Here is a 56607-nt window from a genome sequence, read left to right as displayed (position 1 = left end):
GATCCAGCAGAGCGCCGGCAAAGGGGCCGATCACCGAATAGGGAAGGAGCAGTACGGCAAAGCCGGCCGCTATCGCCACCGGATCGGTTTCACGTTCCGGGTTGAAGAGGATTGCGCCGCCGAGCGCGGCCTGGAACATTCCGTCGCCGAACTGGCTGGAAAAGCGGACGAGCGCCAGCCTTCCCAGGCCGGGTGATTCACGCAGGGTGTGCAGTACGCGCTGCCAGGCCTCGCGGCGGTTCGAGGCTCGGTTCATAAGCGGAAACTGTAGTGGGTGGGTCAGGCGCCGATCTTGACGGTGGCCCGCTCGAGGATCGGCGCGATGTCGATCCCCCTCGGCAGGGTTCCGAACACGCTCCCCCAGCTATTTCCGAGCCGACTCGCGCAGAATGCGTCGGCCACCGCGGGGTGCCCGTAGCGGAGCAGCAGCGAGGCTTGCAGTGCGAGTGCCATGTCACCGACGATCTTTCGTGCCCGGTATTCGATGTCGTCGAAATCGCCGAATGCCACCTCGAGATCCCGCACGGTCTGATCGAAGCGGGCGTCCACGCCACTCGCTTGTTTCAGTTCGTCGAAGAACACCTGCAGTGTTTCGGGTTGCTTCGCCATCGCCCGCAGTGTGTCGAGCGCCGCGACGTTGCCCGACCCTTCCCACACCGAGAGCAGCGGAGCCTCGCGATAGAGGCGCGGCATCCGGGATTCCTCCACATATCCATTTCCGCCCAGACACTCGAGTGCCTCGGCAGCGTGGATCGGTCCGCGCTTGCAGACGAAGTACTTGCTCACGGCCAATGAAATGCGTCGTAGGGCGCTCGCGTGGGCATCGCCCGACGTTGCGCGGTCGGTCAGAGCGGCCAGCCACATCGCGACGGTAGTCGACGCTTCCGATTCCACCGCCAGATCTGCGAGAACATTGCGCATCAAAGGTTGGTCGATCAGGTTGGCGCCGAACGCACTTCGATGATTCGCATGGTGAACTGCCTGCAGCGTGCCGACGCGCATGCCGGTGGCCGTGCCGATCGTGCAGTCCAACCTGGTCATGTTGACCATCTCGATGATGGTGCGCACGCCCCGGCCTTCGTCGCCGACCATCCACGCGAGAGCGTCGCGGTACTCGACCTCGCTGCTCGCGTTGGAATGATTTCCCAACTTGTCCTTCAGGCGCTGCAGGTACATGTTGTTGAGCGAGCCGTCCGGCAGGACCCGAGGAAGGAAGAAGCACGACAGACCGCCCGGCGCCTGGGCGAGGACGAGGAACACGTCCGACATCGGTGCGGAGGTGAACCACTTGTGGCCTGTCAGGAGATAGCTGCCGTCGGATTGTGGCACTGCCCTTGTGGTTCCGGCACGCACGTCCGAACCGCCCTGTTTTTCCGTCATCGACATACCGGCGATCAATCCGGGTTTGGTGAGGGGAGCTTTCAGCGCCGAATCGTAGTGCCGGGTGGTCAGGAGGGGTTCGTACTGCGCCGCCAGGTCCGCGTTGTGCCGCAGCGCTGGGATCACGGCGTACGTCATGGAGATGGGGCAGCCGTGGCCGGCGTCGGTTTGACCCCACACGGCCATCTTCGCGGCGCGGACGAGGTGTGCGTGTGGATTCGGGTCAACCCAAGGAGCGCCGTGCAATCCCAATTCCACTGCGGTGCTCATGAGTTGGTGATAGGCGGGGTCGTAGCGGACCTCGTCGATGCGGTTGCCGTAGCGGTCGTGGGTTCTCAGGACAGGTGGGTGCTCCTCGGCCAGGTCGCCCCACTCCTGAGCTTGCGCGCTGCCGGCGCGGACCCCGACGCGATGAACCTCTTCGGCTGCGTCCGAAGCTCCCTCGCGGTGTAATGCCTCGAGGATCGGCGCGTATTCGGCTGCGTCGTAATCGATCAGGGGCGGTACCTGATTGGTGACTTCATGCGTGGGTGTCATCGAAACTCCCTAACGATCGAAGGGTGAAGGCGAGGATGGCATCGATCGCAGCGGGATCCGTGGTGCCGCCGCGCAGCGGAAGGATCAGGGCCTCGCCGATTGCCCCGACGATGCACGCTGCCGTCAGAGTGGCGTCCTGCGAAGGTATCTCACCGGTGTCGACTGCCGAGCGAATTGCGGTGGCCAGGCAATCGCGGAACGATTCGCGAAACATGAGTCGCTGTTCGTCGACGAGTGGATCCACCGGTTCCACCAGCAGTGCATAGGCGAGAACCGGTGCACGCATGGCACGTTCGGCGAAGGTGCGAACCGACGCCGATACCGCGGAGCGGTGGTTGCCTTCCAGACTTCGGGCATTGTCTCCGGCGTCGCGGGCCGCGGATACCTCACGGCTGCAGACAGATTGGAACACTTCGGCGAACAATTCACCCTTGCCGTCGAAATGTCGATACAGCGTCCCGGTGGCGACGCCGGCGTTCTTGGCCACCGCGGCGATGGAACACCCCGCATAACCGTGGGTTGCCACTGCCGTCGTGGCCGCGTCGAGCAGTCGGGCGCGTTGGGCGTCCAGTCTTTCCTGTACTGCCGGAGTGCGGCGATAGGCCATGTGAAGAAGTGAACACCCGTTCCGTTCTTGCGTCAAGAGCTGACTGGCGCAGAACGGCGACGCTACTGATACATCGTTGAGCTTTTACACGCAAACTCCGTGGGTGAGCATTTCGATCAGCCCGTCGGCCGCCTTTCGAAACGGTTCTTCGGATTGTGCAGCACGAGCGAGGACGTAAGCACCTTGCCGCACTGCGAGAATGGTGGCGGCGAGAGCTTCGATGTTCGCATCGGGACGGATTTCACCGTTGCTGCGCCCGTCTTCGAGTGTGGACGCAATGTTCTGTTGAATCCACACGAACATGGTCTGGATCGGTGCTCGCAACTCGTCGTTGGATGCGACCTCAGTGTCTTGGACCAATCTCCCGAGCCGACACCCTCGGAGGACGTGTTCGTCGATCGTGAGGAAGGCGGCGATCTTGTCGACGGTCGTCTTGCCGGAGCTGAGTCGCTCGTTGATTTGCGTTTGCAGTTCGCGCCCCATGAGATGTTCCGCGGCGACCGCCAGGTCCGCTTTCCCTTGGAAGTGGTGGTACATGCTGCCTTGCCCGACGTCAGCCATTTCCTGCACGGCGCGTGGGCTGGTTCCGGAGTAGCCACGTTCCCACAACAGTTCTTGCATGCTTGCGATCAGCCGTTCCGCGCTACCCATGAAGACATTGTACCTATGGGTATGTACAGTCTCTGTGAAAGCTGTTGTACTTGCAGGTACAGAAATTCCGGAGACGGGGGCCTCCTATGGGTACGAGCAACATCTCTGCTGACAGCTCGGTCGGTGACGCAGTCTCTGACGAAACGAAAAATACTGCACCAGTGAGTGATTCAAGAGTACAGGCATTGGCGCTGACTGCGGTTTGTCTTGGATTCTTCATGATCCTGTTGGACGGTAGCGCTCTCAACATCGCGTTACCGGCAATCGAACGCGACATCGGTGGCTCCATTGCCGCGTTGCAATGGTTGGTGAACATCTACACGATTCCTCTGGCCAGCCTGTTGCTCACAGCGGGAGTTCTGGCGGACCGAGTCGGTTCCCGCAGTGTCTTCCTGTGGTCGTTGGGCGGCTTCACGGCGGCTTCTCTGTTGTGCGCCATCAGCCCGAACCTGGGTGTGCTGGCGGCATTTCGTTGCCTGCAGGGTATCGCTGCTGCCGGGCTTCTTCCAACGACACTGGCGATCATTGCACGCACCTATCCGGATCCGATCGTGCGTGCCAAGGCAATCACGATTTGGGGAGCAACGGGCGGAATCGCATTGGTCGCAGGACCGATCGGAGGAGGCTTGCTCACCGAGTTCATCGGTTGGCGCTCGATCTTCTTCGTCAATGTTCCCATCGGCGTTCTAGCCCTCTGGCTGTGCTGGCGGCATGTCCGTGAAACCGCGACGCGCAATGCGGAATCCTATGACGTTCCCGGGCAGGTCCTCGGCATCGCCGGACTTGCCCTCCTGGTAGCCGGTTTGATCGAAGGCGGCTCCCGCGGGTGGGGTGATCCGTTGGCACTGGCGTTGCTACTTGGATGTGTGCCAGCGCTCGTCGGGTTCTTCGTCGTCGAGGGCCGGACCCGGCATCCGGTTCTGCCGCTGTCGATCTTCCGTAAGCCGGCGTTCTCTGCATCCATAGCGAACGGATTCGCCTTCCAATTCGGGGCCTACGGCATGCAATTCATGCTCGCGATATTCATCCAGTCCTACTGGGGCTCTTCAGCGCTGCGGACAGGACTGTTCTTTCTGCCGTTTGCGGTGTTGTGGACGTTCGGAACGCTGGTTCTCAATCGCGTGTGGGCAGGTCGCGGTATGTGCTGGCTCCTGACTGTCGGTGCTTCCACTGCTGCGATCGGCGCGCTCCTGTGCACCGCGATCGGGGACAGCGATACCTGGCCTGTGGTGATGGCGGGGACCGCCCTCGTCGGTCTCGGGTGTGGTGTGTTCGGCCCCAGCTGCAATGGAGCGGCCATGGCAGTGATCGACAAATCGTTCGCCGGACTTGCCTCGGGGGTACTGAATACCTCCCGTCAAACGGGCATGGCGATCGGCGTCGCGGCCCTGGGCATCGCTCTGAGTGCGTCGAACTCCGTTGGTGGGGCACGCATCGGGATGATCTTCGTCGCAGCGTGTTTCGTGGCCATCGTCGCTCTCAGTCGACGCTATCTCACGCAGATCTGAGTGCTGCCCGGCCCACCGCCAGATTCAGGCAGCAGCGGTGCGAGCCTGTTCCGCGCGCCACCACGCGACGGTCTCTTCGGCGGCCTGATCGAGCGGTGTCGGCGAGAGTCCGAGCAGCACTTCGCTGGCGCTCGAGTCCATGACAAACGGCTTGGTGAACTGGTAGTTCATTTCCGCGAGTTCGCGGCTGTCGGTGTTGATCTTGCCGACGGCGTCGAGCACCCAGGCGGGCAGGACACCCACCTTGGCGGGGGACGCCCCGGCGGCTCGAGCGAAGGCCTCGGCGATCTTGCGCTGAGTGAGCGCGGGGCCGGTGGGTGCGTGGATGACGGAGTTCCAGAGTTCGGGGTTGTGTGCTGCTGCGATCATCGCCGCCGCGAGATCGGGGATGTAGGTGAAGGAGTGCGGCTGGTCTGCGGAACCGATGACACGAATCTTCTTACCTGCCATGACCTTCGGAACCATGCGCTCGCCGGCGTGGGCGGTGCGGACGCGGGGGCCGAAGAAGTCCGAGGCCACGACGCTGACGGTGGGTGTTGCGGAGGCCTCGCGGGCACGCAGAAGCGCGGTGCGCACTCCGCGCTTGCCGCCGGTGGCGTTGCGTGGATCGGATTCGGTCATCAGGGTGTCGGAGTTGTAGGCGTAGAGGCTTTCGGGGAAGACCACGACGGCTCCGATGGATGCGGCTGCGTCGAGCACAACCTTCTCGGCCGCCGGGAGTTCCCGCTCCCAATCGGCTGCGTTGTAGGCGGCGTGGATGCAGTGGTAGATGGCCGTGGCGCCCTCGCTGACCGAGCGCAGGGCCTCGGAATCCGAGACGTCGACGCGTCGGCGGTCGATCAGCGGGTGCTCGGGCCCGCTGCCGGACCTGGTCAGGAGCCGGACGTTGATTCCCTGCTCGGCGAGCTGTAGCGCGACGGCGGATCCGACGGGTCCTGCTCCGGTGACGATTTCGAGGTTCGACATGGTGTGCTCCTTCTCGTTTCGGGTGAACTGAGAGCACTGCTCTCGTTTTCAAGAATGCACCCGCGCCTCAGCGCTGTCAAGAGCAGTGCTCTCTTTTGTTGATACTGCTCTCGGTCATGGGGCAAGATGGACTCATGGTTGGGACTCCCCGAGAGCGGGCGCGCGAACAGACGCTGCAGGACATCACCCGGATCGGGCGCGAGCATCTTGCTGCCGTCGGCGCCGCCGCGTTGTCCTTGAGGGCCGTCGCGCGTGATCTGGGAGTCGTGTCCTCAGCGGTGTACCGCTACGTCGCCAGTCGCGACGAACTGCTGACCTTGCTGGTGGTGGACGGGTACACGGAACTGGGCGCGGAAGTGGACTCCGCCGTGAATGCTGTTGCAGCAGAAGATTTTCGCGGACAGTTCATTGCTCTCGGACGTGCCGTCCGGAGTTGGGCGATCCGGGAGCCGGCTCGATACGGTCTGCTGTTCGGCAGCCCCGTCCCCGGTTACGACGCTCCGGGCGAGCAGACCACCGGCCCTGGCACCCTCGTCGTGACCCGGCTGATCGGGATCATCGACGCCGCCCATCGCGCGGGTGCACTCACGGTGCGAGAGGGCCCGGACCTGAGTGACACGCTGGCAACGGACCTCGAGGGAGTGCGGAAAGAACTGGGCACCGAACTGCCGCCGGATGCCGCGGTGCGCGCAACTCTCGTCTGGGTATCGCTGTTCGGTTCGGTGAACTTCGAGGTGTTCGGGCAGTACGGAAGCGATACCTTCACCGATGCGAGTGAGATTTTCGAGCGGCATCTGGCACTACTTGCCGATGTGGCGGGTCTGACCTGAACACGCCTGTGTCTCGTTCCCCCGCACGCAGTTGTCGGTGAGATGATGTCTTTGTGGCGCACGCAGAAGAACCCGAGGATCGAATGGCCTGGATAGAACCGGAGGTTCGTCCGGGCAGTTTGTTGGTGTCGTCGACCGATCTCACGGAACCCGCATTTCGCCGCACCGTCATCTACATGATCGAGCACAACGACGCCGGGAGCCTTGGTGTCATCGTCAATCGGCCGAGTGAGACGGCCGTGCAGAACGTGTTGCCGCAGTGGTCACCGCTGACCGCGCATCCTTCGGCCCTGTATATCGGTGGACCCGTCAAGCGTGACTCCGCGCTCTGCCTGGGGATCGCTCGCAACGGTGCACGAATCGACGGCGTCGCCGGCCTGCGGCGGGTGGACGGCAAAGTTGTCATGGTGGATCTGGACTCGGACCCGGAGGTCATCGCTCCTCTGGTCGAAGGGATCCGCATTTTTGCCGGTTACTCGGGTTGGACTCTGGGCCAGCTGGATTCGGAGCTCGAACGTGAAGACTGGATGGTGATCAGCTCACTGCCGTCCGATGTGCTGACGCCGCCCCGAGTCGATGTCTGGGCACGGGTGCTACGACGCCAACCGCTCCCCGTGGCAATGCTGGCCAGCCATCCCATCGAAGTGGAACGAAACTGATCTGTCGGAGGTCGATGATATTCCTGTGTCATCGTTTTCGAGAGAGGTGGCAGCAATGATCGCTGAGCGTCAGATCCAGTGCGCGGATTGTGTTTCGGATGTCGATCACTGCCACGATTCTTTGCTGCGACATGCGGACGGATCACTCGAGTGCACCGGCGTGAACTGCGTCGACCTGGCATCGAGTCGCCATGCGTTGTCCATCGATTGTGCTGAACTGCAGGGCGGTTGTGGCTGCGTCGACGCGACCCGAGGCGAGTTGCTCGCTAGCTGACGCTCACCGGATCCCGATTCGCGAAGCGTTGCGCCATCGCAGCACAGACGATCAGTTGGATCTGATGGAAGATCATCAGCGGCAACACGATCAGGCCGACGGGCTGGCCCGCGAACAGTACAGCCGCCATCGGTAGGCCTGTCGCCAAGGACTTCTTCGACCCGCAGAAGATGATGACGATCTGATCGGGAAGGTCGAACCCGAGCTTGCGCCCCGCGAGAGTGGTCACGCCGAGAACCAGCGCGAGGATCAGGCAGCACACGATTGTGAGGATCACGATCTGCCAGATCGTGATGGTGCTCCAGATCCCCTCTTTCATGCTCTCGCTGAAGGCGGCGAAGACAACGAGGAGGATCGATCCGCGATCGACGTACTTGGTGGGCTCGGCATACTTCTGCAGCCATCCGATCACCAGCGGGCGGATCAGCTGGCCCACGATGAACGGGATCAGCAGCTGCACGACGATGTCGAGGATCGACGAGAAGTCGACCGTCGCCTGGCCCGTTGTATTCATCAGCAGAACCACCAGCAACGGGGTGACGAAGACGCCGATCAGGTTGGAGAACGACGCACTGACAATCGCGCCGGCGACGTTTCCCTTGGCGATCGAAGTGAATGCGATCGACGACTGAACCGTCGACGGAACGAGGCACATGTAGAGGATGCCGGTGTAGAGCTCGTCGCTGATCAGGGTCGGCGACAGGAATCGCAGCGCAAGGCCGATGAGCGGGAAGAGCACAAACGTCGCGGCAAGGACGACAGTGTGCAGTCGCCAGTGCTTGACGCCCTTCCAGGCTTCCTGCGGCGAGAGCCGTGCACCGTAGAGCAGGAACAGGAAGCCGATGGCGATCTTGGTGGCCCAGTTCAGAATGCTCTCCGCGGTACCCGATACCGGGAACACACTTCCGAGCACGCCGGCGATGATGATGCCGAGGATGAACCCGTCGATGTAGAACCTACTGAGAAACTTCACCTGGCTAAGGATAACGGCGTGCGTCGACGGGCTCTCGAGCCCCACGAAGGTTGAAGCCCATCACGGCCAGGCACAGGAGCGTCCCGACAATCGACAGTTCGATGATGGCCGTCTGCATTCCCTGGATGGTGATGGCGATACCCGCGACGATCGACGGGATCGCCAGTCCCGCGTAGCTGACGGTGAAGAATGCCGCCAGGACTCCGCCGTGGCTCTCGCGGGCGTGGATTCGGGCGGCGGCGTTGACGCGTTTCATGCCGCCGGCAAACGCCAGACCGTGCCCGGCGCCGACCACCACGGTGATGACGCCCAGCAGCGCAAGGCTGGGGACGAGGTCGACCACGAGTAGGCCGATCATTCCTAGAGCGAGGATTCCCAGGCCGGCGGTGACGGACGTCCGCGGGTCCATACGACTCCCGCCGAGCTGCGCGATCACCGAGCAGATCATGACCAGTGCAGCGGCTCCGCCGCCGAGTAGGAGGTTGTCGATGTTCAGCAGGCTGGTCATCCACGACGGGACCACCGACTGGAAGAGCCCGACAGCGCCCCACGACAGCGCGACGGCGAGCGAGCTGAGCCAGAACGTCTCTCGAATGGTGGCGGGAACATGCGGCATCTGGAAGAACCGTTTCGGGCGTGTGATGTCCCCGATCCGCGGCAGCAGCAGCAACACGATCAGTGCCGGGATGAACGCGACGAGGAAGATCAGATACGGCAACCGCAGCGGTTGCGGAAGGTACTGGGCGATCGCACCGGACACGAGTGGTCCGAGTGCACCGCCCAACGCGCCCGTCACCGTCGATACGAGCGCTGCCCGTCGATGATCGAACTTCGGTTCCTGCTCCACCAACGCGGCGCTGCCCGCCGCACTGGCCGCGCCCACCGCGATTCCCTGAGCAACGCGTCCGACGAACAACCACACCGTCGCGTCGGCGAATGCCAGAACGAGTGTGCCGACGACGCTCAGCGCGAGTGCAGTCAGAAGCACGGTTCGTCGGCCGAGGGCGTCGGACAGCGGTCCGAAGAACAGCAATGCCGGAACGAGGCCGGCGACGTAGACGCCGTAGATGAGCGTCTGGATGGTTGGCGTGAATCCGAACTCGGTCCGGTACAGCCCGTAGATGGAGGTGGGCATGTTCGCGCCCAAGAGGATCACGGTGAGGACGTAGCCCACGCCGTAGAAGTGTCGATTGGTGCGGCGTGTGCGTTCTTCGGTGGCGACAGCTGTGGCGGACGTGGGAAGCCCCTCCTGATGACAGAGTTCGAAAATACATGGGTCGTCCTACGTATCGTAGGTGAGTGGAATGATCGTCGCGAATGCTGTGAGGATGAGTAGATGACCGTTGTTCGCAAGGAGTCCGCGTACGAGCAATCCCTCGATTGGATGCGCGCGCAGATCTCCGACGGCGCCTGGACCGTCGGGAACCGTGTTCCCACCGAGCCGGAACTGATGAGTGTTCTCGGCGTCGGCCGGAACACCGTGCGCGAAGCGATCAAGACACTGACCTCGACGGGAGTCCTGGAGATCCGTCGAGGATCAGGGACCTTCGTGCGCGCTCGGACCGACATCGGCGGACTGCTCGGCAAACACGCGTCCGTGGACGAGATGAAATACGTCTTCGAAGTGCGTCGTGCGCTCGAGATGGAAGCGGTCCGGTTGGCGTGTGAGCGTCGTAGCGACGACGACGTTCGGATACTTCGTGAGCTGGCCGCCAAGCGTGACGTGCCGGCCGAGAACTTCGTCGACGTCGATCTTGCGTTTCACATTGCCGTCGTCGATGCCGCTCACAATCCGGTTCTGACCGATCTGTTTGCCGGAATCCTCGAAACGGTCCGCGCCACCTACGAGGTGACCGAAGGCGTTCATCCGCCGTCGCTGACGTCTTCGCATCATCAGGGAGTTGCCGAAGCCATCGCCGAGCGCGATGTCACCAAAGCCAGGGCGGCGGCATGCGGGTATCTCGAGAAGACTCAGGAAGCGATCGGGTCAGGTTCGGCGGTTACCGAGTCCGGGCGTCGGCCAATCGGTTGAGGGACCCGGCGATGTCTTCGGCCTTCGGTGTCGTGATCGTGAGTCGGTCGCCACCGGCGAACGTGATGACCACCGCTGGCCCGGTGCGGGTGACAACGCCGTAGTTACGACGACCCTTGGTCTTGAGTCCCCAGCCGCCGAAGTCCGCGAACGGTTTGATCTCCGCGACGTCGGCTCCGACAACTTCGTCGATGCCGTAGGTCATCGCAGCCATCCCCATGTTGATCACCCGAATTTCCCGGTCGTCGACGATCACCCGGAAGCGAACCAGGCTGACGACGAGCAGTCCGAGTGCCCCGAAGATGAACAGCGGCCAGAGTGACCGCATCGCCAACGCCATGATGACTCCGGGCGCCAGAGTGATCGCAGTGAGGATCACCGAGCCTTTGGTGCTGAATCCGACGTCGTCGGAGATAGGTAGAGGGCAGCTGCTTCGCGGCAACCCGGCCGAGGGTTCGATCGTGGCAAGAGTGCGGACGCGGTAGTCACGCAGGAACGAGGCGCCGATCCACCCCAGCACCCCGCCGACTGCAAAGCCGACACCGATAGACCACAGCGGGAGTGACGTCGTGGACGGATCGGCGACATCGAGTTGGGTGTAGAGCAAAGCGAAGTTCACTGTCGTGATGAGCCCGACCACGCTCAGCCCGACAACCAACATGAAGCGACGCATCATCAACATCGCGGGAGCAAGAGCAGCAATCGCGCTGAGACCGCCACCGAAGAGCAGTGTCAAAAGTGCAATGGTCCATGCGTTGGCCGACGGGGTGGAGAAACCATCCGGCGAGGTGGTGGTCCAGTGAGTCGCGATCTGTTCCGGGAGGCGAGGCTCCCAAATTTTTGTCAGGACGAAGCCGAAGACCGCACACAACAGCGGAACCACTAGTCCGAATACGACCCCGGCCGGGTCGACCACGCGATGTTTCACGTGAATCAATGAGCCGGCTGGCAAGCATCCTTGAGCGCGCAGGCACCGCAGGAAGCGGTACCGCAAGCGGCAGCGTTCGCCTTGGCCTCGGGGGTCTCCGCCACCGGCTCGTCTGCGGCAGGCTCGGAGTGGCCGCCGCAGTTGCAGTCGTTACCGCATCCGCTCTGTTGTGGGAGTGCGGCGGCTGCGCGGGTGCCGATGCCTCCACCGAAACCGGCAGTGAGGACGGCGACGACGACGGCGATGATCGCGACCGCGACGCCGAAGACTCCGCCGATGGTCAGTGCTGCGACTCCGCCTATGACCAACATTCCAGCGGCCGCGAGCATGGTCGGACCGGCCACCTTGTTGGCGAGGGCGAACGACTCCTCGCTCCGCAGGGAATCCTCGGTGCGGACACCGGCCCAGCGGTTGCGCGGGAGTTTGCCGATCAGACCGGCGACACCAACTCCACCGACGGCGACAGCGAGCACGAATAGCACCACAGCGACAACGATCACCCATACAGGATAGGCGCGAGTGGAGTTGATGGTATGCCCGGGTCGCACAGGCTCTACCCTGGTTATCGGTATTTCCGTCAGCCAAGTAGATAGCGACCACAGTGACCGAGTCTCCGCAGTCCCCCGATTCACCAGCCGACGCAACTCCGCAGCACCGCTACACCGCGGAGCTCGCCGGCCAGATCGAGCAGCACTGGCAGGACCGCTGGAGTGAGGACGGCACGTTCAACGCGCCTAATCCGGTCGGTCCGCTCTCCTCGCCCGACGGTGTTCCCGCCGACAAGCTCTTCGTTCAGGACATGTTCCCGTACCCCTCGGGTTCGGGCCTGCACGTCGGTCACCCGCTCGGATACATCGCTACGGACGTCTTCGCACGCTTCCATCGCATGCAGGGGCGCAATGTCCTGCACACCCTCGGCTACGACGCGTTCGGTCTCCCGGCCGAGCAGTACGCCGTGCAGACGGGCACCCACCCGCGGACGACCACCGAGTCCAACATCGCCAACATGAAGCGCCAGCTGCGACGCCTGGGTCTGGGGCACGACGAGCGTCGTAGCCTCGCGACGACGGACGTCGACTTCTACCACTGGACGCAGTGGATCTTCCTGCAGATCCACGGCGCCTGGTACGACAAGGCTGCCGGCAAGGCCCGTCGTATCTCCGAGCTGGAAGCCGAGTTCGATTCCGGTGAGCGTGCTCTGGAAGACGGACGCGAGTGGGCGTCGCTGACAGTCGCCGAGAAGGCAAAGGTCGTCGACTCGTACCGCCTTGTCTACCAGTCGGATTCGATGGTCAACTGGTGCCCCGGTTTGGGCACCGTGCTGGCCAACGAGGAAGTCACCGCCGACGGTCGTAGTGACCGCGGAAACTTCCCCGTGTTCCGTAAGCACCTCCAGCAGTGGATGATGCGCATCACCGCGTACTCCGATCGCCTGGTCGACGATCTCGAGTACCTGGATTGGCCGGACAAGGTCAAGGCTATGCAGCGCAACTGGATCGGACGCTCCTATGGCGCCGAAGTTACCTTTGCCGCAGGCGAGTACGGCGTCGATGTGTTCACGACGCGCCCTGACACGCTGTTCGGCGCCACCTATGTGACGCTGGCTCCTGAGCACGACTTGGTGGACAAGCTCGTCGCGGACGAGTGGCCCGACGGTGTCGACGCACGCTGGACTGGCGGTGCCACGACGCCGGCGGAAGCTGTTGCTGCATACCGTAAGTCGATTGCCGCCAAGACCGACTTGGAGCGTCAGGAAAACAAGGAGAAGACGGGCGTCTTCCTCGGTTCCTACGCCGTCAATCCGGTCAACGGCCACAAGGTCCCGATCTTCATCGCCGACTACGTGCTGACGGGCTACGGCACCGGCGCGATCATGGCAGTTCCGGGACACGATCACCGTGACTGGGAGTTCGCGAACGCGTTCGGACTGGAAATTCTCGAAGTTATTGCCGGTGGCGATGTTTCGGAGGCTGCGTACTCCGGTGACGGCCCGCTGGTGAACTCCGACTACCTCGACGGTCTGGACGTGGCCGAGGCCAAGGCGACCGTCATCAGCCGCCTCGAGGAGAGCGGCCAGGGCAAGGGCACTATCCAGTACAAGCTGCGCGACTGGCTCTTCGCGCGTCAGCGTTACTGGGGCGAGCCTTTCCCGATCGTCTACGACGCGGACGGCAACGCTCACGCCCTGCCGGATTCGGCTCTGCCCGTTGTGCTTCCGGAGGTCGAGGACTACGCACCCGTGTCCTTCGATCCGGACGACGCCAACTCCGAGCCCTCTCCCCCGCTGAACAAGGCGACCGACTGGGTCAACGTCGAGCTCGATCTCGGCGACGGTCTGCAGACCTACCACCGCGACACCAACGTCATGCCGCAGTGGGCAGGTAGCTCGTGGTACCAGCTGCGCTACATCGATCCCACCAACCAGGACGCCTTCTGCGATCCGCAGAACGAGGCGTACTGGACGGGTCCGCGTCCGGAACTGCACGGCCCCAACGATCCCGGTGGAGTCGACCTGTACGTCGGCGGCGTCGAGCATGCGGTGCTGCACCTGCTGTACTCGCGCTTCTGGCACAAGGTTCTGTTCGACCTGGGCTACGTGTCCTCGAGCGAGCCGTACCGTCGCCTGTACAACCAGGGCTACATCCAGGCATTCGCGTACACCGATGCCCGCGGCGTCTACGTGCCGGCAGAAGAGGTCGTCGAGCGTGACGGCAAGTTCTTCTTCGAGGGCGCCGAGGTCAACCGCGAGTACGGCAAGATGGGCAAGAGCCTCAAGAATGCCGTTGCGCCGGACGAGATCTGCGCCGAGTTCGGTGCAGACACCTTGCGTGTGTACGAGATGTCGATGGGTCCGCTGGACACCTCGCGTCCGTGGGCGACCAAGGACGTCGTCGGTGCTGCTCGATTCCTGCAGCGAGTGTGGCGCGTCGTCATCGACGAGGAGACCGGCAAGCCCCGTGTCACCGACGAAGCGCCCGGTGAGGAAACGCTGCGTGCGCTCAACAAGGCGATTTCCGGTGTCATCGAGGATTACACCGCGCTGCGCGACAACACGGCCGCTGCGAAGCTGATCGAGTACAACAACCACCTCACCAAGGCCTTCCCGGGTGGCGCGCCCCGTGCTGCCGTCGAGCCGTTGGTGCTGATGCTCGCTCCCCTGGCGCCGCACCTCGCGGAAGAGCTGTGGTCACGTCTTGGCCACACGGAATCTCTTGCACACGGCCCCTTTCCCGCTGTCGAGGAGAAGTGGCTCGTCGAGGACACCGTCGAGTACCCGATCCAGGTCAACGGCAAGGTTCGTAGCCGCATCAGCGTCCCGGCGGATGCCGATCGCAAGGCTGTCGAGGAGATCGCCCTGGCCGACGAGAAGATCGTCGCTCTGCTCGAGGGCAAAGCACCGCGCAAGGTGATCGTTGTGCCGGGCAAGATGGTGAACATAGTTCTGTAGGCGCTTCGCGCACGTGCGCCGTTTTGGTAGTTACCGCTACCGAAACGGCGCACAGTCGTATGTCGGGCTGTATCCGGGGTGCCAATCAGTCGTTGTCCTGATTGTCCCGCTCCGCGGAACATTCTGTAGCGCGCGTTCGACGCGAGGGCTGTGATGCAGGTAACACGTTGCCGAGAACGGTAGCTGTCGTTCCACTGCACTTCCCCGCAAGGCCCCGGCCGACGGTATTCGGCAGGGGGTCAATCGAATTCGCAGGTGTCCCGAAAGGATTCTTCAGCCATGGCGTCTCATGTCCACAGCGACGGTTCGTCTCCCAGTCTGCCCGAATCGACGTCGATACCGGAGCGGTGGACTCCCCGACTGGTGTTCTCGCTGGCGTCGATCGTTCTTCTTCTCGAAATGCTCGCGGTGAGCTACATGATGATTTCCACGGCGCTGCCCGCCATCTCGGTGCATTATCAAACAACGCAGGGCGCTTGGCTGCTCACGTCGTTCCTGCTGCTGGGGGCGGTCGCGTCTCCGCTGCTCGGCAAGCTCGCAGATATGTACGGCAAACGAAAAGTCCTGCTCTTTGCGGTCGCCGGCGCAGCGGTCGGTTCCTTCATTTCGGCGATTGCGCCGAGCTATGCAGTCTTGATTCTGGGCCGGTCCCTGACTGGTCTGCTCGTTCCCTGCCTCTTCCTGAGCTACTCCCTCATTCGAGATGTCTTTCCGCCGAAAACCGTTGCGCTGGCTGTCAGTATTGCAACCTCCGGCATGGGCCTGATCGCTATTCCGGCGCCGTTCCTCACCGGTTGGTTGATCGACAACCACGGGTTCCGGAGCATCTTCTGGTTCTTCGTCATCGGTTTGGTTTTGCTCGGCGGCATGATCTTCGCTTCGACGGCGGAATCAGCTGTACGACTGCGTTCTTCGCTGGACCTGATCGGTGCGGTACTACTCGGATCGGGCATCGCCGGAATTCTGATCGGCGTCAGCTTCGGACCGACCTGGGGCTGGAAGAACGGTTCGACGCTGGCCTATCTGATCGGTGGCGTCGCACTGCTGGCGGCGTGGGTTGCCTCTGCCCGAGCCATCCGTGAGCCCTTGATCGACCTGCGCTACTTCGGCAAGCGTTCGGTGATGCTCACCGCCGTCGGTGCCGGGTTCTGCTACGGCGCGTCGGGAGTCTTCACGATTTTGCTGCCGATGATGGTGATGACGCCAGCAGTTCTCGGCCTGGGATACGGATTCGGCGTCACGGCAGAAGGATTCGCGATCTTCCAGGCGCCCCTTGGCGGCATGGTGGTGGTCGGCGGCTTGATCGTGGGCTTCCTGGTCGGCCGCAACATTCGACCCCGCATGCTGATGATCATCGGAATGATCCTCATGGCAGTCGGATTCACCTTGACGGCCACCATTCACGACAACAAGCCGCTGCTCATCATCTTTGCCGGAATCTTCGGTGTCGGTATGGGTATGGGTTACGCCTCCATTCCGAACCTGCTCATCGAGGCAGTGCCGCCGCAGTTGCAGGCAACCACGGCGAGCATGGTTGCGGTCTTCCAGAGCATCTTCCCCGCAGTGCTTCCCGTCATCGCCTTCACGGTCTTGAACTCGCACATCGCGATGGCGATGGAGGGCGCTGTGTTCTACACCGACGAGGGCATGCGTATCGCGTTCCTGATCGGTGCTGCTGCAGCAGTTCTCGGTGCGATCGCAGCCGTGTTCCTGCCGCGAAACATCGTCCAGATCGGCGCAGAAGACGGCGCGGCGCAGGAGACGTCCCTCCTACCGGCTCACTGATCACGCGATGATGTGCGGCTACGGGCCAACGCCCGTAGCCGCACATCTCCGTGGTGGCACGTCGACGTCATGCAAGATGAATCTTCTGCAGCGAGATCTCACCCCGCAGTGGACGCTCTGCAACCTGCGCCAGATCAGAGACGAATGTGTCCGCGTTCGATCGGGTAGTGGTGAGTTGAACCGACAGAACGTTGTTCGCCTGACTGCACACGGTTGCGCCGTGCCGGTAGGCGACCAGCGCGACTGGATCGACGCGTTGGAAAGTCGCGGTGACGTGTAGGCCGACCTGTGGGGTCACCGGAACAAACGGGCCGTGGTCCGTCTTGATGCGGACTATCCCGACGATCTTGTTGAGACGCTTGATCAGCATGGCGTCCGAAATCGTTGTCGGGCAACGGTACGCAATTGACATACCGCTGACTCCCGGCGATGTCACGGACATCCACGTGGACAGACTGACGACCTCTACGCCAAGCTTCCACCCCAGCGAAGAAATGCGGGCGAGAACTGCTGCGGTGTCATGGCATTCGACGACCATGGTGCCAACCCGTGTCGTTTCACCCATTCCCACGACCTCTTTCGGCTTAGAGAGGCAGTCCGGGCGCATCGACACCGACGATTCGCGATCCCCGGAAGAAGTCGAGAAGCTCTTTGTCGCCGTGTGCGCCGATACCGCTTCCGCCCCAGAAACTCTGGGTCGAGTGGTCGTCGAGGTCCAGGAGGCTGGTGCTGTTGATCTTGTTCTCACCGCACTCGATTCGGGTCGCAAGTTCACGAGCGGCGTCGACGTCGGCGCCGAACACGTATCCGGCCAGGCCGGTATCGAGAGCGTTGGCCTCGAGCAGCGCCTGCTCGTCGGTAGATGCTCGGTGCACGGTCAGGATCGGCCCGAAGGTCTCCGTCTTGGTGTGCTCCGACGAGATCCCGTGCACCACAGTCGGAGGGAAGAACCATCCGGAAAGGTCCGGCACAGGGGTGCTCGAGACGGCCGTGCCGCCCACGCCGCGGAGAAACTCCACGGTCGCCCGCATCCTTTGGAGTTGAGGCTCGTTCGCCTGCGGACCCATCGTGATGTTGTCGTCATCGGTTCGGCCGAGCGCGATTTCAGCCGTGCGGTCGAGTATTGCGTCGACAAGACGGTCGTGAAGGTGCGGCGGCACGAAGACGCTTCCCGGACTCTCACACCATTGCCCGTTGAGTTTGGTGAACCCGTCGACGAGCGCGGTGGCAGTCAGATCGATGTCGGCGTCGGCGCGGACGATCACGGGGTTGTTGCTGCCGAGCTCGAGTTGAAGCGCCTTGAAATCGGTTGAAGCCGCAGCGGCGATTGAACTGCCGGCTGCTCGACCGCCGGTGAAGGCCAGTGCTCGGATTCGTCGATCGGTGGCCAGTAGGTCCCCGACGTCCCCGTCTCCGTGAATGAGCTGAAACAGAGCTTTCGGCGCGTCGACTTCGGCGATGGCACGTGAGATCGCCTCGGCAAGCACGTTGGGACCCGACGGTGCCCAGTTGGAGGGCTTGGCGATGACCGGAGCACCTGCGGCCAAAGCGAATGCGGTCTTCTTGGCCGTGATGAAGCTCGGTGCGTTCCACGGTGCGATCACAGCGGTCGGGCCCCAAGCCAGCCGATGTAATTGTGCACCTGACGCCAGCTGCTCGAACCCGGAGGAGTTCTCCAGATGCCTTGCAGCACTGCGAAATAGATCGGGAAGCCCGCCGGCGAAAAGTGTGCTGATCAAAAGCGGAAGACCGTTGTTCTTGGAGTCCTCACGGGCGATCGCCGCAGTTCGTTCCTCGACAAGTTCAGCCGTTCTCTCGAGTAGGCGCACCCGGTCGGCTACCGATCGACGGGTCCAGACACCCGATCGATGGAGTTCTGTCGCGGCGGTGATTGCCCTCTCCACCTGTTCGGTGGAGGACGAGAGTTGGGCTTGCAGTTTCTCTCCGGTGTCGGGATCGGTGAGAAATTCGCCGAGTTCGATAGCCGGTGTTTCGACGTTTCCGTCGATCGTGTTGTTCTGGGGCACGAGTGAGCATGAAGTGGTCATGACTGTCCTTCGTGGCGAAATCGTGTGTAGGTCAGATGTTGTCGAGGTAGCGTTCGCGTTCCCAGTCGGTGACCGCGGACATGAAGGAATCCCATTCGTCCTTGGCGACCGCCGCATAGTGCGACACGACCTCGGCGCCGAACGCCGCGAGTGCGAACTCACTGGCCTCGAGCGCACGCGCCGCCTCGTCGAGTGTGCCGGGCAGCGGTTGTTGCTTCACCTTCTCGAGTGTGTCTGTGTCGCTGTACCCGTCGCGTCGTACCGGTGCGCCGGGATCGAGCTTTCGTGTCAGACCGTCGTTCATCGATGCCAAGACTGCGGCCAGTGCGAGATATGGATTTGCGTCCGCCCCTGGCAGTCTCATTTCGAGACGGTTGGCGGACGGCGCTCCGGTGATGAGTCGGCAGGTGGTAGTCCTGTTATCGAAACCCCAGGTCAAGCCGTTCCCCGAGAAATCGTGACTGGCTCGGGTCCGGCGCATCGAGTTGATGGTCGGCGTGTAGAACAGCATGAGTTCCGGGCAGTGCTCGAGAACTCCGCCGACGGCGTGCAGTAGTTCGGCGCTCGCCGTGTTTTCAGCGCTCGCATCGTGGAACGGGAAGGTGTCGTCGCTACGCATGGACGCGTGAATATGACACGACGAGCCCATGCCGTCGGTGCTCGGACGTGCCATGAAGGTCGCCGTGAGCCCTTCTGCCGCGGCGACGTCGTGAACCACCTGCTTGAAGAGCACATGGCGGTCGGCCATCTCGAGAGCGGTTCCGTATTCGAGGTTGATCTCCCACTGGCCCAGGCCGTATTCGACCTGTGAAACCTCGATGGGAATTGCGCTCTCCTCCAACGCGGTTCGTACCTTGCGGAAGAAGGGTTCCATCGCGTTGCCGGCGGTGATGGTGTAATCAGAGGGCACCAGGGTGGTGGGTTCGAGATCTCGGTATCCGCTGCGCCTCAACGCGTCGGGGGTACCCCGGTAGAGGTGGAACTCGAGTTCCGTTGCCGCGTAGACGGTGTGGCCGTCTGATTCGAGCTTGTCGATCTGCTTGCGCAGGATCGTGCGCGGTGCGATCGGGACGAGCTCGCCGGTATGTTCGTCGACCGAGTCTGCGATGACGATGGCAGTGGACTCGAGCCACGACGCACGTCGAAGTGTCCCCAGATCGGGTCGCAGACGGAAGTCGTGCCAGCCGGTGTGCCCGCCGGCGTAGTCGACTACCAGTTTGTCCATACGCTGGTTGGCATCCCAGGCGTACACACAGGTGCACACGTGCAGGCCCTCGTCGACGTTGCCGAGGAAAATTCGCGTCGGGACCCGTTTGCCGATTAATCGCCCGTAGAGGTCGATACCGGCGATGAGGACGGTGTCGATGTCGGACTCGGCGAGCTCGGCCGTGGTGAGCCGGCCTTTCATCGGGCGAGCCATCCGCCGTCGACGGGCAGCTGGACCCCACTGATGTAGGAGGCGTCGTCGGACAGCAGGAAGGAGACTGCAGCACCCATGTCTTCGGGGCGTCCGACGCGCGGTACCAGGAGCCTGGACTTCATGAAGTCGAGAACTTCGCCGGAGGAGACGTCGATGCCAGGCAGGAATGCGGTCGGTACCGGCCCGGGGGCGATTGCGTTGACTCGTACGTTGTACCGCGAGAGTTCGACGGCCAGAGCCTTCGTCAGCATCTTCACTCCACCCTTCGACGCGTTGTAGTGGACCTGGGCGAAGCCCTGGGAGGACACAACCACGTCCGCTTCCACCGTCGACAAGTTCACCACAGCGCCGCTGTTGCCGTCGCGGAAGTACGGGGTGGCGATCTGCGTGACGATGAACATGCCCTTGAGATTGACGTCGAGGACGAGGTCCCACTCTTCGTCGGTGAGGTTCTCGAGAGAACTCATCGTGATCAGACCGGCGTTGTTGACGAGGTAGTCGAAGCGTCCCCATTCGGCGACGGTCGCTTCGAAGGCGGCGCTCACTGCGGCGCGGTCGCGCACATCGGCTTCGAGGGCGAGCGCAGGTGTGCCGTACTGTGATTCGATCAGTGCGACGGTCTCCTTTGCACTTTCGATGTGAAGGTCCACGACCGCAACGCGGGCACCGTCGGAGGCGAGACGCAGCGCGATGCCGCGGCCGATTCCGGAACCTGCACCGGTGATGAGGGCGACCTTGTTCTCATGCGTACGTGACATTGTTGTCTTCCATTCTGTGATGATCGGTCTGGTGAGAAGAATCGGTCCGACGGGAGGTTGCAGCGTCGACGAGCCACGAGAAGAGCGGGTCGATTTCGACGAAGAATTCGGGGTGCCACTGCACTCCCACCACGGGGCGATCGGCGGCCTGGATGGCTTCGGCGACGCCGTCGAGCGCGCGTCCGACGATCCGAAGCCCGCTCCCCGGGGTGTCCACGGCTTGGTGGTGAAGGCTGTTCACGTGAATGCTGTTGCCGAACAGACTGTGTGGGACGGAACCGGATTCCAGAGCGACCTGTTGCGGTCGGTACGAACGCGGATAACCGAAGAAGCTGTGTGCCTCACCGGCGTCGGTCGGAAGGTCGGCAATCAGAGTGCCCCCGCGGGCGACGTTGACGACCTGGTGTCCTCGACATACACCCAGGATCGGGAGTCCGATTTCCCAGGCTGCATCGACCAGGGCGAACTCGAATTCGTCCCGAGCGGGTTCGATCATCGAGGAGTTTGGTCCGGGGGTGCGGCCGTATCGCCTGGGGTCCACGTCGGAACCACCGCTGAGGACGAGGGCGTCGAGATGCTCGACGATTCGGCGCGGATCACTGTGGATGCTCAGCAGGATCGGTTGACCACCGGCAGCGCGGATTTTCGAGGGAAAATCGGTGAAGAACATTTCCATCAACGCGTCGCCGACGACGTTGGGTAGTGACGGCCCGCCGCGGTCGACGCGGCCGGTGACTCCGATCAGGGGCATGGCGGGGAGTGCCTCCGCCGTCATCGTGAATTGGGTCATAGGAGCGAGCATAGAACCATTGAATGGCTTTTCGCTAGAGTTTGGCTTGTAAAGTTGGGGTAACGGGTTCGAAGTGCCGCGCGCTGCTGTATCTATTCAAGGACAGTTGCGAATGGGAGCGTTCGATTTCGTAGGTCAAGACGAAGCGTAAGTGTCGGTCCAGGCACCGAGTAGGGGGTACGAGACGTGCAGATCGACAAGCTGCCGGCCATCGAATTCATGGTCAGTGCACCGACGTTGGGGGAGGATATCGCTCGACGCTTGCGACTGCTCATTCACAGCGGCGCGCTCAGCCCCGGTGATCGCCTGCCGTCCGAGCGTGAACTGTCTCAGCAACTCGAAGTCGGTCGAGTCAGTGTGCGAGAAGCGGTCCGAATCCTTCAGGCGATGGGATACATAGAGGTGCGGCGAGGAGCCACGGGCGGATCGTTCGTTTCGGAGTTGACCAGGCCTTATGAAGACTGGGTTGGCCAGTTGAAAGCGCGAGAAGCAGACATCGACGAGATCGTCGACCTCCGTATCGGGTTGGAAATGCGCACGGCAAGCCTCGCGGCGGTCCGGCGAACCGATCGTCATCTTCTCGAGTTGCTCGAATCCATTGAGCAATTGGGGGTTTCCGGAAGTCGGGGATCGTTCCGGGCTTGTGACGCCAGGTTCCACGGCGGTATCGCCAGAGCGGCGGGAAACAGCAGGTTGGAGGCCGCTGTGGTCGAGGCTCGCGGCGAAATGTTCGTCCCCGTCGATCATCTCGTGTTCGAAGACCAGGTCGAGGCTTCGAGGGTGGAGCACAAGGAAATCTTCGAGGCGATCAAGCGGGGCGACAGCGCTCGCGCGGCGGAGGCAATGGAACGTCACATTCTGCACGCAAAAGACGAGCTCAAACGCTTGGCGCTGCAGGAAGAAGGCTGACGGGAGCGCGACGAACGGACGGTTCGTCCCGTTTTTCGCAAGTAAAAGTTTTGTGAATTGGGTCCCGAATCGACTTCAATGGTTCTAACATCGCCGGTATGACCCATACTTCCGTCAATGCTTCACATGATGCATCCGGCGATGACCGAACTCTACGAGGCTCGCTGGGTACCGGTTCGATAGTCCTCATGGTCGTTGCCGCGGCCGCTCCGCTGACTGTGATCAGTGGGCTTGTGCCGCTGGGCATTTCCGGTGGCAACGGTGCGGGCTTCCCCATGACCTTCGCCGTGACCACCGGTGTACTTCTGCTCTTCGCCGTCGGATTCACCGCGATGTCGCGTTACCTCCCGGGAACCGGCGCGTTCTATCTCTACGTCGGACATGGTCTCGGCCGTGGTGCCGGTGTCGGCAGTGCGATGTTGGCGCTTGTCAGTTACAGCACAGTGCAATTGGCGGTGTACGGCTACCTCGGCCCGGCAATGAGTTCGTTGATCACCTCCTACGGTGGTCCGGATGTGCCGTGGTGGATCTTCTCGCTCGCCTCGTTGGCTCTGGTAGCCGTCCTGGGATTTCGTCATATCGAATTGTCGGGCAAGGTGCTCGGCATCCTGTTGATCGCAGAGGTCGGGATCGTTGTCGTACTCGACGCTTTCATCATCGCCGACGGTGGCCCGGAAGGTCCGTCGACGGCAATGTTCTCTCCGTCGGATATTTTCTCCGGATCCCCCGGTGTCGCATTGGTATTCGCGCTTGCCGGCTACATCGGGTTCGAGTCGACGGCGATCTTCCGCGATGAGGCGAAGGATCCCGCGCGGACTATCCCGCGAGCGACATACGCCGCCTTGATCCTCATCGGCGGCTTCTATGCTCTCTCCAGTTGGGCGGTCGTGACGGCGTGGGGCGACAAGGGTGCAGTGGACATTGCGAGCACCGATCCCGACGGCATGTTGATCACCACTGCCACTGACTTTGCCGGAACGGTGACAGCCCATCTGATTCAAATTCTGTTGGTGTCCAGTCTCTTTGCCGCAGTTCTGTCTCTCCACAATGTCTTGGCCAGATACATCTTTGTTCTGTCGAACACCGGCGTTCTGCCGGGTGCAGGTGGGCGGACGCACCGCGTGCATGGTTCGCCGCACATCGCGTCGGTGGTGCAATCCTGCTGTGCTCTAGTGCTTCTCGGAGCTTGCATCGTCATCGGTCTGGATCCGGTGACACAGATCTTCGCGTGGTTCGCCGGCGTCGCGACGGTGGGGATCGTGGCTCTCATGTTGCTCACGTGCCTCGCCGTTCTCGTATTCTTTCATCGTACGAAGGTCGATCAGCGCCTCTGGCACACCAAACTTGCCCCGAGCCTGGGGCTCGTCGGCCTCATCGGATTCGCGATCGCCATTGCCGGAAACCTCCCGCTTCTTCTGGGCGGCAACGTTCTGGCCGTGGTGATGACCGGAGTGCTGGTGCTCGCGTTTGTGGGAGGATTCCTCTATGCGCGTCGACGCAAGCAAGTGAGCTTCGAACTCCCGTCATGAGAGGGCCTTCGGTGAAATGATGGGTGCACCCGCACTCGAGAAAGCAGGACGCCCATGACATTCGCGGATCTGGACGGCGATGAACTGTGGAGTTATCTGCAGGAGCGTTCAGGATTGCCCGGCCCGCGCGCGAACCTCGCGCTCATGCTCGAGTTCGCGCGCGGCGCCGATGACGACGACATCCTGCAGGCGGCGGAGTCCGAAGACGAATACATCCGCTGTTGTGGGATCGTCGGGCTCGGATTCATTCTCGTTCGTTCGCGCGACGAGGCTGTTCTGGACAGTCTGACGGAGGCGACCACTAGTGCTTCGTGGCGTGCACGTGAAGCTGCCGCAATGGCCGTTCAAGCGATAGGTGACGCGGATCCGGAATTGTTCCGGGCGATCATCGAGCAGTGGTCACGCTCCGCCCATCCGTTGACGCTGCGCGCAGCGGCTGCCGGGATCTGCGAGCCGCGGTTGCTGAAGGACAAGACCAACGCTGCGCAGGCCGTCCAGGTGTGCCGAGACGCTACCGAGTGGATCGTCTCGCAACCAGCTGATGCCCGTCGTGACGCCGACACACGTACTCTCCGGCAGGCGCTCGGATACTGCTGGAGCGTCGCGGTCGCGGCTGATCCGGAGAATGCCCTGCCGGCATTCGTCTCCCTGGAGGCGTCGGACGACGCCGATGTCGTCTGGATCGTCCGGGAGAACCGGAAGAAGGCTCGCCTGCGCAAGGTGCTCGAAACCTGACCCGTGGACCAGGGACCTAGGTTATCCTCAGAATTAGAACCTGTTCTAACTACGAGGGGTAGACCATGGCACCGTCCGCAGAGGTAATCCGCAAGACCGTCGACGCCTACATCGAGACAGTTGCCACGGGCACTGCCGCCCAGGTTGTGGCCCTGTATGCCGAGGGTGCAACCGTTGAAGACCCGGTTGGTACCGACGTTCGCACCACCCGCGAGTCCATTCTCGAGTTCTACTCCGTGATCGAGAATTTCGACCAGGAAGCTCACCTTCAGACCCTCCGCATCGCCGGAAACGAAGCGGCATTCCACTTCTCGCTGATCACCAAGCTCGGCGAGCAGACCCTGACCATCGCACCCATCGACGTCATGACCTTCGACGACGACGGAAAGATCCTGTCGATGCGTGCATTCTGGAACCAGGAAGACATGATCACCGCCTGACATGACGGTCAAGACGATCGATGTCGACGGATTCCGTTGGCAGATTGACGATTCCGGTTCGGGGACAGCTGTGGTTATGTGTCACGGCTTTCCCGGCCTCGGGTACAGCTATCGGCATCAGTCGGCAGCGTTGACGGAAGCGGGTTTTCGGGCGATCGCCCTCGACATGCCCGGTTACGGCGGCACTACCCGCCCCGAAGCGGTCGAGGACTACACCAACGATGCCGTCGCGAACCGGCTGATCGACCTACTCGACGCTCTCGGAATCGACAAAGCGGTGTTCGTCGGCCACGATTTCGGCGCGCCCGTCGCGTGGACCACCGCTCTGCGCCATCCCGATCGTGTTGCGGGGCTTGTCTCGTTGGCGGTCCCCTACGCGCCCGACAGGTTTCCCGCAAAACCCTCGACCATCTACGCCGCGATGGCGCGCAAGCATTTTCTGCACATTCACTATTTCCAGGAACCGGGTGCCGCGGAGCGCGAACTCGACGCCCGTCCACGTGAGTTTCTTCAGCGGCTCTTCCATGCCCTCTCCGGGGCTTACCGGTACCTCGACGTCTGGAAGAACCCGTCCGAAGGAAACGGCTACCTCGACGTACTGCCCGCGGCGCCTGCATTGCCGTGGTCGTGGCTCACCGAGGACGATCTGGATGTTTATGTAAAGGCCTTTACTGCAACAGGTTTCACAGGCGGCTTGAACTGGTACCGAGCGTACGACGCCAATTGGGAACGCAGTGCGGATCTGGACGGCGCGAACGTCAACGTCCCGACGCTCTTCGTGGCGGGCGCCGAGGATCCGGTCATAGCGATGAGCGGCCCCAAGGCATTGGACCGCATGAAGGACACCGTCCCCGACCTGCGGGGTGTGCACCTTCTCGGCGGCGCGGGGCACTTCGTACAGCAGGAACGTGCTACCGAGGTCAATGAACTTTTGATCTCTTTCCTTCGGTCGCTCTAGGCGAAATCGGGCCGAAGGTCTAGCGTTGCGCAGATGCGCACCAGGATCTTCGATCGCGGTATTCGGGTAGGTATCACCGGTGCTCTTGTTGCCGGTTCGCTTCTGGCTCTGGGTGTGTCCGGTGCCGCGGCCGCGCCGCCCTGCCCTGGATCGTCCCCCGCAATCCTCAGCGCCCAGATTCCGGGCGCAGCCCTCGAGGGTGTCACCGTGGACGGGCAGGGTCGCCTGTACACGACAGACCTGGTGAGTGGTCGAATCTTCCGCGTCGACGCGCCTGGTCAGGCCGCAGTTCCGATCGCGACGGTTCCCGGCGGTGCGGGCGCACTCGCGTGGAGCCCGGACGGTTCACTGCTGGTGGGAACCGGAGCAAACGCCGGCGTGCTGATCGGCGATCTGACGCGTGCTGCATCGGTCGCGCGGGTGGACGTGAACTCGGGTGCCGTGACGCCGATCGCCGGTGGTTTGAGCGCTGCAAACGGCCTCGCCGTCGCGCACGACGGAACGATCTATGCCACCAACGATTTCGGTTCGTTGATCGGTAAGGTCAGTCCAGGCGGTGCCGTCGACCCGGCGTGGGCGACCTTCCCGAGTGCAAACGGCGCCGCCCTGAGTGCCGATAATCGCTGGCTCTACGTCTCGCGCACGTTCGCAAACCCGGGTGTCAGCCGCATCTCCGTCGACAATCCAGGGTATTCGGAATCGTTGGTCGATCTCGGTGGTATCGAAACCTTCTCTGCCCCAGATGGTTTGACCCTGGACTCGCGAGATCGCGCAATCGTTCCCACGGACATCAGTGGTGAGGTGTGGCGGATCGACGGACCCGGCCAATACTGCTCGCTCACCAGCGGACTGCAGGCGTCGAGTGTGTTGACCTATGGGCGCGGCAATTCCGGATTCGCGAGCGGGCATCTCTACCGCGCTGGGTTCGACGGAAAGATCTTCGAGATTCCGGCTGGCTTCGATGCGGGTGCCCAGGCCGCGACACCGTAACGCGACACCTTCACTCGTCTTACCCACTACTGATGCCGGGACTGCCGGAATCGTCCATACTGGTCTGCATGGCGGAAACGAGTGAGATCGACGAGGCCGAAGTGGCCCTTCCCGCGATACCGCAGCCGTTGCTGACCCCGCTCACCGAAGCTGCGATCTTCCTGGTTTTCACCATCGACGAGGGTGGTGAGCAGGCAGTTCACGACGTTCTGGCCGATATTTCCGGACTGCAACGCTCGATCGGATTCCGGGTTCCCGCCGGTGGCTTGGCCGCCGTCGTCGGCATCGGTTCGGATGCGTGGGACCGTCTGTTCGAGGGTCCACGGCCGGCAGAATTGCATCCTTTTGTCGAGTTGACCGGTGACAAACACCACGCTCCCCGCACACCGGGCGATCTGTTGTTCCACATCCGGGCCCGTCAGATGGACCTGTGCTTCGAGTTCGCCACGGTTGTGACCAACAGGTTGGCCGGCGCCGCGTCGGTGATCGACGAGGTCCACGGGTTCAAGTATTTCGAGCAACGCGACCTCATGGGTTTTGTCGACGGCACCGAGAATCCGTCCGGGCAGGCCGCCTACGTTGCGGTCACCGTCGGTGACGAGGATCCGGACTTCGCAGGCAGCAGTTACGTCATCGTCCAGAAGTACCTCCACGACATGTCGGAGTGGAACTCACTGCCCGTCGAGGAGCAGGAGAACGTCATCGGACGCTCCAAGCTCGAAGACCTCGAGATGGACGACGACACCAAACCGGCCAACTCGCACACCGCACTCACCGTCATCGAAGACGAATCCGGTGAGCAGATCCAGATTCTGCGCGACAACATGCCGTTCGGCCACGTCGGCTCCGCTGAGATGGGTACCTATTTCATCGGTTACTCGGCGTCGCCGACGGTCACCGAGCAGATGCTGACCAACATGTTCATCGGGAATCCCGTCGGCAATTACGACCGCATTCTCGATTTCTCCACCGCCGTCACCGGAATCAATTTCTTCGTTCCGACGGCGGACTTTCTCGACGATCCCCCGAACGCGCCGACCAGGCTCGTTCCCGAAGCGACGTTCACAGCGCCCATCTCTGACGGTTCTCTCGGAATCGGCAGCCTCAAAAGGAGTGCCCAGCAATGACAAACCTGCACCGCGACCTAGCACCCATTTCGGCAGCAGCCTGGGCCGAGATCGAAGAAGAGGCGAGCCGTACCTTCAAGCGCCACGTCGCCGGTCGTCGTGTGGTGGACGTGGAGGGCCCGTCGGGTGACGATCTTGCGGCCATCCCGCTCGGACATCAGGTGCCGATCAATCCCTTGGCCGACGGCGTCATCGCACACGCTCGTCAGTCGCAGCCGGTCATCGAACTGCGGGTCCCGTTCACCGTCAGCCGTCAGGCCATCGACGACGTCGAACGCGGCGCCAAGGACTCCGACTGGCAGCCGGTCAAGGATGCCGCCAAGCAGATCGCGTTCGCCGAGGACCGCGCCATCTTCGAGGGATACCCCGCAGCCAGCATTACCGGCGTGCGGGCCAGCGGTTCCAACCCGGAATTGAAGCTCCCCATCGACGCCAAGGACTACCCGGAAGCCATCAGCCAGGCGATCACGTCACTGCGCCTGGCCGGTGTCAACGGACCGTACTCATTGCTCCTGAACGCCGACGCGTTCACCGCGATCAACGAGACCTCCGATCACGGCTACCCCATCCGCGAGCACCTGCGACGCGTTCTCGACGGCGAGATCATCTGGGCCCCGGCCATCGACGGCGCTTTCCTGCTGTCGACGCGTGGTGGTGACTACGAGCTGCATCTGGGCCAGGACCTGTCCATCGGTTACCTCTCGCACGATGCGAACTCCGTCGAGCTGTACTTCCAGGAATCGATGACGTTCCTCATGTACACCAGCGAAGCCGTTGTCTCACTTGCGTGAGAGCTTTCGAAACCTCTGATACCAGGGCGGGCGAGGCAGTTCGCCGATGTCCTGGAGGTGGGCGACAAAAGCCTGGGCGTCCGCGTGCGAAGACGTCTTCGGCCGTCCGTCCGCCCACGCTGTGAACAACCGAAGATAGCGATCGCCGAGAGTGTGGCGCACGACCGGAAGGTGGTGCGCCACTTCTCCTGCGCGCTTTCGGAGCAGTGCCGTCGAGACAACGGCAGCATCGTCTTTGTCGAAGCCTTCGGGTAGTTCGCCGCCTGCCACCAGTGCGCGAATCAGTGCCTCTTGACGCTCACCGAGCGCGCTCATGTGCGTGACCAATCGGTGCCCGCGGTGATGCGATCGAGCCCCGATGCGTCGGCGATGGCATCGAGTTCGTCGAGCAATTCCAGTGCCGGCGGATAGTTTCCGTCACGCTCGAGCATTATTGCGGGATGGTGACCGGCGGCGGTGAACTGCGCAAGGAGTTCCAGCACGGCTTCGGGCACAGGATCGGTATGCGTGTCGTGGTATTTGCCGTCGCTGATGCTGCCACCGGCGATGTGGCAGTATGCGATTCGCTCGAGTGGTAGCCGGATCAGCTCGGCCCAGGCATCACGCCCTCGGTTGAGGGCATTGGCATAGACGTTCGCGATGTCGAGAACCAGCAGAGCCCCGGTGCGTTCGACGATCTCCGAGAGAAACTCCCCTTCGGTCAACTCGTCGTCGGGCCAGTCGAAAAGGGCGGCAACGTTTTCGACGGCAAACGGCACCGGTAGACCGTCCTGAGTGCGGGTGATGTTGCGTACCAAGACATCGATCGCTTCGTAGGTGCGTGGCAGTGGGAGCAGGTGCCCGGCCTCTATGCCGCCCGCCCGCACGAATGCAATGTGCTCACTCGCCAAGGGGGCGTCCAGTAGCTGGGCTGCATGCGCAAGGTGATCGATCCGTGCCTGATCGACCGCCTCGGCCCCGCCAAGGGAGAGCGAGATTCCGTGCGGGATCACCGGAACTCCCAGCGAACCGAGGTGCGGCGGTATCTCGTTTCCGATGGATTCGGCAATGACTTCGCAGAATGCCAGGCCGTCTAGCTGCGCGATGATTCCGGATACCTCGGGACGCCAACCGATTCCCAGGCCGTACAGGGTCATTCGAGTCACCTCCCGTGTGCAACTGCTAACGGCGACTATAGACGGATCAGCCGGGCAACCAGTTGGGTCCCGGACCGTTGCCTTCTTCGAAGATCAGCCACGTTTTGGTCGAGAGAACCCCGTCGAGTCCCTGGAGTTCTTCGAGAACGGTGTGGCGTAGTTCCTGGTTGTCCGGGGCTCGAACCAGCACCAGAACGTCGAAGTCGCCGCCGAGGAGGGAGAAGTGCTCGACAAACGGCAGTGCCTTCAACGACGCAGCCAGACCTCGCCACGAGTGCTGCCTGATCGAGAGCGCCACGTACGCCGAGGAGCCGAGTCCGGCCTTCTCATGGGCGATCCGCGTCGTGAATCCGGTGATGATTCCGGCGTCCTCGAGCCTTTCGATGCGGACGTAGGCGTGAGCGCGAGATATATGCGCCTTCTCGGCCAGTGCACGCATGGAGATGCGACTGTCTGCGACCAGTTCGGCGATGATGCGGCGGTCGATCGCATCGAGAGCGTGCGGTTCGGTGGCCATCTGTCCATTCCTGCTTCGGTAGTCGAGTCGGTTGATGGACATATTGCTGCCCGAATCCTCATGATAGGCCGTTTGTCTTGAATCTTCGGCGCCTTCTGCCATTACGTCGCCGAAGTGCGAATACTGATGGACACAACGTCTTCTGGAGGTAGAAGTGACTCTTGTCGAGCCCTTGGGGGAACTGCGGTATCAAAAGTTCCTGCCGGCCGATTCCGCGGTGCAGTACCTCGACCCTGCTGGAGAACTGACGCGCAGCGAGGCGCGCTACGCAGAACCGAGCGACGATCGCCTGATCGAGATGTATCGAAAGATGTTCCTGGGCAGACGCTTCGACCAGCAGGCGACGGCGCTGACCAAACAGGGGCGCTTGGCCGTGTATCCGTCCTCGCGAGGGCAGGAGGCATGCCAGATCGCGGCAGCGATGAGTCTGGAGCCGAGTGACTGGCTCTTCCCCACCTATCGGGATTCGATGGCGTTGGCTGCTCGGGGTGTCGATCCGGTGCAGATTCTGAGCATGCTTTCCGGTGACTGGCACTGCGGGTACGACCCGGTAGCGCTGCGCAGTGCGCCGCAGTGCACCCCGCTGGCAACGCAATTGCTGCATGCAGCGGGGGTGGCCTACGGGGAGTCCCGACGGGGCCTGAACACCGTCGCGCTCGCGCTCTGCGGTGACGGGGCCACCAGTGAGGGTGATTTCCACGAAGCGCTGAACTTCGCCGCCGTCTTCAAGGCGCCGGTCGTCTTTCTGGTGCAGAACAACGGATTTGCGATCAGCGTCCCGTTGTCACGTCAAAGCGCAGCACCGACGTTGGCGCACAAGGGTGTCGGCTACGGGATCGGCAGCGAGCAGGTCGACGGCAACGATCCTGTTGCGATGATGGCCGTCATGGACGAGGCGGCGCGCTTCGTCCGCAGCGGAAACGGACCGGTGATCGTCGAGGCACACACCTATCGCATCGACGCACACACCAACGCCGACGACGCCACCCGCTACCGCGACAGCGCCGAGGTGGAAAGCTGGCGCGGGCGAGATCCGTTGCCGCGTCTCGAAAAGTATCTGCGCGCACACGATCTGATCGACGACGCGTTCGTGGAATCACTGACCGCAGAGGCAGAAACCGAGGCCGCCACACTTCGCGCCGGCATGAACGTCGACCGCCCGCACGATCCGCTCGATCTGTTCCGGTACGTCTTCGCCGAGCAGACACCGCAATTGCGTGAGCAACAAGCCCAACTCGAAACCGAACTTGCCGCCGAAGCCGCTGACACAGGGGGACACTGACCATGCCCATGCTCACGATGGCTCAGGCCCTCAACACCGCGCTACGGGACTCTCTGGCTGCGGACGACAACGTTGTCGTCTTCGGTGAGGACGTCGGCACCCTGGGCGGCGTTTTCCGCGTCACCGACGGCCTCACCCGCGACTTCGGCGACGACCGATGCTTCGACACTCCCCTCGCCGAGTCCGGCATCATCGGATTCGCAATCGGCATGGCCATGGCTGGTTTTCGTCCGGTCGTGGAAATGCAGTTCGACGCGTTTGCCTATCCGGCATTCGAGCAGATCGCCTCCCACGTCGCAAAGATCCGCAACCGTACCAAGGGTGCACTGTCGATTCCGATAGTCATCCGTGTTCCTTTTGCCGGCGGTATCGGCGGGGTGGAGCATCACTGTGATTCCAGCGAGGGCTACTACGCACACACGCCCGGCCTGAAGGTCGTGGCGCCGTCCACGGTGGAAGATGCGTACTCACTGCTACGTTCGGCGATCGAGGACCCCGACCCGGTGATCTTCCTCGAACCCAAGAAGCTGTACTTCTCGCGAGCCGATGTCGAACTGACCGCACGGGAGCCGATCGGGTGCGCCGTCGTCCGGCGCCCCGGTCGTGACGCGACGCTCATTGCCTACGGTCCGTCCGTGGAGGTTGCACTGAAGTCCGCCGAGGCCGCTGCGGCCGAGGGCCGCGACATCGAGGTGATCGACATCCGGTCGATAGTTCCGTTCGACGACGAGACGGTCACCGCGTCGGTGCGAAAGACCGGACGCTGCATCGTCATCCAGGAAGCGCAGGGCTTTGCCGGTGTTGCTGCGGAAATTGCTGCTCGCGTGCAGGAGCGATGCTTCCACCATCTCCACGCTCCGGTGCTCAGGGTCAGCGGATTCGACATCCCCTACCCCGCGCCGAAGCTCGAGCGTCACCACCTGCCCAGCGTCGACCGTGTCCTGGACGCCGTCGACCGTCTGCAGTGGAACGACGCCCCGGACACCCGTTGGGCGGTGACGGCATGAGCAATCAGGTATTCATGCTCCCCGACCTGGGTGAAGGTCTGGCCGAGGCCGATATTGCGGAGTGGCACGTCAAGGTCGGCGACGTGGTCACCATCGATCAGATCGTCGTCGAGGTCGAGACCGCGAAAGCTGCTGTGGACGTGCCTATCCCGTTCGCCGGGACCGTCGTCGAATTACATGGCAAGGACGGCGACACCTTGAAGGTGGGCACGCCGTTGATCACTGTGAGTGGTGGCGGCAGTGTCGACGCGGTCGTTTCGGCCAACCACGAGCGTTACCGTGAAGAGGAACGCGCGGGTTCGGGCAACGTCCTGATCGGCTACGGCACCAGTGAGGATGCACCGAGACGCCGTCGCAAAGCTGCTCCGTCGGTACGCGTGATCTCACCAATCGTTCGTAAGCTGGCTGTCGACAACGATATCGACCTCTCCTTGCTCTCCGGATCCGGTGCCGGCGGGGTGATAACGCGCGCTGACGTCGAGGCCGGGTCGAACACCGGCCCGGAGACGGAAACGTCGCACGTGAGCGACCAACGCATCCCGATCAAGGGGCTTCGCAAGGTGGTGGCCGACAAGCTGTCCACCAGCCGCCGTGAGATCCCTGACGCGACAACCTGGGTCGACGTCGACGCCACCGAACTGTTGGCGGCGCGAGCCGAGATCAACAAGTCACTGCCCGATTCCGACAAGATCAGCCTGATGGCGCTCCTGGCTCGGCTGACCATCGCGGCGTTGGGGCAGTACCCCGAACTGAACTCGTCGGTCGATACTGCTCGAGGCGAGATCGTCCGACACGCCCGCATCCACCTGGGAATCGCCGCACAGACACCGAAGGGATTGATGGTGCCGGTCATTCGAAATGCGGACGCCCTGAGCACCGTCGAACTCGCACAGGCACTTCGGGTGACCACCGACCTTGCGTGCGACGGCAAACTCGAACCCGCCCGCCTGACCGGCGGCACGTTCACGCTCAACAACTACGGGGTATTCGGGGTTGACGGATCGACTCCGATCATCAATCACCCCGAGGCGGCAATTCTGGGGATCGGGCGCATCATCGACAAGCCGTGGGTGGTGAACGGCGAGTTGACCGTCCGTAAGGTCACTCAGATCTCGTTGAGCTTCGACCACCGCGTCTGTGACGGAGGCGAAGCCGGTGGATTCCTGAGGCTGTTCGGTGACTACATCGAGAACCCGATCCGCGTCCTGGGAAGGCTCTGATGACCAAGGCTCTGATGACCAAGGCTCCGATGACAACTGCAGAACAGCACAGTGATGTCGTGATCCTCGGTGGAGGATCGGGCGGCTATGCCTGCGCCATCCGCGCTGCCCAACTCGGATTGTCGGTCACGCTGATCGAGGCGGACAAGGTCGGCGGAACGTGCCTGCACCGCGGATGCATCCCGACCAAGGCGCTGCTGCATTCCGCCGAGGTCGCCGATTCGGCACGCACCAGTGAGCAATTCGGAGTCCGGGCATCTTTTGACGGCATCGACATCGCGCAGGTGCACGACTACAAGAACGGGACAGTCGAGCGGCTGTACAGCGGTCTGCAAGGTTTGTTGGCGCAACACAAGATCACTATCGTCAACGGATACGGAACGTACGTCGGTGGGCGAAGCATCGACGTCGACGGAACCCGCTATACCGGAACATCACTCGTTCTGGCCACCGGTTCGTATCCGCGGGAACTGCCCGGCATAGAACTCGGCCGCCGGATCCTCACCAGTGACCAGGCGCTCGAACTCGACCGGGTGCCCACCAGCGCGACAGTGCTCGGTGGCGGTGTCATCGGCGTCGAGTTCGCGAGCCTCTGGCGCTCGTTCGGCGCCGAAGTCACGATCGTCGAGGCACTCCCGCGACTGATCGCCGCGGAGGACCCGTGGTCGTCGAAGCAGCTGGAGCGGGCTTACCGGAAACGCGGAATCGTCTGTAAGACAGACACAAAGATCGTTTCCGCGAAAGAAGCAGCCGATTCGGTCCGCGTCGAACTAGGCGACGGAACGATATCCGATACCGAACTACTGTTGGTCGCCGTCGGCCGCGGACCCCGCACGGACGGTAACGGTTTCGAAGAAAACGGAATCCGCCTCGACAAGGGTTTTGTCGTTACCGACGAACGCCTCCGTACGTCCGTGGACGGTGTGTACGCGGTCGGCGACATCGTGCCCGGTCTTGCGTTGGCGCACCGAGGTTTCCAACAAGGAAACTTTGTGGCTGAACAGATCGCCGGGAAGGACCCGATACCGGTCGCCGAACACTTGATTCCTCGCGTGACGTACTCACATCCCGAAGTTGCATCAGTCGGACTCGGCGAAGAGGCGGCGCGCACGCAGTACGGCGACATCTCCACCGTCGTCTACGACCTGTCGGGTAACGGCAAGAGTCAGATCCTGCGAACCACCGGGGGAATCAAAGTGATTCGCAGCGGAACCAGAGGTCCCGTCGTCGGCGTCCACCTGGTAGGCGACCGGGTTGGTGAACTGATCGGTGAGGCGCAGTTGGCCGTCGCCTGGGAAGCACTTCCCGATGAGGTGGGGCGTTTCATCCACGCACACCCCAGCCAGAACGAGGCGTTGGGCGAGGCCATGCTCGCACTCGCGGGAACACCACTGCACGCGCACCGCTGAACCGTGACCAGAAGAGGATCTGCAATGAGCATCGACGACGAACTGCGCTGGGACGGTGAACTGACCGTCACCCGACATGATCGGGAGACCGACACGACCTTTGTAATCCGAATCGACTCCACCCGTCTGGGACCGGCGTCGGGTGGCACGCGGGCGGCGCATTACCCCTCGATCGGTCACGCGCTGGCGGACGCCGGGAAGTTGGCCGGCGCAATGACTTTGAAGATGGCGGTCTCCGACCTGCCGATGGGTGGCGGGAAGTCGGTGATAGCACTGCCCGCGCCGCGCAATCGGATCGACTCGGCGACTTGGTCTCGTATCCTCGACATTCACGCGGAGAACATCGACAAGCTCGAGGGAAACTACTGGACCGGTCCTGACGTCAACACCAACTCGTCCGACATGGATCAGCTCAGTCGCACCACCAAGTACGTCTTCGGGCGTTCGGTCGACAACGGTGGCGCCGGTTCCAGCGCGCACGCCACGGCTCTGGGCGTGTTCGAAGCGATGAAGGCCACGGCGCGCCGTCGTGGACTCGGAACACTCGACGGCCGAAAGGTGCTGGTTCAGGGGCTCGGCGCCGTCGGCGGGGATGTTGTGCGTCTCGCGGCTCAGGCTGGGGCACGCCTGCTTGTTGCCGATACGGACCCGCAGCGCCTCGAGGCGGCTTCTCTTGCGGGGCACACGATCGTTCCTGCGGACGAGGTACTTCGAACGTCGTGTGACCTCTTTGCTCCCTGTGCGATGGGAGGCATCATCGATTCCGCTGCTGCTGCGTCGATTCCGACTCTGGCCGTGGCGGGCGCAGCAAACAACATCTTGACCGATGCCGCTGCGGGCGAGGTTCTGCGAAGCCGCGGGGTTCTCTGTGCCCCTGATTTCGTGGCGAACGCAGGCGGAGCCTTTCACCTGGTGGGGCGAGAAGTCCTGGGGTGGAACGAAGACGACGTCGTCGAACGAACCCGAGGGATCGGTCGAACTCTGGACGAGGTGTATTCGTTGAGCGAGGAACGTGGCATCACTACCGAGGCCGCAGCGCTTCTGCTCGCCCGGACGCGGCTATCCCCCGCATCCACCACCGCCGCCGCCACATCCGCCACCCCCACTGCAGCTGCCGCCTCCCCCGTCTGAACCGCCACCGTCCGAACCCCCGCTACTTCCGCTGCCGTCGGCACCGATTCCGGCGGCGGAGGCCAAGGCGGGATTGATCATCAGCATCGCCGAACCTGCGAAGAGAGCGGCGGACATCCCCGCCAAGCGTGGGCCGTAGGCGGAGAAGGCAGGCTTGTTGCGCGGGGACAGGTAGGCGTGTGCCGTGGTCAGTTCCGAACGTGCCGCACTGCCCGAGGTGGTGCGATCGAAGTTGAGCCCGAGCAGCGGGATGCTGAACCCGGTGGCGAGTACGGCGAGAATCAGAAACTCGACGGGCTTGTCGTTGTGCAGTCCGAAAGCAATGCGGACGATACCCACGGCCACCAGGATCTTCAGCGGAACTGTGGAGAGAAAGATTGAACGCCTGGTGCTGTCGGAGGTCAGGTATCCCCGGTCCGCCAAAGAGTTTCGTAGGCGAGCTGTTTCCACCGTCATGCGCTCGGCGAGTTGCCGCCGACGATGGGGTAGAGCCTGCTGGGCCAGGCGCTGGTACACGGTGAGGGTGTACCAGTCCAGGGTCTCGTCGCCAGGGCCCAACGGGCGCAGGACAGCGCCGTCGGTGGTGATCAGATCAGCGCTACGCAGGATTGCCAATGACGCTGCGATGGCGCGTGACTCGCCGGTGAGCATTCCGACTTCCGGAGGTGTCAGTTGCTCGGCGGAATACCCGTGCCCGGCGGAATACCTGCACCGGCGTGCCCGGATCATCAGACGCCACCCCAGAGTGAGAACCATGAGCGTGGCCGATACGGCTATGTAGCCGTAGAGGAAATCCTCGCTGGGGATCCCCCACGTGTCGGCTGCATGCGTGCTCATCCCCCACACCCCCCGCCGCCGCAACTGCTACCGCTGCCGCCACCGCCGTCCGAGCCGGACGATCCGGATGAGGAGCCACAACTGTAGTAGCTCGAACCCCCGCCACCCGGGCTGTACGCGGCGCCCGCAGCCACCGCTCCCGCCAGCGCGGGATCGATCAGAACCAGAGCGCCCGAACCGAAGAGCGCCGCCGAGAGCCCGGCGAGCGAGGGACCGTAGCTCGTGTACGCGGGCCGCAGTTTCGGTGAGAGGTACGAGTTTTCGTGCTTGAGGCGTCGAAGCTCGCTGTCGCCCAAAGCTGTCCGACGACGCTTGATGCGGAGAAGTGGAATCATCAGCGCGAGAACGATGATGGTGAGGAGCAGAAACCCGACCGGCTTACCGCCGGCGATGCCGGCGACGAGACGGACTACGCCGAGACCAATTACCGCCAGGATCGGAACGGTCCGAAAGGCAGCAGTCAGCCCGTCCTGCGGGCGTTGCAAGTATCCCTCGTCGATCAGCGTCGTACGTAGTTGTGCGAGTGCGACGTTCAGCCGTCCCATCAGACGCACCTGCCGCAGCGGGACCTTTCCGTTGCCGAGTCGCTTGTGCACGGTACGGGTGAACCAGTCGAGACGACTCTTGTCCTCCGCAGTGAGTGCCAGCTTGGTCTTTCCTTCGGTGCTGATCAGTTCGGCGCTGCGCAGAATAGCCATCGACGCCAGAACGGCCTGGTAGTCACTGGTCAAGGCGCCGATCTCGGGAGGAGTGAGCGGCCGACGGACCGAGTCGACGACCACGGGCGACCGGCGCGCAGTCATTCGGCTGTACAGCGAGAGTCCGATCGCGACGGCAGCCGCCACCAGGTACCACTGAAGGAAAGTCTGGCTGGGGATCCCCCACGTGTCGGCTGAGTAGTAGTTGTTCACCGCACTCACCCCCCACAGCTCACGGTGCTCGAGAAGGTCGAGCAACTGGACGGTGAAGACCCGCCGCCGCATCCGGGTGCCCAACCGCCGTCGCGGCCCGGACCGAAGAGTGCCGCGGCAATACCCGCCGACGTCGCCCCGTAGGTAGCAAACGACGGTTGGAAATTCGGTGTGAGGTAGGAGTATTCGTCCTTCAGGCGACTCAATTCGACCTGGCCGAAACGAGTGCGTCGGCTCAGGCGGAGAAGGGTTACGACAATCAGGGCGAGGCAGACGACCACGAGCGGAAGGTATCCCACCGGGTTCTCGTTCACGACAGTGAATCCGGTCCTGATCGTGCCGACCACGGCGACGACAACGACCGGTACCACGGACAATCGCGTCAAAGTGTGTTCACGATTGCCGTTCAGGTAGCCGGCCTGCACCAGGTCGCTACGAAGCTCCAACAGCGGCAGCGGAAGTGTCGGCACGAGCCGGGAGGGCACGGCAGTTCCACCGGCGTCGTCGATCCGCTGGCGGACGATGCGGGTGAAGCGGTCATGCTGACCCTGGCCGGCAGAATGTGCAGCACTCTCGAGTTCTGCCACGGCAGCGCGTACCGCACGCTCGTCGCTGGTCAGTACTCCCATCTCCGGTGGTGTGAGTGTGCGCAATGCAGGTGTGGGCTTGCGCATGGCGACGCCTCTGATCACAAGTGCGATCACCATCGCTCCGGTGGCAGCGGCGACGTACCACCCGAGGAAAGCCTCGGTGGAAATTCCCCACGTATTCGTATGATCATGCATCGCACACCACCTCTCGATGAACTCCTGAGAACCAGTCCAGTCTCTTTGTCCGACAACTGATGTCAGTATCGGGCCAGTACCCGGAAAAGCGATATCCGGGTGGCCATCGTCATCATTCCGTTACCGGCGAACTGGGGATTTACCGGCCGGTAGGTCGAAGCACGATCTCCGTGGGGTGTGCGTCGGACGGTGTTTCGACGGCAGTGAGTACGGCACGCGCCACAGTGGAGGCCTTCAGGAAGCGCTCCGGGTCGTACTCGTCGCCCTCGCCGGCGACGATGTCGCGCTGCATATCGGTGTCGATCCGACCGGGGTGAATGGAGGTGACCCGCAAGGACGGCTCTTCCAGGCGCAGGGCGTCTCCGAACGCGCGCAGGGCGAACTTGCTGGCCGCGTACGAGCCCCAGCCGGCGTTGGCGCGCAGTCCGGCACCCGAATTGATCAGTACGACGTGGCCACCGGCTGCCCTGAGGGCAGGAAGGAGGACACGAGTGAGTTCGGCGACGGCGATGACGTTTGCCTCGAGGGTGTGTCGCCACTGATCGACCGAGGATTCCTCGATGGTTCCGATGTCGGCCATGCCGGCGTTGTGTACCAGCACGTCTAGCGTCGTGATGGACGAGGCAGCGACCGCGACGGCGGCGTAGTCCGTGAGGTCGAGGGGTAGAGGCGTCGATCCGGGTAGTTCCGCGCAGATCGGCTCGAGGGCCTGCGCGGATCGTGCACCGAGCAGCAGGTCGTGTGTCGGCGCCAGTTCGCGTGCGATGGCAGCTCCGAGGCCGCGACTGGAACCGGTGATCAAGGCAGTAGGACGCATGGTCCGAGCCTATCGAGTGTGAATTGTTCGGCTATACGAACTTGTGTATTTGTTTACCCACATATTAGAGTTCGAGCATGACGACTCGCGACGCGAAGAACTTCCGCCGCCTGGGAATTGCCGCCCTCGCCGCCCTGCTTCTCTCCAGCTGTTCTGCGGTGAATTCCGGCTCCGACGACGACCGCCCGGTGGTGCTCACCACGTTCACCGTGCTGTCGGACATCGCCCAGAACGTTGCCGGCGATCACCTTCGCGTCGAGTCGATCACCAAGGCGGGGGCGGAAATTCACGGCTACGAGCCGACGCCCGGAGACATTCGGCGGGCGAGCGAAGCCGATCTGATCCTCGACAACGGCATGAACCTCGAGGCGTGGTTCGCGAAATTCGTCAACGGTCTGGACGTGCCACACGTCGTGGTCAGCGACGGTGTCGAAGGCATTCCGATCGCCGGTGACGCGTATGCGGGCAAGCCCAATCCGCATGCGTGGATGTCTCCGTTGAATACGCAGATCTACGTCGACAACATGGTGACTGCTTTCAGTGACCTCGACCCGGACAACGCCTCGGCATTTGCGGAGAACGGCGCGAAGTACAAGGCGGAACTGCAAGCAGTGCAGGACGGCCTGGTCAGTGGGCTGGCGGCATTGCCCGCAGGTCAGCGCGCACTCGTCAGTTGCGAGGGTGCGTTCTCCTATCTGGCCAGGGACGCGGGACTCAGCGAGGCCTACATCTGGCCGGTCAATGCCGAGCAGCAGGCGACGCCGCAGCAGATCATCGCCGCGATCGACTTCGTCCGGGCCAATTCCGTTCCCGCTGTCTTCTGCGAGTCGACGGTCTCGGATGCCCCCATGCAGCAGGTTGTCGGGGCGACCGGTGCGAAATTCGGTGGGACGCTGTACGTCGACTCGCTGTCCGAAGACGACGGTCCCGTGCCCACCTACCTGGACATGATTCGCCACGACACCGACGTCATCCTCGGCGGTCTGACCGGCGGTAAATCATGAACGAAGCCATTCGCGTCGAAAACGTCAGCGTTCACTACGGCGAGGTCCACGCACTGGACCATGTCGATCTGACGTTGAATTCCGGAAGCGTCTGCGGATTGATCGGTATGAACGGTTCAGGAAAGTCGACCCTGTTCAAGGTGATCATGGGAATGATCAAGCCGGACAACGGCTCTGTGAGAATCGCCGGTCTCGACGCAGCCGCTGCGCGCAAGAGCGGCCGCGTCGGATACGTGCCGCAGAGTGAAGACGTCGACTGGACCTTCCCGATCAGTGTCCATGACGTCGTGATGATGGGCAGGTACGGCCACCTCGGGTTCTTGCGACGTCCGCGGCGTGCAGATCGCGAGGCGGTGGCAGAGGCCCTCGAGCGAGTAGAACTCACCGAATTTGCGGATCGTCAGATCGGTCAGCTCTCGGGTGGTCAGAAGAAGCGCGCCTTCGTCGCACGCGGTATCGCACAGGACGCGTCGATACTGTTGCTGGACGAGCCTTTTGCCGGCGTCGACAAGCGTTCCGAGGCAACGATTTCGACGCTGCTACGAGAGTTGGCTTCCGACGGCCGATCGATCTTGGTCTCGACTCACGACCTCCACGCCGTGCCGAAACTCTGCGACGAGGCGGTACTGCTCATGCGCAAGGTTCTGGTGCACGCCGACCCGGACACCGTGCTTCAACCGGAAAACCTCGCCCTGGCTTTCGGTCTCGACGTGATGGACAGGACCTGATCGATGAACCTCGTAGAACTGCTACTTGATCCTCTCCAGTACGGATTCATGGTGCGCGCGTTGGCCGTTGCGGTTGTGGCGGCGGTTGTCTGCGCGGTGCTCAGTTGTTGGTTGGTGCTCATCGGGTGGTCACTGATGGGCGATGCCGTCTCGCACGCTGTCCTGCCCGGTGTTGTCCTCGCCTACGTCGTCGGCGCTCCATTTGCCATCGGGGCCTTGATCTTCGGGCTGATCGCCGTCGCACTGATCGGACTGATCCGTAACACCAGCCGCGTCAAGGAAGACGCCGCGATCGGTATCGTCTTCACGACTCTCTTTGCGTTCGGTTTGGTTCTCATCTCGGTGACCCCCAGCCAGACCGATCTCAACCACATCATTTTCGGCAACCTGCTGGGGGTGAGCTCGTCCGATCTTCTGCAGGTCGCGATACTCGGCGCGTTGGCGTTGAGCATTCTGTTGATCAAGCGTCGCGATCTGACGTTGTTTGCCTTCGACCCGATCCATGCCAACGCGATAGGTCTTTCGCCCAAGCGTCTCGGAGCGCTGCTACTCGGCGTCCTCGCACTCACGTCCGTTGTGGCGCTGCAAGCCGTCGGGGTCGTGCTGGTGGTGGCGATGCTGATCATCCCCGGCGCGACGGCCTACCTTCTCACTGAGAAGTTCTCGCGGATGCTGGTGATAGCTCCGGTGGTTTCCGCAATCTGTGCGATTACGGGTATCTACGTCAGCTACTACCTCGACACAGCTTCCGGGGGCATGGTTGTGATGACGCAGGGCATCGTGTTCGCCCTGGTGTACCTGTTCAGCCCGTCGCAGGGGGTCATTGCGAAATGGACTTCGCAGCGGCGTAGGACCCGAGCGGAATACAGCGCCGTGGTTTGACGGGCGGTCTTGATCGTTCGTCCAGTTAACAATCCGCTACCAAATCGGGTAGGTTCGTACGGGCATTCGTCACCACAAACATTCCGGCCGCAACGATGCCGGCTGCAAGACAATCGGTGGTGACGCCTTGAACACCGATGGGCCCTTCGATGACGCAGTTCCGAGCACGACGCACGTGGCTGGTTCTCGGCGTCGTTGTTGCGGTCATCGTCCTCGCCGGATCCGGGCTGCTCAGCCCACGAACCTCGGTTCTGGTGGACGATGTCGCCCAGCTCGTCGGCGGCGCCACTGCGACTGCGGTCTGTTGGTGGACGTCGCGGCGCCATCACGGAGTCGAGCGTCGTTGGCGAACTCTGATGGCTCTCGGTATGGCCGGCTGGACCCTCGGAATGTTCTTCTGGGCGTTCTACCGCTCAGTTCTCCACGTACCACTTCCGTCGCCGTCGATCGCGGACATCGGTTTCTTCATGTTCCCGGTGTTTGCCGTACCGGCGCTTCTGTCGCTGGTACGTGAGTCTCCCCGGCGTGAGGCGATCGGCCCGATCCATCTATGGCTCGTGCTGACGCTCGACGGGCTTGTCGTTGTCGGTGGATTGTTCATCCTCACGTGGACGACCGCCCTGGGTGCCGTCGTTCATACCGGTCCGACAGGGTCTCTCGGGTTTCTTGTCGCGGTGATGTATCCAATCACCGACTTCGTTCTGATCGCGATGGTCTTGCTGATGGTCATCGGACCGAAGGCCGTTGCCGAGATCCGCGAACCGCTGACGTTCCTCGGGTGCGGGTTGGTGATGCTCTCCCTTTCGGACAGTTTGTACGCGTACTTGGTCGCGATCGGCGCCGAGAGTATGCCGACCATCGCCGATGCCGGGTTCATCGCGGGGCCGCCTTTGATCGCCTTGGCGGCGCTGACGAAGCGAACCGAGCCTCGGAACCGCGACGCGCCACAGCAGTGGCGAAGTGATCGGACTCAGTTGCTGCTGCCGTATCTGTTGATCGCGGTGATCGCGACGATCGTGACTGTTCAGGCACTGATCGTCGGCAACCTCGATGCCGTGGTCGTGATACTCGGCGTCGGCGTGCTGGTTCTCGCGCTGGTGCGCCAGATACTCACGCTCCTCGAGAACGACGCGCTCCTCCAACAGATCTCCGCTGCGCAGGACGAGCTCCGGTACCGAGCGCATCACGACCCACTCACCGAGCTCGCCAACCGGGCCGCATTCGACGAACACTTCGCGAGCGCCATCGAGAACTATCGCCTCACGAACTCCGATTGGGTGCTGATGCTTGTCGATCTGGACGACTTCAAACAGGTCAACGATCGTTACGGGCACCCGGCCGGTGACCGGTTGCTGGTTGCCCTCACGGCGCGTCTGCGTGAAGCGGTTCCCGAGAGTGCATTTGTCGCTCGATTCGGCGGCGACGAATTCACGGTGCTTCTGCAGGGCCCGATCGACGACGCCGTCGTCGTAGCCCACCGGATCGTCGACGCGCTCAGTTCTGATCAGACTGCAGACACATCGGTGTCGGTAGGTGCGAGCGTTGGTGTCGCGCAGTTCGAGTTAGCCGACGAGCCGCTGAGTGCACACGCTCTTCTCCGCCGAGCCGATGCGGCGATGTACGAGGCGAAGAGAAGCGGAAAGGGCGCTGTTGTCGTCTACTGCGATCGCCGCGAAGACTAGCGCCGTAAGAGTGCGAAGATCGTTGCCGGTGAACCCGATCCGGCCTTGTTGATCGCGCCACCGACAAGGATGCTCGCCCCGGTGGTTGGCAGGGCGGCAAGATTGTTCAAGTTCTCCAGGCTGATTCGATGCTTGTCGTACAGGAGCGTCGAGACGGGGTAGGTCTCGTCGTTTCCGAGGTCGGGACCGAAGGTGTCGGTTCCCAATGCTCCGCGGGTGCCCAAGCGTCCGGTGTCTATCAGCCACCGCGCCGCGTCCACCGAGAAGCCGGGTTGGTGGGTGACACCCTCGGCATCGGCGTTGGCATATTCTTCGCTACCCCAGCGCGATTCCCAACCGGTCCAGAGAACCACGGCCGCTCCATCGGGGATCTTGCCGTTGCGCGTTTCCCACTCCTGAAGGTCCGCGACCGTGAGCGCATAGTCCGAATCGGCGGCAGCCTTGTCCCGGATGTCGATCTTCACTGCGGGAAGGAAGAGGTCGGCCGGATCGAGTTGGTCGGCTGTGAGTCCACCTTCCTGAAAGTGCGCGGGTGCGCCCCAATGTGTGCCCGTGTGTTCACCCTCCTTGACGTACTGGAGGTAGTAGCCGTCGTCTGCGATGGTTGCCGCTGTGTCGAGAGTGAACGCGGGATCGCCGGGAAAAATCGGCGTGGTCGCGGGGTCGTTCACGTGGGAGAGCGAAACGACTTGCAACAGCTCATCCAACGGGGTTGTTGCGTCTTGGCTGCTTCCGGAACTGCTACCCATGTCGATCACCTGAGGCCCCGCTACCAGCGCCAGGCCTGTGGCTGCGCGCTGAAGTAACTGTCGTCGTTTCATCGATCCCCCGCCAATTTGCCCGAATTGAGAGTGTTGCAATCACTTTCGCTCCTTGAACACTAGGCTGCTGCGGACCATGACGACCACTCCACATCGCGGACGGCTATCACCTGTCCGTGCGGTCGGTGATCTACGTACTGCGGATACTTTGCGGCCAAAGCGTCGATTGCGTTCTCGGACTCCTTGGTGCCGGGGCCGAGGACCTCCGCGCGTCCGTCGACGCGGACCCACCAGAGCGCGGACCAGTTGTCGTCGTAATGATCGACGAGCAGGCTCGCACGCCCTGTCTCGGTGATGTTCCGGAGCCTGCGAAGTGCGGTGGTGGTCTTCGGTTTGTGGTCGACGCAGGAATAGACGGTGTCGCCGACCAAAACGAATACCAGCGGCACGATGTGCGGAACGCCGGCCGCATCTGCCGTTGCCAGGTGAGCCACCCGCGCGGCTTCGAATCGTGCTCTCGGGTCGTCCATATTCACAGCGTAAGGGGATCAAGGCTTGCCGCGAGCCGCTGCTGACGGAACAGTGGTCTCATGGAACCGGATGAAGCGCTTCGGGAGATCGCCTACTGGCTCGAACGATCACGCGCTGAAACGCACCGCGTCAAGGCCTATCGCCGAGCTGCGGAGGTCTTTGCTGGATTGTCCGACGAGCAGAAGGAGTCTCGCCGGAAGGCCGACAGTTGGAAGGCTCTCACCGGCATCGGGCCCAAGACGGCAATGATCATCGCCCAGTCGTACGACGGCGTCCCCGAGTATCTCGAGGAACTGCGGGGGCAGGCCGAGCCCATCGGAGACGGCCCATTGCGCCAAGCGCTGCGCGGCGATCTCCACACACACTCCGACTGGTCCGACGGCGGAAGCCCCATCGAAGAGATGATGCGACGCGCAGCAGCACTCGGCCACGACTACTGCGCCCTCACCGATCATTCGCCTCGCCTCACTGTTGCCAACGGGCTGTCCGCGGAGCGCCTACGTTCTCAACTCGACGTGATAGCCGGGTTGAATGCCGAACTGGCTCCCTTCCGCATCCTCACGGGAATCGAGGTGGACATCCTCGAGGACGGTTCACTCGATCAGGATCCCGATCTACTCGACGAACTCGACATCGTGGTGGCGAGCGTGCACTCGAAGCTGCGGTCCGAACGCGAGGCGATGACCCGCAGAATGCTTGCTGCAGTGCGAAATCCGCGTGTCGATATTCTCGGGCATTGCACCGGGCGTCTTGTCGAGGGTGCTCGCGGAACCCGGCCCGAGTCGCAGTTCGATGCGGAGAAAGTGTTCGAGGCCTGCCGAGAATCAGGGACCGCCGTCGAGATCAACTCCCGACCGGAGCGTCGTGACCCGCCTTCGCGTTTGATCGAGTTGGCCCGCGATCTCGATTGTCTTTTCTCCATCGATACCGACGCCCATGCCCCCGGTCAGCTGGCTTGGCAGGGCTACGGCTGTGACCGGGCCGAAAAGTGCGGCGTCGAAGCGGATCGGGTGATCAATACGTGGACCGCCGAAAATCTTCTGGAGTGGGCGAGCAATTGACGGTCTCGGCACGCGCGCTGCTGTTGGTGCCGTTGGTGGCGTCGCTTTGCCTGGCCACCGCTTGTTCGGCTCCCTTCTGGCGAGATTCGGTGTACTTCACACCTCCTGAGGCTCGGGTGTTCGAGACTGCCGACTGTCTCGGAATTGAAGTCGCATGGGGCCTGTTCGGTGTCGATCTGTACTCGCGTCCGAAACACGAAACAGGGTATCTTCCATCTGATTTCGATCCAGTGGCAGTATTTCGTTGCGAAGTCGGCGAAGACGCCTCCGGAGCGCTGACCGTCGACATGGTTCGACTCGAAGGTGACGTAGCCGCCGTCAAGGATGCATATCGTGTCGACTCCAAACGCTTTCCCGACAATGTCGTTGCGAGTTGTGTCACAAGCGAACTGGTTCCCGTCAAACTGTGGATGGTCAACAGTGCCGGACAAGTGATGTTTCCGGCCTGGCCGTCGAGTCCGTGCGGCTTTCAAGTCGGGCCTCTCGATTCGCTTCGATCTCTGCATGAAGTCGAACGTGTCCGAACTTCGTTGAGTCTTTCTCCGACGATGGCGAATTGCGATCGCTCGTCTGCCCTTCAATTCGACCGGACAGATGCCAGAGAAGTCGACAAGGCGCGCGAGCAGTTCGAGAGAGGCGAAGTCTATGACCCGCTCGACAATGAGCTGGCTACGCCTGTCGCTGATGTTGCAGGACTATCCGTGTGCCGGCATGAATCTCAGACAGCCGTGGACGTTATACGCCTGACCGAAGCGGAGAGTCGAGACGTGGTTTGCCGCCATAGCCGATGCTCCTATAGCTCCGCCTTGTGATCAGATCGCGACAGCGACAGCATCATCAACCCTCCTACGGGTGGACGGTTCGGGCGGTACTCCTGTGAGCGTGGAGTTGGATGGATGTCGCCGTGCCGCCCTTTCCGGCTATCGAAGCACGCCGGAATGGGTCACCGAGGCGTTTGCTCGGTGACCTCCGGGTTCAGACCCGCGTAGTGGAGCGACGGGGTTTCTGGTCGGGGTCGATGCCTGGCGGTGGGATGAACCAGGGCAGGTGATCAGCGCCTACCTGGATTTCCCATTGTCCGGTGAATCCGGGTTTTCGGTGCATCAGGGTGTGGTGGGTTCGGCAGAGCAGGACCAGGTTGTCCATGACGGTTGGTCCTCCTTTGGCCCAGTGTTTGATGTGGTGGGCGTCGGTCCAGGCGGGGACGCAGTCGCAGTCGGGGAAGGCGCATCCTTTGTCGCGGGCGATCAGTGCGGTGCGTTGTGCCGCGGTGACAAGCCTTTTGAGTGGGGTGACGTCGAGTGGGGCACCGTTTTCGTCGAGGAGGACGGCGCCGAGCATGCAGTCGCAGGCGATCATGCGGGTGCGGCCGACGCTCAGTGGTCCCATCCAGGGCATGTGGCCGACATCGAGATCTTGTTTGTCGAGATCCGGCATGCCAAGGTCCAGGGTGTCGAGGTCGTCACTGTCGGACGGGCCAGGTGTTGAGCCATCACCCGTTGTGGCGCATTCACGGTGGTAGGCCAGGTCTTTGGCGTTGATGTGCACGTTCAGGTGCGGGCGTTGGCCGCCGTCGATACCGGTGGCAGCGTTGTCGAGGTAGCGCCGGATGAGCTCTGCCATGGCGTCTGCGTTGCGTGTGGCGGCGGGTCGTTTGTCGGGTGTGCCGTCCTTGGCGGGGGTGGGCATGGAGAGGCTGGAGAGGGCGGAGAGAAGCATCTCACCGGTCACTCCGTCGAAATCGCCTCGCACGGCCACTCTTCCGTTGAGGGTCGGGGAGATGCGCAGTTCGTTCCGATCGGTATCTTCGCTTGGCGGTATGTCGTCGGATTCGAACATGTGCTCGAGGACGCTGATGGCGTAGCGCAGTTTGACGGTGGTTGCTTCGACGCCGGATGCTGCCGCGAGGAGTGTGTCGCAGCAGTACGGAAGCGCGGCGTCGGGCATTGTTTTGGGTGGGGATTCGCAGAACGCCACGATCAGTGCCGCGTGCTCGAAAGTGAGGTCGCCGGAGTCGAATTGGTCTTCGATCTCGGGGAATGACCGTAGGGCTTTTCCCAGGGCTGCGATTCTTCTGCCGGTGGAGATTTGCAGCATGGTGTGGTTCGCGAGCCATTGTCCGGTGCCGCGGTAGCAGAGTACTTGTTCGTCCGGGTTCAACGTCAGGGTGTCGACGGCGGCCACTCGAATGGCTTCCAGGCGAAGGATTTCCGCTGACGCGGTGATGGCGATCTCGCGGACGTCGCTGGGGTGCAGCCGCCACAATCGTCCGCGCACACCCACAGCGGAGCTGTTGACCACGGCAGTGACAGCGTCGTCGATGGTGTCGATCGTCATGAGAACCCCCCGTTCCACCTTCCATCATACTCGAACATACTTTCGAGTCAAGGACGTTTTCGAGAAGGTGAGGTGGGCCCGGCCGTCGCGATTCTATTGTTCGAGAGGAGATTCCGCCTCTAGAGCATCAGCGCCGGATCTGTGGTCAGTTCGATGTTGAGCCATGGTTCGTAGGGGAGATCGGCGAGGCTGTTGGCGAACGAGCGTCGAACTGCGTCTTCACCGTCGATGTCCCAGCTGTGTGGCGCGACCATGAACGTCGCTTCGATATACAGCTTGCGACCCACCTTGCTCATGGTGAGAGTCGGTTCGTCCAAGCCGAATTCGTCGCGGACGGCGGTGATGGCCTCGTGCACGCGGGCCTGAACGATTTCGCCGGGAGCACCTTCGAGGAGTTCGATCAGTGCGGTTCGCAGAAGTGCGTACGGTTGCGGGACTAACAACGCGCAGCCGAGGAGGACCAAGACGGAGTCGACATATCGGTCGGCGTCGGAGAAATCTGTGCGGCCCAGGATCATTGCGACGACAGCACCGACTGCGACCAGCGCGCTGAAGGCAGCCGACGCTCCCCATTGCCTGGCTTCGGCGACGAGCAGATCAGATGTGCGGTCGACTTGTCCGACGTATCGCCAGATGATGATCGACACCACTGCGCTGACAGCGCCGTATGCCACCAGAGACCCCGCGGTGACGTCGGCTCCGCCCGCGAGGATGACACGAACTGCCTCGACTGCGGCGTAGGCGAGCGTCGCCAGTAGTGCCATGCCCTGGACAGCGATGACTACCGGGATCAATGCCTCCTTGCCGAAGGGGAAGCGTGCGGTGGGGCCCGAGTCGGCTATCCGCGAGACCCGCAGCGACAGCGCCGTCAACACCATTCCGATGAGGGCGTACACACCGTCGAGCAGGATCACCTGGGACTGCGAGATCCAGCCCCAGAATGCGGCGAGCACAGCCAACGCCGTTGCGACCACGAGGGAGTACCGCAGGGCCTTGCGTTCGCGGGTAGCGCTGTCTTCCTTGGTGCCCATGAAATCCAAACCGCCTGTCCGTTTCGATATTCCTTCACGTAGGAATACCAGCAACGACGCGCAGGCACGGCATCAGTGGACCAATTGTGCTGCCAGATCCAGAAAGTCCTCGGCGTTGATGTCGAACTCGTCGGAGAATGACACATCGGGATTGCCCCTGGCTCCGAATTCGAGTGGTCGGGCTATGAAGGCTGTGCGGAACCCGAGAGCTTTGGCCGCCCGGATGTCATATTTGTGGCTGGCAACCATCATGATCTCGGCCGGGTCGAACCCGAGGTATCGAGCAGCCAGGTGGTAGATCTTCGGATCTGGTTTGAAGACACCGGCCATTTCGGCGGTGAAGACGGCATGCCATGGCAGATTTCCGTGCCGGGAGATGCTGACTGCGGCATTCACATCGGCGTTGGACAAGGCAGCGATTGTGTACTGCTGGCGCAGGGTTGTCAGGCCTGCGACGGTGTCCGGCCACGGGTCCAGGAATTTCCAGGCGGTGGTGAGTTCTTCCTGTTCGGCATCGGAAAGTTCGATGCTCTCGCGGGCCAACAGCTTGCGCAGAGCCTCGCGGTACACCGAATGTACTGTCACCCATTCGCCTGTGGAGTCGTCGGCCTCGGAGGTGTTCGCGAAGTACTCAGCGCGCCAGAGATTGACGAATCTTGGCCAGTCGACGTCGGCGTCGGTGATCCGACGGGCCTCTCGGCACAGGGTGCTGTGAAAATCGGTCGCTGTGCCCTGGACGTCGAACAGCAGTGCTTTGATCTTCTCGCGCACAAGCCCTCCACCTCGAGATCGCCTGACGGTGTTGCCACATTATCGCGGTTGCGGCGCCCGATTCGTGCTCGATGAGCGCAAAGGCGCCGCGCGTCGCAAAATAGACATCTATGGCCGACCGCGGATTTACCCCGACTCAGCTCGCCGCCCGAGCTGCCTACCTGCTGCGCGGAAACGACCTGGGCACGATGACCAGCGCTGCCCCGAAGCTGTATCCCCACATGTGGAGCTGGGACGCCGCGTTCGTCGCGGTAGGTTTGGCGCCGCTCAGCGTCGAACGGGCGGTAGTAGAGCTCGATACCTTGCTCTCGGCTCAGTGGAAGAACGGAATGATTCCGCACATCGTGTTCGCGAACGGTGTCGACGGCTACTTCCCCGGCCCGACGCGTTGGGATGTCAATGCGTTGGCAGCTCATGCTCCTTTGGGTACCGCTACATCGGGAATCACTCAACCCCCCGTTCACGCGATTGCGGTGCAGCGGATTCTCGATCATTCGCGTCGGCACGGACGTACGACGCGTGCGGTCGCGGAAGAGTTCCTCGACCGGCGCTGGAGCGATCTGGTTCGGTGGCACCGCTGGTTGGCGGAGGCCCGCGATCTCGACGGCAACGGCCGCATCGCGCTCTATCACGGGTGGGAATCGGGGATGGACAATTCTCCGCGATGGGATCTGGCGTACGCGAATGTTGTTGCGGGACAAGTGCCTGCGTATCAGCGCGCTGATCTCGCTGTGGTGACCGACTTGTCTCAGCGACCCACGGATCACGAATACGACCGCTACCTTTGGCTTCTCGAAGAGATGAAGGCCGTGAGGTACGAGGATTCTCAACTCGCCACTGCCATGAGTTTTGCCGTGGAGGACGTGTTTGTCAGTGCGGTTTTCTCGATGGCATGTGATGTTTTGGCAACTATCGGTGAGGAGCATTCGCGACCAAACTCCGACGTCCGTGATCTGCGCGGTTGGGCAGATCGATTCCGGCAGGGCGTAATTGCCACCACCGATGAACGATCGGGTGCAGCAAAGGATTTCGATCTTCGCACCGGACGATGGGTTCATACCGAGACCATCGCGATGTTTGCGCCGTTGCTGTGTGGCGGCCTGAGCCGCGATGCCGAGCGCGCTCTGTTGCGTACTTTCGAGGGGCCCAAATTCTGTGGTCACCCGGACATGCGATTTGCCGTCCCACCGTCGACGTCTCCGGTTTCCGGCGATTTCCGTCCTCGGGAGTATTGGCGCGGCCCGGTGTGGCCGGTGATCACGTGGTTGTTCTCGTGGGCGTTCGCGCGTCGGGGGTGGGCCGAGCGATCGCACGTCTTGCGTTCGGAGGGGTTGCGGCAGGCCAGTGACGGCAGTTTTGCCGAATACTACGAGCCTTTCACCGGTGAGCCGCTAGGCAGTATGCAACAGTCGTGGACCGCGGCGGCCGTTCTCGATTGGCTCGGTTGAGTGAACATTCCCTGAATTAGCGGACGAAACGGACTAGTCGACCTTACTCTCGGGAAATGGTCGAGCGACGGATCGTCAGGACACTGGGCAAGCTCACCCCGATCGCGATGGCAGCTGCCATCGCGATCACGGCACCTGGCCTCGCAGCTGCCGACGCTCCCCGCGGCCCGGACGTCTCGTCGTGGCAGCACGTGGACGGAACCGGAATCGACTGGTTCCAGGTCAAGGCGTCAGGGCACGAGTTCGCGATGGTCAAGGCCACCGAGTCGCTCAACTACGTCAATCCGTACTTCATCCAGGATTGCCTGGTCATGCGGGCTGCCGGCGTCTCGCGCGGGGCCTACCACTACGCAGATGTTCGCCAGTCCCCCGAAGCCCAGGCTGCCTTCTATTCGGCGATCGTCCTGGGTATCAACGGACCTGGTGACCTGCCGCCCGTCCTGGATCTCGAGGACGCGAAGGGACTGCCCGCCGGTCAGGTCATCGACTGGACTCATCGCTACCTGAATACAGTCCAGGCACTTACCGGGCGGCAGCCAATCATTTACACGTACCCCAACTTCTGGCGTACCCAGATGGCCAACACCACCGAGTTCAACCACTACCCGCTGTGGATCGCCGATTACAACGGGCAGAACGCACCGGGCCCGCTGCCCGGTGGTTGGTCCAACTGGACCTTCTGGCAGTACACCAGCACCGGACGCATCCCCGGGATCACCGGAAATACCGATATCAACGTTTACAGCGGGGCGCAGGGCGATTTCGATCGCTACGCCAACAGTGTGGGGTTCGGCAGCAGCTAGTTTGCGGCGGGGGCCCTTGGCTCCGTGGTGCCCGGTTCGGGCCCTTTCGCCCTCGATGCATTTGCCTCGAGGCACGCGGAAGGGCCCTTTTTGGCACTCTTGTGACGCTTGGCTGGTTAGTCCGGTTGTTGCTCGTCAGTTACGAGAATTCTGCCGAGTGGTAGCCACGGTCGCTGAACTTTCGACTAGCTGAGCAGGATCAGAAAATAGCTATGGCAGAAAATGAGCAGGACTGCTCCAACCGAAAAGCTACAAAACGGACTTGAAGTTGGGTCTGGATCGAAGGCGCCGACCCGGTTTCGGTCGAAGATGGCGCCTCGCAATCCAATTATCGGAGCGCCGGAGTGCTTCGTTACCGGCAGCCGTCGCCGGGTGCGGTCTGGACCAATTCGATAAATTTCTACGTGCTTGCACGGGCGATTGGACTCCATTCAGTACGGAGTTTCCGTTCATGGTTCGAGGGGCTGTGGCGCATCCAACAGGCCTTATCCATATTGGGCATTTGTCCAGATTCCTGGTCGCCTCGAAGTTGGTCGTCACCCGATCTGGTCAGCGGAAACGCTGAATGCCATCGCGTCCGGCGCAGTGCCGTGCGCCGAGGGCTGAATTGTCCGCTTGAACAACGCTGCTCCTCGAAGCTTGTCCGATCTACGAACAAAAACGTCGATCGGTCTGCTTTGTCTGACTTTCGATGGGCAAGCTCCCGGTTATCTGTTATCTTGAACCAGATAACTGGAAGGTTGCTCTCGATTTGCACGGATTTCGAGGGCCAAGGTCCTGTTCAGGGCGGCTCTTCCAACACGCAGGTGTTTCCGAAGAGGAGCTCGAATGACAGGACCGGCAACAGCGTCCGGTGTGAGGTCGATCAGCCGAAAACAGGCGGATCGACCCGAACCAACCGATCAATCGGGAGTTCGCGCCAGCGCTCTCGCATCTCCGTCCACCGAACATCGATCAGGCACATCCTGGGGAGTAAGAAATGCCTAACGACATACCGCCGACAAGGTCGGCCTTATTCACCGCAGGGCTCCCGCCCTGGGTGCGAGCGTGGACGGTGGTGTGGACCGCCATCGCGATGATTCTCGGCCTCTCCGGCGCGACGGCAGTAGCTGCATCAGCGCAGCCGGCCGCGACGCTCGGCGGTCCCGTTCAGGCTCAGACGCCGGCTCGTGCTGCTGTCCTGCCGGACGAACAGCCCGCAAAGGGCTGTGCCTTCAGCGCCCCTAACACTGGCCCTTTCTCGCAGAACATCTGTTGGATCGACATGTCGGCGCTCAACGAAGCCGCGGCCACATCCGCGGCCGGGCAGTCGATGGAAATCCAGCTCACCGAGGGCTACAAGATCAACTTCAAGGCTTTCCTCACCGACTCGGTAGCAGGAAAGACGCATCAGGGGGTCGAAGCGAAGGCACTCCCCACGTTGAGTTACTCAGCGCTGGGAACGTCCGCCTACACGGGTGTGCCGTCGACGATCAAGCCCGCGATCTACCAGAAGTCCTCCGTGAATGGACAATCCGGCGGGACGGTGTCGCTCAAGAACATCGTGATGACCGGGCCCAATGGCACGGTGTACAACTACGGTCTCGTAGCAGCCGATGCCGAGTCGACTGACGCAAACACATCAACCGACAAAGAGTTCCTCACCTTCAATTCGGACAAGCCGCTGCGACAAATCGCGCGCACAGTTGGTGTTGACGAACCTGGCTATCCCGGAATTCGCGCTTGTGACGGTGGGCTGACGGCTATGCCCGCCACCACCGTCCGATGCGATTCTTGGAACCTGGTCAACAACCAGGAGTATTCGCCGGGCACTTTGGTTGTTGCATCGACCGCTCCAACCAACTTCGCGGCGACGTTCGGTAATACCGTTCTGGCGACCTCTCGTCAGGGTCTGGCTTTCGGTGTCCTGCTCTCGAAGGTCAAGATCGACAAGGACCTCACGCGCGTCACCCCCGGTGACGATTTCACTATCGGCATGAGCACCGGCCACCACGCAAACGCGGGTGCTGCTGCAGCGACCGAGATCAAGAGCACCACGACCGGCGCTACAGATACGACGGCATCGACTGGCTGGCGTACGCTCCTCGCAGATACGACACCTACTCCTGTCACGTTCTGGGAGAAGCCAACTACCTCGGCGACCAAGACCGCGAACTATGCGACGTCATGGGATTGCCAGGTAAACGGTGTGACCCAGGCGCTCAGGGTCGGGGACGTTGCGCAGGCAGCACTCACACCGGGCGACAACGTGTACTGCAAGGTCAAGAACACTCCGGTTCTCGTGAAGAAGTCGTCGTCACCACCTACCGGTGAGACGGTCAATATCGGCCAAACAATCACCTACACTCTGAATTTCGAGAATCCCGGCACTGCGCCGGCAACGATCGACTACACGGACTTCCTTGCCGACGTCATTGATGACGGAACGGTTGCGGTCGGTGCTGCTACAGGCGGACTCACCGCTGCATTGGACGGCGCCGACAAAATCAAAGTCGGCGGCACATTGCCAGCCGGCGGCAAAGGGACTGTCACCTACACCGTCACGGTCAAAGACGGTGGCAACAAAGTCCTGAACAACTACCTCGTTCCGGGGACAACAACTCCTCCCACAACATGCGATCCTGCAACCAATCTCTGCACGACGCATCCCATGCCCGGGTTCACGGTCGCGAAGACCGCTGTGCCCGCGACAGGTTCGACGGTTCAGGCCGGCGATACCATTACGTACACGGTCACCGGTGCTAACACCGGCAAGACGGCCCTGACTCCCGCGACGATCAAAGACGATCTGAGTGCGGTTCTCAACAATGCTGCTGTCGTTCCGGGCTCGCTGAAGGCGACCGTCGACGGTGCTGCTGTCGCTGCTCCGACCCTGTCGGGCAGCATTTTGTCGTGGTCCGCCAATCTCCAGGCTGGTAAGTCTGTTGTTCTGACCTACCAGGTGAAGGTCAATGCCGGCGTTGCCGCGGGCACGGTTCTGAACAACAAGGTCACCGGTACTGCGAAGCCACCCACCGGTCCGGACATCACTCCTCCTACGGTGGAGACGAATCACTCGGTTCCCGGCTTCAAACTGGAGAAGACTGCTGATCCGATTTCCGGTTCGACGGTTCAGGCGGGCGAGTCGATCAAGTACACCGTCACCGGAACCAACACCGGTAAGACGAAGCTCGATCCGGTAAAGATCAACGATGATCTGGGTGCGGTTCTCAATAACGCCGCTGTCGTTCCCGGTTCGCTGAAGGCGACCGTCGACGGTGCTCCTGCCGCTGATCCGACTCTGTCGGGCACCACCCTTTCGTGGACTGGTTTTCTCGAAGCCGGTAAGTCCGTCGTTCTCACCTATGAGGTGAAGGTCAACGACGGCGTTGCCGCGGGCACAGTCTTGAACAACAAGGTCACCGGTACTGCGAAGCCGCCGACCGGTCCGGAGATCACTCCTC

At 62.3% G+C, this 56607-nt stretch carries 54 protein-coding genes (1 of these 54 only partly in view); 28 read left to right on the top strand and 26 right to left on the bottom strand.

Annotated elements, in window-relative coordinates; genetic code table 11:
- The 4 genes from ACKAMS_RS26235 to ACKAMS_RS26220 all read right to left on the bottom strand — a co-directional run.
- On the bottom strand, positions 1–256 hold the beginning of the coding sequence (locus ACKAMS_RS26235; protein WP_070384687.1) for an MFS transporter. It extends 1052 nt beyond the left edge of the window; the window shows 256 of its 1308 coding nt (coding positions 1–256); its start codon is at positions 254–256; its stop codon lies off the left edge, out of view.
- 23 nt (positions 257–279) lie between these two features.
- Positions 280–1917, bottom strand: coding sequence for an acyl-CoA dehydrogenase family protein (locus tag ACKAMS_RS26230; RefSeq protein ID WP_047890103.1), 1638 nt, complete (start codon positions 1915–1917; stop codon positions 280–282).
- Complete coding sequence (locus ACKAMS_RS26225; protein WP_019746188.1) at positions 1901–2524, bottom strand: TetR/AcrR family transcriptional regulator; 624 nt, start codon at positions 2522–2524, stop codon at positions 1901–1903. Before ACKAMS_RS26225 ends, ACKAMS_RS26230 begins: the two co-directional genes overlap by 17 nt.
- Positions 2525–2608: 84 nt before the next feature.
- Positions 2609–3175 (bottom strand): TetR/AcrR family transcriptional regulator, encoded by a 567-nt coding sequence (locus ACKAMS_RS26220; protein ID WP_042953486.1) that lies wholly within the window; start codon positions 3173–3175, stop codon positions 2609–2611.
- Between the two features lie 161 nt (positions 3176–3336).
- Here ACKAMS_RS26220 and ACKAMS_RS26215 point away from each other — a divergent pair, with 161 nt between their 5' ends.
- The gene (locus tag ACKAMS_RS26215; protein ID WP_408989796.1) at positions 3337–4683 is read left to right on the top strand and encodes an MFS transporter; all 1347 of its coding nucleotides are present in this window, start codon (positions 3337–3339) and stop codon (positions 4681–4683) included.
- A gap of 24 nt (positions 4684–4707) precedes the next feature.
- On the opposite strand, the gene ACKAMS_RS26210 is transcribed toward ACKAMS_RS26215, so the two are convergent.
- Complete coding sequence (locus tag ACKAMS_RS26210) at positions 4708–5649, bottom strand: NAD-dependent epimerase/dehydratase family protein (protein ID WP_097386595.1); 942 nt, start codon at positions 5647–5649, stop codon at positions 4708–4710.
- A 134-nt stretch (positions 5650–5783) separates the two neighbouring features.
- Here ACKAMS_RS26210 and ACKAMS_RS26205 point away from each other — a divergent pair, with 134 nt between their 5' ends.
- Both ACKAMS_RS26205 and ACKAMS_RS26200 read left to right on the top strand, forming a co-directional pair.
- The gene (locus ACKAMS_RS26205) at positions 5784–6479 is read left to right on the top strand and encodes a TetR/AcrR family transcriptional regulator (RefSeq protein ID WP_042953485.1); all 696 of its coding nucleotides are present in this window, start codon (positions 5784–5786) and stop codon (positions 6477–6479) included.
- A gap of 53 nt (positions 6480–6532) precedes the next feature.
- On the top strand, positions 6533–7138 hold the full coding sequence (locus tag ACKAMS_RS26200; RefSeq protein WP_020909845.1) for a YqgE/AlgH family protein: 606 nt from the start codon (positions 6533–6535) through the stop codon (positions 7136–7138).
- Positions 7139–7404: 266 nt separating this feature from the next.
- On the opposite strand, the gene ACKAMS_RS26195 is transcribed toward ACKAMS_RS26200, so the two are convergent.
- Entirely contained in the window at positions 7405–8385 is a 981-nt protein-coding gene (locus ACKAMS_RS26195; protein ID WP_003942582.1) for a bile acid:sodium symporter family protein, read from the bottom strand.
- Positions 8386–8389: 4 nt separating this feature from the next.
- Positions 8390–9559 (bottom strand): MFS transporter, encoded by a 1170-nt coding sequence (locus ACKAMS_RS26190; RefSeq protein ID WP_408989795.1) that lies wholly within the window; start codon positions 9557–9559, stop codon positions 8390–8392.
- Positions 9560–9721: 162 nt separating this feature from the next.
- Between ACKAMS_RS26190 and ACKAMS_RS26185 the strand changes: the two genes are divergently transcribed.
- The gene (locus tag ACKAMS_RS26185; RefSeq protein ID WP_020909842.1) at positions 9722–10417 is read left to right on the top strand and encodes a FadR/GntR family transcriptional regulator; all 696 of its coding nucleotides are present in this window, start codon (positions 9722–9724) and stop codon (positions 10415–10417) included.
- Here the strand turns inward: ACKAMS_RS26185 and ACKAMS_RS26180 are convergent.
- Together ACKAMS_RS26180 and ACKAMS_RS26175 are read right to left on the bottom strand one after the other, a co-directional pair.
- On the bottom strand, positions 10386–11345 hold the full coding sequence (locus tag ACKAMS_RS26180) for a DUF1648 domain-containing protein (protein WP_408989794.1): 960 nt from the start codon (positions 11343–11345) through the stop codon (positions 10386–10388). The two genes, ACKAMS_RS26185 and ACKAMS_RS26180, sit on opposite strands and share 32 nt — an antisense overlap.
- A gap of 5 nt (positions 11346–11350) precedes the next feature.
- Positions 11351–11845: an SdpI family protein gene (locus ACKAMS_RS26175; protein WP_024487923.1), complete on the bottom strand. Its 495-nt coding sequence runs from the start codon at positions 11843–11845 to the stop codon at positions 11351–11353.
- Between the two features lie 101 nt (positions 11846–11946).
- Between ACKAMS_RS26175 and leuS the strand changes: the two genes are divergently transcribed.
- Entirely contained in the window at positions 11947–14793 is a 2847-nt protein-coding gene (gene leuS / locus ACKAMS_RS26170; protein WP_408989793.1) for a leucine--tRNA ligase, read from the top strand.
- Between the two features lie 279 nt (positions 14794–15072).
- Complete coding sequence (locus tag ACKAMS_RS26165; RefSeq protein ID WP_092765152.1) at positions 15073–16578, top strand: MFS transporter; 1506 nt, start codon at positions 15073–15075, stop codon at positions 16576–16578.
- Positions 16579–16645: 67 nt separating this feature from the next.
- On the opposite strand, the gene ACKAMS_RS26160 is transcribed toward ACKAMS_RS26165, so the two are convergent.
- From ACKAMS_RS26160 to ACKAMS_RS26140, 5 genes are read right to left on the bottom strand one after another with little or no spacing between them, the layout of a single operon-like run.
- Positions 16646–17143, bottom strand: a complete 498-nt coding sequence (locus ACKAMS_RS26160) for a hypothetical protein (protein WP_021332600.1) — start codon at positions 17141–17143, stop codon at positions 16646–16648.
- 19 nt (positions 17144–17162) lie between these two features.
- A complete protein-coding gene (locus ACKAMS_RS26155) occupies positions 17163–18626 on the bottom strand; it encodes an aldehyde dehydrogenase (RefSeq protein WP_047889407.1) in 1464 nt (487 codons plus the stop codon).
- A gap of 31 nt (positions 18627–18657) precedes the next feature.
- A complete protein-coding gene (locus ACKAMS_RS26150) occupies positions 18658–20034 on the bottom strand; it encodes a glutamine synthetase family protein (protein WP_408989792.1) in 1377 nt (458 codons plus the stop codon).
- The gene (locus tag ACKAMS_RS26145) at positions 20031–20804 is read right to left on the bottom strand and encodes an SDR family NAD(P)-dependent oxidoreductase (RefSeq protein ID WP_021332597.1); all 774 of its coding nucleotides are present in this window, start codon (positions 20802–20804) and stop codon (positions 20031–20033) included. Before ACKAMS_RS26145 ends, ACKAMS_RS26150 begins: the two co-directional genes overlap by 4 nt.
- Positions 20788–21594 carry a gamma-glutamyl-gamma-aminobutyrate hydrolase family protein gene (locus ACKAMS_RS26140; protein WP_408989791.1) on the bottom strand — a complete coding sequence of 269 codons (807 nt, stop codon included), beginning with the start codon at positions 21592–21594 and terminating at the stop codon, positions 20788–20790. The genes ACKAMS_RS26145 and ACKAMS_RS26140 overlap by 17 nt, the downstream gene beginning before the upstream one ends.
- A 186-nt stretch (positions 21595–21780) precedes the next feature.
- On the opposite strand from ACKAMS_RS26140, the gene ACKAMS_RS26135 reads away from it, so the two are divergent.
- The 8 genes from ACKAMS_RS26135 (at position 21781) to ACKAMS_RS26100 (ending at position 29073) form a co-directional block, all read left to right on the top strand.
- Positions 21781–22503, top strand: coding sequence for a FadR/GntR family transcriptional regulator (locus tag ACKAMS_RS26135; protein ID WP_021332595.1), 723 nt, complete (start codon positions 21781–21783; stop codon positions 22501–22503).
- A 98-nt stretch (positions 22504–22601) separates the two neighbouring features.
- Entirely contained in the window at positions 22602–24032 is a 1431-nt protein-coding gene (locus ACKAMS_RS26130) for an APC family permease (RefSeq protein WP_408989790.1), read from the top strand.
- 54 nt (positions 24033–24086) lie between these two features.
- A complete protein-coding gene (locus ACKAMS_RS26125; protein ID WP_408989789.1) occupies positions 24087–24767 on the top strand; it encodes a hypothetical protein in 681 nt (226 codons plus the stop codon).
- A gap of 65 nt (positions 24768–24832) precedes the next feature.
- Positions 24833–25207 (top strand): nuclear transport factor 2 family protein, encoded by a 375-nt coding sequence (locus tag ACKAMS_RS26120; protein WP_003942502.1) that lies wholly within the window; start codon positions 24833–24835, stop codon positions 25205–25207.
- Between the two features lies 1 nt (position 25208).
- A complete protein-coding gene (locus ACKAMS_RS26115; protein WP_408989788.1) occupies positions 25209–26165 on the top strand; it encodes an alpha/beta fold hydrolase in 957 nt (318 codons plus the stop codon).
- Positions 26166–26198: 33 nt separating this feature from the next.
- Positions 26199–27155 carry an SMP-30/gluconolactonase/LRE family protein gene (locus tag ACKAMS_RS26110; protein ID WP_408989787.1) on the top strand — a complete coding sequence of 319 codons (957 nt, stop codon included), beginning with the start codon at positions 26199–26201 and terminating at the stop codon, positions 27153–27155.
- A 68-nt stretch (positions 27156–27223) separates the two neighbouring features.
- Positions 27224–28282 carry a Dyp-type peroxidase gene (locus ACKAMS_RS26105; protein ID WP_408989786.1) on the top strand — a complete coding sequence of 353 codons (1059 nt, stop codon included), beginning with the start codon at positions 27224–27226 and terminating at the stop codon, positions 28280–28282.
- Positions 28279–29073, top strand: coding sequence for a family 1 encapsulin nanocompartment shell protein (locus ACKAMS_RS26100; protein WP_020909834.1), 795 nt, complete (start codon positions 28279–28281; stop codon positions 29071–29073). Before ACKAMS_RS26105 ends, ACKAMS_RS26100 begins: the two co-directional genes overlap by 4 nt.
- On the opposite strand, the gene ACKAMS_RS26095 is transcribed toward ACKAMS_RS26100, so the two are convergent.
- The 3 genes from ACKAMS_RS26095 to ACKAMS_RS26085 are packed head-to-tail and all read right to left on the bottom strand — an operon-like array spanning position 29062 to position 30726.
- Positions 29062–29388, bottom strand: coding sequence for a hypothetical protein (locus tag ACKAMS_RS26095; RefSeq protein ID WP_020909833.1), 327 nt, complete (start codon positions 29386–29388; stop codon positions 29062–29064). The genes ACKAMS_RS26100 and ACKAMS_RS26095 overlap by 12 nt on opposite strands.
- Positions 29385–30209: a DUF692 domain-containing protein gene (locus ACKAMS_RS26090; RefSeq protein ID WP_408989785.1), complete on the bottom strand. Its 825-nt coding sequence runs from the start codon at positions 30207–30209 to the stop codon at positions 29385–29387. The genes ACKAMS_RS26095 and ACKAMS_RS26090 overlap by 4 nt, the downstream gene beginning before the upstream one ends.
- A 46-nt stretch (positions 30210–30255) precedes the next feature.
- The gene (locus tag ACKAMS_RS26085) at positions 30256–30726 is read right to left on the bottom strand and encodes an Lrp/AsnC family transcriptional regulator (protein ID WP_020971454.1); all 471 of its coding nucleotides are present in this window, start codon (positions 30724–30726) and stop codon (positions 30256–30258) included.
- A gap of 154 nt (positions 30727–30880) precedes the next feature.
- On the opposite strand from ACKAMS_RS26085, the gene pdhA reads away from it, so the two are divergent.
- From pdhA to ACKAMS_RS26060, 5 genes are read left to right on the top strand one after another with little or no spacing between them, the layout of a single operon-like run.
- Positions 30881–32008, top strand: a complete 1128-nt coding sequence (pdhA, locus tag ACKAMS_RS26080; protein WP_408989784.1) for a pyruvate dehydrogenase (acetyl-transferring) E1 component subunit alpha — start codon at positions 30881–30883, stop codon at positions 32006–32008.
- A 2-nt stretch (positions 32009–32010) separates the two neighbouring features.
- The gene (locus ACKAMS_RS26075; protein ID WP_408989783.1) at positions 32011–33015 is read left to right on the top strand and encodes an alpha-ketoacid dehydrogenase subunit beta; all 1005 of its coding nucleotides are present in this window, start codon (positions 32011–32013) and stop codon (positions 33013–33015) included.
- Positions 33012–34235: a dihydrolipoamide acetyltransferase family protein gene (locus ACKAMS_RS26070; RefSeq protein WP_408989782.1), complete on the top strand. Its 1224-nt coding sequence runs from the start codon at positions 33012–33014 to the stop codon at positions 34233–34235. The genes ACKAMS_RS26075 and ACKAMS_RS26070 overlap by 4 nt, the downstream gene beginning before the upstream one ends.
- Positions 34235–35644, top strand: a complete 1410-nt coding sequence (lpdA, locus tag ACKAMS_RS26065; RefSeq protein ID WP_408989781.1) for a dihydrolipoyl dehydrogenase — start codon at positions 34235–34237, stop codon at positions 35642–35644. Before ACKAMS_RS26070 ends, lpdA begins: the two co-directional genes overlap by 1 nt.
- 24 nt (positions 35645–35668) lie before the next feature.
- Positions 35669–36775: a Glu/Leu/Phe/Val dehydrogenase dimerization domain-containing protein gene (locus ACKAMS_RS26060; RefSeq protein ID WP_279163296.1), complete on the top strand. Its 1107-nt coding sequence runs from the start codon at positions 35669–35671 to the stop codon at positions 36773–36775.
- Here ACKAMS_RS26060 and ACKAMS_RS26055 read toward each other — a convergent pair.
- The 4 genes from ACKAMS_RS26055 to ACKAMS_RS26040 form a co-directional block, all read right to left on the bottom strand.
- Positions 36704–37612 (bottom strand): TIGR04222 domain-containing membrane protein, encoded by a 909-nt coding sequence (locus ACKAMS_RS26055; protein WP_408989780.1) that lies wholly within the window; start codon positions 37610–37612, stop codon positions 36704–36706. The two genes, ACKAMS_RS26060 and ACKAMS_RS26055, sit on opposite strands and share 72 nt — an antisense overlap.
- A complete protein-coding gene (locus ACKAMS_RS26050; protein ID WP_020909824.1) occupies positions 37609–38523 on the bottom strand; it encodes a TIGR04222 domain-containing membrane protein in 915 nt (304 codons plus the stop codon). The genes ACKAMS_RS26055 and ACKAMS_RS26050 overlap by 4 nt, the downstream gene beginning before the upstream one ends.
- Before the next feature lie 5 nt (positions 38524–38528).
- Positions 38529–39308 carry a TIGR04222 domain-containing membrane protein gene (locus tag ACKAMS_RS26045; protein ID WP_151532122.1) on the bottom strand — a complete coding sequence of 260 codons (780 nt, stop codon included), beginning with the start codon at positions 39306–39308 and terminating at the stop codon, positions 38529–38531.
- 139 nt (positions 39309–39447) lie between these two features.
- On the bottom strand, positions 39448–40125 hold the full coding sequence (locus ACKAMS_RS26040) for an SDR family oxidoreductase (protein WP_408989779.1): 678 nt from the start codon (positions 40123–40125) through the stop codon (positions 39448–39450).
- Positions 40126–40202: 77 nt separating this feature from the next.
- Between ACKAMS_RS26040 and ACKAMS_RS26035 the strand changes: the two genes are divergently transcribed.
- The 4 genes from ACKAMS_RS26035 (at position 40203) to ACKAMS_RS26020 (ending at position 44421) form a co-directional block, all read left to right on the top strand.
- A complete protein-coding gene (locus tag ACKAMS_RS26035) occupies positions 40203–41129 on the top strand; it encodes a metal ABC transporter substrate-binding protein (protein ID WP_408989778.1) in 927 nt (308 codons plus the stop codon).
- Positions 41126–41857 carry a metal ABC transporter ATP-binding protein gene (locus ACKAMS_RS26030; RefSeq protein ID WP_020909821.1) on the top strand — a complete coding sequence of 244 codons (732 nt, stop codon included), beginning with the start codon at positions 41126–41128 and terminating at the stop codon, positions 41855–41857. The genes ACKAMS_RS26035 and ACKAMS_RS26030 overlap by 4 nt, the downstream gene beginning before the upstream one ends.
- Before the next feature lie 3 nt (positions 41858–41860).
- Positions 41861–42739, top strand: coding sequence for a metal ABC transporter permease (locus ACKAMS_RS26025; RefSeq protein WP_069146765.1), 879 nt, complete (start codon positions 41861–41863; stop codon positions 42737–42739).
- 149 nt (positions 42740–42888) lie between these two features.
- Positions 42889–44421 carry a GGDEF domain-containing protein gene (locus tag ACKAMS_RS26020; protein WP_024487787.1) on the top strand — a complete coding sequence of 511 codons (1533 nt, stop codon included), beginning with the start codon at positions 42889–42891 and terminating at the stop codon, positions 44419–44421.
- On the opposite strand, the gene ACKAMS_RS26015 is transcribed toward ACKAMS_RS26020, so the two are convergent.
- A complete protein-coding gene (locus tag ACKAMS_RS26015) occupies positions 44418–45170 on the bottom strand; it encodes a cyclase family protein (RefSeq protein WP_189637344.1) in 753 nt (250 codons plus the stop codon). The two genes, ACKAMS_RS26020 and ACKAMS_RS26015, sit on opposite strands and share 4 nt — an antisense overlap.
- A 131-nt stretch (positions 45171–45301) precedes the next feature.
- Positions 45302–45712 (bottom strand): TIGR03668 family PPOX class F420-dependent oxidoreductase, encoded by a 411-nt coding sequence (locus tag ACKAMS_RS26010; RefSeq protein ID WP_021342256.1) that lies wholly within the window; start codon positions 45710–45712, stop codon positions 45302–45304.
- 60 nt (positions 45713–45772) lie between these two features.
- On the opposite strand from ACKAMS_RS26010, the gene ACKAMS_RS26005 reads away from it, so the two are divergent.
- The gene (locus ACKAMS_RS26005; RefSeq protein WP_259121115.1) at positions 45773–46774 is read left to right on the top strand and encodes a PHP domain-containing protein; all 1002 of its coding nucleotides are present in this window, start codon (positions 45773–45775) and stop codon (positions 46772–46774) included.
- Entirely contained in the window at positions 46759–47586 is an 828-nt protein-coding gene (locus tag ACKAMS_RS26000; RefSeq protein WP_408989777.1) for a hypothetical protein, read from the top strand. Before ACKAMS_RS26005 ends, ACKAMS_RS26000 begins: the two co-directional genes overlap by 16 nt.
- Before the next feature lie 163 nt (positions 47587–47749).
- Here ACKAMS_RS26000 and ACKAMS_RS25995 read toward each other — a convergent pair whose 3' ends face one another.
- The 3 genes from ACKAMS_RS25995 to ACKAMS_RS25985 all read right to left on the bottom strand — a co-directional run bounded on the left by ACKAMS_RS25995 (position 47750) and on the right by ACKAMS_RS25985 (position 50913).
- The gene (locus ACKAMS_RS25995; RefSeq protein ID WP_408989776.1) at positions 47750–49111 is read right to left on the bottom strand and encodes a DUF222 domain-containing protein; all 1362 of its coding nucleotides are present in this window, start codon (positions 49109–49111) and stop codon (positions 47750–47752) included.
- A 119-nt stretch (positions 49112–49230) separates the two neighbouring features.
- Complete coding sequence (locus ACKAMS_RS25990) at positions 49231–50142, bottom strand: cation transporter (RefSeq protein ID WP_020909816.1); 912 nt, start codon at positions 50140–50142, stop codon at positions 49231–49233.
- A gap of 72 nt (positions 50143–50214) precedes the next feature.
- A complete protein-coding gene (locus tag ACKAMS_RS25985) occupies positions 50215–50913 on the bottom strand; it encodes a haloacid dehalogenase type II (RefSeq protein WP_069146768.1) in 699 nt (232 codons plus the stop codon).
- A gap of 110 nt (positions 50914–51023) precedes the next feature.
- On the opposite strand from ACKAMS_RS25985, the gene ACKAMS_RS25980 reads away from it, so the two are divergent.
- The 3 genes from ACKAMS_RS25980 to ACKAMS_RS25970 all read left to right on the top strand — a co-directional run.
- On the top strand, positions 51024–52361 hold the full coding sequence (locus ACKAMS_RS25980) for an amylo-alpha-1,6-glucosidase (RefSeq protein WP_019746148.1): 1338 nt from the start codon (positions 51024–51026) through the stop codon (positions 52359–52361).
- 107 nt (positions 52362–52468) lie between these two features.
- Positions 52469–53164 (top strand): glycoside hydrolase family 25 protein, encoded by a 696-nt coding sequence (locus tag ACKAMS_RS25975; protein WP_370334015.1) that lies wholly within the window; start codon positions 52469–52471, stop codon positions 53162–53164.
- Between the two features lie 979 nt (positions 53165–54143).
- Positions 54144–56607 (top strand): isopeptide-forming domain-containing fimbrial protein (locus ACKAMS_RS25970; protein ID WP_408989775.1); only part of this gene is annotated, 2464 nt, incomplete at its 3' end.

The organism is Rhodococcus sp. 5A-K4 (assembly GCF_046097995.1).
In the GTDB taxonomy this organism is placed as follows: domain Bacteria; phylum Actinomycetota; class Actinomycetes; order Mycobacteriales; family Mycobacteriaceae; genus Rhodococcus_F; species Rhodococcus_F erythropolis.
The sequence above is the reverse complement of the archived record's forward strand: the minus strand, read 5'-3'. Positions and strand labels throughout refer to the sequence as shown.

Excerpts from the sequence above, each read along its gene's own strand:
- ACKAMS_RS26095 (WP_020909833.1), bottom strand. The coding sequence starts at position 29,388 with ATGAGCGCGCTCGGTGAGCGTCAAGAGGCACTGATTCGCGCACTGGTG.
- ACKAMS_RS26155 (WP_047889407.1), bottom strand. The coding sequence starts at position 18,626 with ATGACCACTTCATGCTCACTCGTGCCCCAGAACAACACGATCGACGGA.
- ACKAMS_RS26220 (WP_042953486.1), bottom strand. The coding sequence starts at position 3,175 with ATGGGTAGCGCGGAACGGCTGATCGCAAGCATGCAAGAACTGTTGTGG.
- ACKAMS_RS26010 (WP_021342256.1), bottom strand. The coding sequence starts at position 45,712 with ATGGACGACCCGAGAGCACGATTCGAAGCCGCGCGGGTGGCTCACCTG.
- lpdA (WP_408989781.1), top strand. The coding sequence starts at position 34,235 with ATGACCAAGGCTCTGATGACCAAGGCTCCGATGACAACTGCAGAACAG.
- ACKAMS_RS26025 (WP_069146765.1), top strand. The coding sequence starts at position 41,861 with ATGAACCTCGTAGAACTGCTACTTGATCCTCTCCAGTACGGATTCATG.
- ACKAMS_RS25995 (WP_408989776.1), bottom strand. The coding sequence starts at position 49,111 with ATGACGATCGACACCATCGACGACGCTGTCACTGCCGTGGTCAACAGC.
- ACKAMS_RS26165 (WP_092765152.1), top strand. The coding sequence starts at position 15,073 with ATGGCGTCTCATGTCCACAGCGACGGTTCGTCTCCCAGTCTGCCCGAA.
- ACKAMS_RS26160 (WP_021332600.1), bottom strand. The coding sequence starts at position 17,143 with ATGGGTGAAACGACACGGGTTGGCACCATGGTCGTCGAATGCCATGAC.
- ACKAMS_RS26100 (WP_020909834.1), top strand. The coding sequence starts at position 28,279 with ATGACAAACCTGCACCGCGACCTAGCACCCATTTCGGCAGCAGCCTGG.
- ACKAMS_RS26145 (WP_021332597.1), bottom strand. The coding sequence starts at position 20,804 with ATGTCACGTACGCATGAGAACAAGGTCGCCCTCATCACCGGTGCAGGT.
- ACKAMS_RS26005 (WP_259121115.1), top strand. The coding sequence starts at position 45,773 with ATGGAACCGGATGAAGCGCTTCGGGAGATCGCCTACTGGCTCGAACGA.
- ACKAMS_RS26185 (WP_020909842.1), top strand. The coding sequence starts at position 9,722 with ATGACCGTTGTTCGCAAGGAGTCCGCGTACGAGCAATCCCTCGATTGG.
- ACKAMS_RS26105 (WP_408989786.1), top strand. The coding sequence starts at position 27,224 with ATGGCGGAAACGAGTGAGATCGACGAGGCCGAAGTGGCCCTTCCCGCG.
- ACKAMS_RS26085 (WP_020971454.1), bottom strand. The coding sequence starts at position 30,726 with ATGGCCACCGAACCGCACGCTCTCGATGCGATCGACCGCCGCATCATC.
- ACKAMS_RS26030 (WP_020909821.1), top strand. The coding sequence starts at position 41,126 with ATGAACGAAGCCATTCGCGTCGAAAACGTCAGCGTTCACTACGGCGAG.
- ACKAMS_RS26140 (WP_408989791.1), bottom strand. The coding sequence starts at position 21,594 with ATGACCCAATTCACGATGACGGCGGAGGCACTCCCCGCCATGCCCCTG.
- ACKAMS_RS26120 (WP_003942502.1), top strand. The coding sequence starts at position 24,833 with ATGGCACCGTCCGCAGAGGTAATCCGCAAGACCGTCGACGCCTACATC.
- ACKAMS_RS26020 (WP_024487787.1), top strand. The coding sequence starts at position 42,889 with ATGACGCAGTTCCGAGCACGACGCACGTGGCTGGTTCTCGGCGTCGTT.
- ACKAMS_RS25990 (WP_020909816.1), bottom strand. The coding sequence starts at position 50,142 with ATGGGCACCAAGGAAGACAGCGCTACCCGCGAACGCAAGGCCCTGCGG.
- ACKAMS_RS26040 (WP_408989779.1), bottom strand. The coding sequence starts at position 40,125 with ATGCGTCCTACTGCCTTGATCACCGGTTCCAGTCGCGGCCTCGGAGCT.
- ACKAMS_RS26210 (WP_097386595.1), bottom strand. The coding sequence starts at position 5,649 with ATGTCGAACCTCGAAATCGTCACCGGAGCAGGACCCGTCGGATCCGCC.
- ACKAMS_RS26055 (WP_408989780.1), bottom strand. The coding sequence starts at position 37,612 with ATGAGCACGCATGCAGCCGACACGTGGGGGATCCCCAGCGAGGATTTC.
- ACKAMS_RS26035 (WP_408989778.1), top strand. The coding sequence starts at position 40,203 with ATGACGACTCGCGACGCGAAGAACTTCCGCCGCCTGGGAATTGCCGCC.
- ACKAMS_RS26075 (WP_408989783.1), top strand. The coding sequence starts at position 32,011 with ATGCCCATGCTCACGATGGCTCAGGCCCTCAACACCGCGCTACGGGAC.
- ACKAMS_RS26125 (WP_408989789.1), top strand. The coding sequence starts at position 24,087 with ATGACATTCGCGGATCTGGACGGCGATGAACTGTGGAGTTATCTGCAG.
- ACKAMS_RS26225 (WP_019746188.1), bottom strand. The coding sequence starts at position 2,524 with ATGGCCTATCGCCGCACTCCGGCAGTACAGGAAAGACTGGACGCCCAA.
- ACKAMS_RS26070 (WP_408989782.1), top strand. The coding sequence starts at position 33,012 with ATGAGCAATCAGGTATTCATGCTCCCCGACCTGGGTGAAGGTCTGGCC.
- ACKAMS_RS26205 (WP_042953485.1), top strand. The coding sequence starts at position 5,784 with ATGGTTGGGACTCCCCGAGAGCGGGCGCGCGAACAGACGCTGCAGGAC.
- ACKAMS_RS25975 (WP_370334015.1), top strand. The coding sequence starts at position 52,469 with ATGGCAGCTGCCATCGCGATCACGGCACCTGGCCTCGCAGCTGCCGAC.
- ACKAMS_RS26130 (WP_408989790.1), top strand. The coding sequence starts at position 22,602 with ATGACCCATACTTCCGTCAATGCTTCACATGATGCATCCGGCGATGAC.
- ACKAMS_RS26090 (WP_408989785.1), bottom strand. The coding sequence starts at position 30,209 with ATGACCCTGTACGGCCTGGGAATCGGTTGGCGTCCCGAGGTATCCGGA.
- ACKAMS_RS26045 (WP_151532122.1), bottom strand. The coding sequence starts at position 39,308 with ATGCATGATCATACGAATACGTGGGGAATTTCCACCGAGGCTTTCCTC.
- ACKAMS_RS26060 (WP_279163296.1), top strand. The coding sequence starts at position 35,669 with ATGAGCATCGACGACGAACTGCGCTGGGACGGTGAACTGACCGTCACC.
- ACKAMS_RS26115 (WP_408989788.1), top strand. The coding sequence starts at position 25,209 with ATGACGGTCAAGACGATCGATGTCGACGGATTCCGTTGGCAGATTGAC.
- ACKAMS_RS26110 (WP_408989787.1), top strand. The coding sequence starts at position 26,199 with ATGCGCACCAGGATCTTCGATCGCGGTATTCGGGTAGGTATCACCGGT.
- ACKAMS_RS26230 (WP_047890103.1), bottom strand. The coding sequence starts at position 1,917 with ATGACACCCACGCATGAAGTCACCAATCAGGTACCGCCCCTGATCGAT.
- ACKAMS_RS25980 (WP_019746148.1), top strand. The coding sequence starts at position 51,024 with ATGGCCGACCGCGGATTTACCCCGACTCAGCTCGCCGCCCGAGCTGCC.
- ACKAMS_RS26150 (WP_408989792.1), bottom strand. The coding sequence starts at position 20,034 with ATGAAAGGCCGGCTCACCACGGCCGAGCTCGCCGAGTCCGACATCGAC.
- ACKAMS_RS26015 (WP_189637344.1), bottom strand. The coding sequence starts at position 45,170 with ATGGGTAGCAGTTCCGGAAGCAGCCAAGACGCAACAACCCCGTTGGAT.